Here is a 47,990-nt window from a genome sequence, read left to right on the forward strand (position 1 = left end):
TAGATGTAGGTGTTGCGGACCATGAACTCCTTGAGGATGTCGTTCTGGATCGTCCCGTCGAGCAGCCGCCGCTCAACCCCCTGCTCCTCACCCGCGACGATGAAGAAGGCGAGAATCGGGATCACCGCGCCGTTCATCGTCATGCTGACGCTCATCTGGTCGAGCGGAATGCCGTCGAACAGGATCTTCATGTCCTCGACACTGTCGATCGCGACGCCTGCCTTGCCGACGTCGCCGGTCACGCGCGGGTGGTCGCTGTCGTAACCGCGGTGCGTCGCCAGATCGAACGCGACCGAAAGCCCCTTCTGCCCCGCCTTCAGATTGCGGTGATAGAAAGCGTTGGACGCCTCCGCGGTCGAGAAGCCGGCGTACTGCCGGATCGTCCACGGCCGCCCGGCATACATCGACGCGCGCACCCCGCGGGTGAACGGCGCGAAACCGGGCAGTCCCGGCTCCCACCCTTCCACGTCCTGCGCGGTGTAGAGCGGCTTGACCGCAATCCCCTCGGGCGTGTCCCACGTCAGGTCGCGGCCCTTGACTTCCTTCGCCGCGGCCTTTGCCCAAGTGTCGAGCGTCGGCGCGGGCGGGGGCGCCGCGACCTCGGTCGGCATGGCCGCGGGGCTGGGCGCGCTGCCCGCGTCCTCGCCGGTGTTCTGCTCCATGATGGGATCAGTCATATCACTCTACTCGGATGATCGGGTCACGCGCCGGTGAAGGCGGGCTTGCGCTTCTCGATGAAGCTCTTCGCGCCCTCGCGCGCGTCCTGCGAATTGCCCGCAGCGCGCTGCCCCTCGGCCTCGGCGCGCAGCGTCTGGTCGAACGAGCCGTCGAGCGCGGTCATGATGTTGCGGCGCATCGCGGCGAGCGCCACCGTCGGCCCGGCGGCGAGCCGGTTCGCAAGCGCCAGCGCCTCATCCATCAACTGCGCATCCTCGACCGCGCGGTAGATCAGCCCCCAGTCGGCGGCCTGATCCGCGCCGATCCGCTCGCCCAGCATCATCATCTGCGTCGCGCGTGCCTTGCCGATCGCACGCGCGAGCAGCCAGGTCGATCCGCCGTCGGGCACCAGCCCGATGTTGACGAACGCTTGCAGGAAATAGGCGCTCTTGCCCGCGAGCACGAAGTCGCCCGCGAGCGCCATCGAGCAACCGACCCCCGCCGCGGGGCCGTTGACCGCGGTGACGACCGGCACGGGTAGATGAAGCAGCTGGCTCATCAGCGGATTGTAGAAGTTCATCAGCGCGCGGTGGCTGACGTTGCCGCCCCTGACCGCGCTCTCGCCGCCGCGCGCCTGCAAATCGGCACCCGAACAGAACGCCCGTCCCGCGCCCGTCAGCAGCACCGCGCGCGCGCCCTGCAGGTCGTACAGCGCCTCGGTGAGTTCCTGCGCGAGGTCGATCGAGGCGGCGTTCAACCGATCAGGCCGGTTGAGCGTGAGCACGAGCACGTCGCCCTTCTTCTCGGCGATAATCGTCTGGTAATCGGTCATGGCACCTCTCCCGCTTATAAATTTCAGTGGTCGCCTGCCGGCGCTTCCATCAACTCGACCAGCAATCCGCCGAAATCCTTCGGGTGAACGAACACGATCGGCGTGCCATGCGCGCCGAGCCGCGGCTCGCCGAGCACGGTCGCGCCTTCCGCCTTCAGGTGCGCGACCGCGGCGTGGATGTCGGGCACCTCGAAACAGACGTGATGCTGCCCGCCGGCCGGGTTCTTCCTGAGGAACCCCGCGATGGGAGATTGCTCGTCAAACGGCTCGATCAACTCGATCTGCGTGTTGGGCGCGTCGACGAAGCACACGCGCACGCCCTGCGTGGGCAGGTCGAAAGGCTCGCCGATCGCCTCCGCGCCCAGCAGCGTGCGATAGGTCGCGACCGACCGCTCGATCGACGGCGTCGCGACCCCGACGTGATTGAGCCGTCCCAGCGCCATGCCGCTCATTCCTCGATCCTCCGCTGTCGCGCTGCCAACGCTGCGCCCTCGATAATGCCTTCCAAGCGACTGACGCGGTCACGCATGTTTGACAGCGCGTCGGTCAGCCCGTCGACATCCGCCACCAGTTGCGTGATCCGCCCATCGAGCTGATCCATCCGCTGCTGCATCAGGATAAGCTGACGGATTGCGGCCAACGCGTCGCTGATCGCACTCACGCGCGCACCCCTGCCTCGCGCAGGAACGCATCGACCTTGCGGTGCGAGGCGTCGAGCGCGTCGATCATCCGGTCGATGGAAGCACGTATCTGCGGGATCGCCGCATTCGCTTCCGCGACCAGCGCCGCCAACTCCGCGTCTTCGCCGGCCGACGTTTCACCGGCAGGCTGCGCGATATACTGGCTCGTCGCCTCGCGCACCACGTGACCAACCGACTTGCCGTTCGAGGCAGCATAAGCGTCGAGCGCGGCCTTGTGGTCGGGGGTAGTGAGGAAAGTCACGCGTTCGGTCTGCACATCACATCTCCTTTATCATGGACATGATAATGTGCACGCAGTCGCATCACAACGGGATGTTGTCATGCTTCTTCCACGGGTTCTCCAGCGCCTTGCCGCGGAGCTTGCGCAGGCCCAGCGCGATGCGGCGGCGGGTGGAGTGGGGCATGATCACCTCGTCGATGAACCCCTTCGAGGCGGCGACGAACGGGTTGGCGAAGCGCGCCTCATACTCGGCGGTGCGCTGCGCGATCTCCTCCGGCGTGCGGCCGCGGAAGATGATTTCCACCGCGCCCTTCGCGCCCATCACCGCAATCTCCGCGGTCGGCCAGGCGTAGTTCAGGTCACCGCGCAGGTGCTTCGAGGCCATCACGTCATAGGCGCCACCGTATGCCTTGCGCGTGATGACCGTAATCTTGGGCACGGTCGCCTCCGCATAGGCAAACAGCAGCTTCGCGCCATGCTTGATGATACCGTTATGCTCTTGGCTCGTTCCGGGCAGGAAGCCGGGCACGTCGACGAAGGTGATGATCGGGATATCGAACGCGTCGCAGAAGCGGACGAACCGCGCCGCCTTCTTCGACGAATTGATATCGAGCACGCCGGCGAGCACCATGGGCTGGTTCGCGACGACGCCGACCGTACGCCCCTCGACCCGGCCAAAGCCACAGATGATGTTGGCGGCATGCCCCGGCTGGATCTCGAAGAAGTCGCCTTCGTCCACCGTTTTCCGGATCAGCTCGTGCATGTCGTACGGCTGGTTGGCGGACGCGGGGATCAGCGTGTCGAGGCTGGGCTCCACGCGGTCCCACGGATCGTCGCTCGGCCGCTCGGGCACCGGCTGGCGGTTCGATCCAGGCAGGAAGTCGAAAAAGTCGCGCGTGGCGAGCAACACCTCGATGTCGTCGTCGAACGCATTGTCGGCGACGCTCGTCTTGGTGGTGTGCGTGACCGCCCCGCCGAGCGCCTCCTGCGTCACCACCTCGTTGGTGACGGTCTTCACCACGTCGGGGCCGGTCACGAACATGTAGGACGAATCCTTCACCATGAAGATGAAGTCGGTCATCGCGGGCGAATAGACCGCGCCGCCCGCGCACGGCCCCATGATCAGGCTGATCTGCGGCACCACGCCGCTCGCCAGCACGTTGCGCTGGAACACCTCGGCATAGCCGCCGAGGGAGGCGACACCCTCCTGGATGCGTGCGCCGCCTGAGTCGTTCAACCCAATGACGGGCGCGCCGACCTTCATCGCCATATCCATGATCTTGCAGATCTTCTGCGCGTGACGCTCCGACAGGGAGCCGCCGAACACGGTGAAATCCTGAGAGAAGACGAACACCAGCCGGCCGTTGATCGTCCCCGATCCGGTCACCACGCCATCGCCCGGGATCACCTGCTCGGGCATGCCGAAATCGACGCAATTGTGCTCGACGTACATGTCGAGCTCTTCGAACGAACCCTCGTCCAGGAGTACGTCGAGCCGCTCACGCGCGGTCAGCTTGCCTTTGGCGTGCTGCGCGTCGATGCGTTTCTGCCCGCCGCCCAGCTTCGCCGCGGCGCGCTTCTTCTCGAGTTCGGCGAGCGTCGATGACATCCTGATCTCCTGTGCCTGTCCTCCTGCGCCCTCGCGACTGCGCGCGCAAATGTGAAGTTGCGAAGTTGCGAACGGTCACGTTGCAAACTAGGCGCGAGCGGCATGCCCCGCTCCCGCCTCTACGCCGGCGATACCTTGCGCGCGCTGCGCCGCGCCGCCGGACTCAATCAGCGCGCAATGGCAGTGAAGCTGGGACTATCGGTCAGCTATCTGTCGCAGCTGGAGAGCGGCGAGCGTCCGCTGACCGCGGCGGTCAGCGCGGCGCTGGCGCGGCATTTCCCCTCGGCACTCGCCGGGATCGAGGGCGAGGTACCCGCGCGCCGCCACTCCGCGCTCGCCGCCGCACTCGCCGACCCGGCGGTCGCGCCGCTCGACGCGGAGAGCATCGCGCGGCTGGCGGAGGAGCGCCCCGACCTCGCCGACCGCTTCGTCGCGCTCCACGCCGCCAAGCGCGCCGCCGAGGAACGTGCCGCGCTCGCCGAGGAAGCGATGATCACCAGCGCCGGGCTGACCGGCACCGGCGCGCGGTTGCCGTGGGAGGCGGTGCGCGACTGGTTCCACGACGCGGGCAATTACGTCGACGTGCTCGACCGCGCGGCGGAGGCGCTCGCGAGCGGCGGCGCGCTCGACCAGCGCCTCGCCGACCACGGCGTGGCGGTGGCGCTCGACCCAGACGACGCAGCCCCGCTCGCGCGCTTCGATGGCCGCATGCTGACGCTTGCCGCCGCGACCCCGCCGGAGACGCGGCGTTTCCTCGTCGCGCACCGCCTCGCCGCGCTCGCCTTCGCCGCGCCGATCGCGGAGATCGTCGCCGCAGCGCCGCTCGCGCACGACGAGGCACGGCGGCTGCTGAGCATCGGCCTCGCCAACTACGCCGCGGGTGCGCTGGTCATGCCCTACGCCGCATTCCGTGCCGAGGCGAAGGCGGTGCGCCACGACATCGACCGGCTCTCCAGGCGCTTCGGCGTCAGCTTTGAACAAGCGTGTCACCGCCTCTCGACGCTGCAGCGCCCAGGCGCGGAGGGCATCCCCTTCTACTTCTGCCGCGTTGACATGGCGGGCAACATCACCAAGCGGCACTCGGCGACACGGCTACAGTTCGCGCGCTTCGGCGGCGCATGTCCGCTGTGGCACGTCCACGAAGCGGCAGCGATCCCCGACCGCATCCTCGTCCAGCATGCCGAGACACCCGACGGCGTCCGCTACGTGTCGATGGCGAAGGGGCTGGTGAAGCCGTCCGGCCGCTTCGCGCGCGCCCCCCGGCGCTACGCGGTCGTGCTGGGATGCGAAGCGATGCACGCCGCCGACTTCGTCTACGCCGACGCTCTCGGGATATGGCAGGGGGGCGTGTCGCACGGGCTGTCGGGAACGCCGACGCCGATCGGCATCTCGTGCCGGCTGTGCCCGCGCAGCGATTGCGACCAGCGTGCCTTCCCGCCGACCGACCGCGCGATCCGCGTCGATCCGGCGACACGGCGTGTCGTGCCCTATAGCGTGATCTGACGCCGGAAACGCTCGTTCGCCGCGGCCATCCAACCCGAGGTAGGCGGCGGCGGCGCGCTATTGCCCGGCCGGCGTTGCCGCGCGGCGTCGAGGTCGATGGCTTCGTCGAAGCGCAGCCCCGCACGGTCGCCGCGCACCCATTTGACACGTGCGCCGACGTGATCGACCCGGCCAAGCGAGACCATCACCGGCATGTCCGCGACCAGCCCGACCGGCTTGGCGATGCACACGCCCGATACCGACACGTTCAGCACGCGGTGCTGCGTCGGTGCCGAACTCTCGCTGCGCACCACCTCGGCGCTCAGCATCACGCTGGTACGCGGATCGCGAGCGGCGGCTTCGTCGGCGGACAGGATCGAGATCGGTTGCATGGCGCTTCGCGCCTTACCCACCCAAACGTTACCATTTCGCTAACGAGACGCTACTGATCACGGCCGAGCGGCCACGATACTTGCCCCGCGCGATCGTGCGGCGCATGCAGCCCGCGACCAAGGAAAGGAACCCTGCGCGTGTCCGAGACCGACCTGTTCCCCGTTCCCGCGCAATGGGCGCGCGAGGCGCGTGTTGATGCCGCCGGCTACGAGGAAGTGTACGGCCGCAGCGTCGCCGAGCCCGACGCCTTCTGGCTGGAACAAGCACAACAACTCGAATGGATGACGCCGCCAACCCAGGCCGGCGACTGGTCGTTCGACGCCGACGACTTCCGTATCCGCTGGTTCGCCGACGGGTCGCTCAACGCTAGCGTCAATTGCATCGACCGCCACCTTGCCGAACGCGCCGACCAAGTCGCGATCATCTGGGAACCCGATGTTCCGACCGAGGAGCCGCGCCGCTTTACCTACGCCGAGCTGCACCGCGAGGTCTGCCGCTTCGCCAATGTGTTGAAGGCGCAGGGCGTCGCGGAAGGCGACCGCGTCACCATCTACCTGCCGATGATCCCCGAGGCCGCGTTCGCGCTGCTCGCCTGCGCGCGGATCGGCGCGATCCACTCGGTCGTGTTCGGTGGCTTCTCCCCCGACGCGCTCGCCGGCCGGATTGAGGATTGCGGGTCGAGGATCGTCATCACCGCCGACGAGGGCCGGCGCGGCGGCAAGACGATCCCGCTCAAGGCAAACGTCGACGCCGCGGCGGCGAGTGCGCCGACGCTGGAGCGCGTGCTCGTCGTCCGCGCGACCGGCGGAGAGGTGCCGATCGGCGATCGCGATGTCTGGTACCACGAGGCAGTCGCCGACGTGTCGGACGATTGCGCGCCAGAGCCGATGGCGGCCGAGGACCCGCTATTCATTCTCTACACCTCGGGTTCGACCGGCAAGCCAAAGGGCGTGCTGCACTCCACCGGCGGATATCTGTTGTGGGCAGCCTATACCCACGGGCTGGTGTTCGATTACCGCGCGCCGAACGTCTATTGGTGCGCGGCCGATATCGGCTGGGTCACCGGGCACACGTACATCGTCTACGGTCCGCTCGCGAACGGCGCGACGACGCTCATGTATGAGGGGCTGCCGACCTGGCCCGACGCGAGCCGCATCTGGCAGGTGGTTGACCGCCACCACGTCCACACGCTCTTCACCGCACCCACGGCGCTGCGCGCGCTGATGAAGGAAGGCGACGCGCCGGTAAAGGCGACCAGCCGCGCCTCGCTCAATTTGCTCGGCACGGTCGGCGAGCCGATCAACCCCGAGGCATGGCGCTGGTACCACGACGTCGTCGGCGAAGGCCGCAGCCCTATCATCGACACCTGGTGGCAGACCGAAACCGGCGGCGCGATGATCGCGCCCCTGCCCGGCGCGACCGACCTGAAACCCGGCTCCGCAACCAAACCGCTGCCCGGCGTCCAGCCGCAATTGGTCGACGAGCAGGGCACGGTGCTGGAGGGTGCCACCAGCGGCAATCTGTGCATCACCGCGTCCTGGCCCGGGCAGATGCGTACCGTGTGGGGTGACCACGACCGCTTCTTCCAGACCTATTTCACCACCTACCCCGGCAAGTATTTCACCGGCGATGGCTGTCGGCGCGACGAGGACGGCTATTACTGGATCACCGGCCGCGTCGACGACGTCATCAACGTGTCCGGGCATCGCATGGGCACCGCCGAGGTCGAGAGCGCATTGGTGCTCAACTCGTCTGTAGCCGAGGCCGCGGTCGTCGGCATGCCGCATGACGTCAAGGGTCAGGGTATCTACGCCTACGTGACCTTGAAGGCCGGGGTGGAGCCGTCCGATGCGCTCGCTGCCGAGTTGAAGGCATGGGTCAGGAAGGAGATCGGTCCGATCGCCACACCCGATGCGCTGCAATTCGCGCCGGGCCTGCCCAAGACGCGCTCGGGCAAGATCATGCGCCGAATCCTGCGCAAGATCGCTGAAGGAGACACCGCGTCGCTGGGCGACACCTCGACGCTCGCCGACCCCGCGGTGGTCGACGACCTCGTCGCCAACCGCGTCGGCGCGTAGCACGATGTAGTTGCATCGGTTATATCACTGTCGTAAGTCAGTGATACACTGTTGGGGAAGGGGATCATATGCAAGTCTCTGTATTCGCGCGTCTCTCGCTTGGGGTCGCCGCGCTGGCCATTGCCGCACCGGCGCTCGCGCAAACGGCCGCACCTGCCACTGCCAGCGCCGTCACCGCCAAGACGGGTCCGCGCTACGGCACCTTCGGCGTCGATCTGACCGCCGAGGACACGTCGGTGAAGCCGGGCGACGATTTCTGGACCTTTGCGAACGGCAATTGGGACAAGCGCACGCAGATCGCCGCCGACCGCACCTCCGCCGGCTACATGGTCACGCTTGCCGACGAGGCCGAGGGTCAGGTGCGCGACATCCTGACCGATGCGGCGCGCGATCCCGCTTCCGTTGGCGCCGGTGGCAAGCAGATCGGTGATCTGTACGGCAGCTTCATGGACGAGGCCGCGATCGAGCGTGCCGGCACGACGCCGCTCAAGCCCTACTTCGCCAAGATCGACGCCGCGAACGACAAGACCAAGCTCCAGACGCTGTTCGCCAGCGTCGGCTATGCCTCGCCGGTCGAGATCGGACAGATGCCGAACCCGGGTGATCCGACGCAATATATCGCGATCGCCAGCCAGGGTTCGCTCGGCATGCCGCAGGATTATTACCTGCTGCCCGGCCAGAAGTATGACGCGTACCGCGGCGCCTATCGCCAATATGTCGAGCGCATCCTGACGCTGTCGGGCGTCGTCGACGCCTCGGCTCGCGCCGACCGCATCGTCGCGCTCGAAACCGCGATGGCGAAGGTGCAATGGACCCCGGTCCAGCAGCGCGATCTGCAGGCGATGATCAAGCCGATGGATGCGGCGCAGCGCACGGCACTCGCACCCGAGTTCGACTGGCCGCTGATGCTGCGCACCGCAGGCTACCAGCAATTTCCCGTCGTTATCATGGGCACGTCAACCGCGCTCATCGCGCTTGGCAAGATCTACGCCGCGACGCCAGTGTCGACGTGGCAGGACTGGATGAAGTTCCGCTTCGCCAGCAACAACGCCTCGGTGCTGCCAAAGGCGTTCGATACCGCGAGCTTCGACTTCTATGGGCGCACCCTGTCGGGCCAGCAGGAACAGCGCGCGCGCTGGAAGCGTGGCATCGCGCTGGTCAACGGCGCGATGGGCGAGGCGGTCGGCGAGGTCTACGTCAAGCGCCACTATCCGCCCGAGTCCGAGGCAAAGATGGCCGAACTGATCGGCAATCTGCGCGCCGGTTACCAGGAGCGTATTTCCGGCAACACCTGGATGGACGCGAAGACCAAGCAGGCCGCACTCGCCAAGCTGGCGGCGTTCGACCCGCGCGTCGGCCATCCGGTCAAATATATCGACTATTCGGCGATGAAGGTCGTGCGCGGCGATCCGCTGGGCAACAACATCCGCGCGGGCGAATTCCAGCACCAGCTCGATCTGTCGCGGCTTGGCAAACCGGTCGATCGCACGCTGTGGGAAATGACCCCGCAGATGGTGAACGCTTATTACAACCCGCTGTCGAACCAGATCACCTTCCCCGCGGCGATCCTGCAACCGCCGTATTTCGATCCCAAGGCGGATGCCGCGGTCAATTACGGCGCGATCGGCGCGGTGATCGGCCATGAAATGGGTCACGGCTTCGACGATCAGGGCAGCCAGTTCGGCCCGACCGGCAAGTTCGAAAATTGGTGGACGCCCGAAACGCGTGCGGCCTTTACCAAGCGGACCGGCGTGCTCGTCAGCCAGTATGACGCTTACGAGCCGATCCCCGGCACGCACGTGAAGGGCGCACTGACGCTCGGCGAGAACATCGGCGATCTGGGCGGCGTCGAGGCGGCGTACAGCGCATATCAGAAGTACCAGCAGACGCACGGCAAGGCGCCGGTGATCGGCGGACTGACCGGCGACCAGCGTTTCTTCCTCGCCTACGCGCAAGCCTGGCAATCGAAGGTCCGCGAGGATGCGCTGCGCAGCCGCCTGCTCACCGACCCGCACTCGCCGCCGTACAACCGCGTCAACGGCGTCGTGCGCAACGTCGATGCCTGGTACACCGCATTCAACGTGAAGCCGGGCGACAAGCTGTATCTCGCACCGCAGGACCGCGTGAAGATCTGGTAAAGGCCGGTGCACGGCGCGTCGTCGAGGCGACGCGCCGGTTAGCGGGAGCGGGCGACGTGGCTCATCGAGCGTCACGTTCGACGGCGCAAGCTTCACTCCCGCGCCGTCATTGTGTGTACCAAACCGCAGCGCTGCCGCTTCTAAATGATGCGGCGCGTGCAACGTGCCTGAAACCGCTGCAACCTGGACCGGTTCGACCGGCCCGCACTGGAGCTTGCACCGGAACACTGCCCGGTGCCGCCGGTTCGGAGCGTCATGCAACTCGACCCCCGCAGCAGCGCACTTGTCCTGATCGACCTCCAGCACGGGATCGTTGCCGGCGACAAGGGCCCGCGCTCCGGCGAGCAGGTGGTCGAGACTGCCAAGTCACTTGCCGACCGGTTTCGCGCTGCCGGCGCGCCCGTCATCCTCGTCCATGTTGCCTTCGCGCCAGGCAACGCGCCCAGCCGAAAGGTCGATAACTCCACCCTGCCCGAGACTTCCCCGGCCGGATTTGAGACGCTGGTCGACGGACTTATCACGAGGGCGACATCGTCGTGCTCAAGCATCACTGGGGTGCGTTCACCGGTACCGATCTCGACCTGCACCTGCGGCGGCGCGGTGTGCGCACACTCGTGCTGGCGGGGATCGCCACCAATTTCGGCGTTGAATCAACCGCTCGTTCAGCGTGGGAGCTGAGCTACGACGTCGTGGTGGTGGAGAACGCGTGCACCTCGCGCTCGGCCGCGCTGCATGAGTTCGCCGTTGCCAACATCCTGCCGCAGATCGCCCGGCTGGTCAGCGCGGACGCCGTCCGACTCCATGGCTGACCGCTTGCGGGAAGCGCTGCTCTCCGCGCTCTTTTTTGTCGCCCTCCCGAACCCGCCGACTGCGGCTCGGACAGATGGGAGCCGCAACCACGACAACGCGGCACGGTCGCAGTAACGCAGCTTGGCGCGCCGTTGCGTGTACCAAAGCCAGCGCGACCCGCCACCGCCGCACTCTAAAATGCGGCGCGGGGGTGCGCCAACGGCACCAGTGTTGACGACTCGTTACAACGGCGCCGACGCGTAATCATAATCGTATTGCTGACGACCGCGCTGATCGCGCCCGAGGCGGTACGTAATCTAACGCTCCACGCCGCGCGCGGGACACCCCTCATCGCCTTGCCCCTTGGATGCAGGAACACGCCGCCGCCGGTCACCGTTCCTCCACGTCACGGCATGAGGAGTGATCATGGCGCGATTTCTGCGCGACTTACCGATGCGAGACGTTCCCGACTGGATCGTCGATCTGGGCATCGTCGCCGCGGCGGTGCTCACCGCGCTGCTGATCCACACGTTAGTCTTCGGGCTGGTTGAGCGCACGGCCAAGCGAACCGAACGGGAGGGCAGCGCCGCAATCATCGCGCGTACCCGCGGGCTGGCGCGCTGGATCCTGGTCGCCGTTGCGCTGGCGCTGGTGCAGCCTGCGCTGGGGCTGACGCGGGCGCAGGCGACGTTATGGGCGCGCGCTGCCGGTCTCGTCATTCCCGGCTTAATGGGCTGGTTCGCGGTGGTGACGCTCGGCAACGTCGTCGACGTGCTGTCCAGGCGCGCCGACATCAGCGTCGAAGATAATCTGCGCGCGCGGCGCCGTCGGACGCGGCTAGGCATCCTGCAACGCATCGGCGCCTTCGTCATCGTGCTCGTGACCATCTGCATGATGCTGATGAGCATTCCGAGCGTCCGAACACTTGGCGTAACGCTTGCAGCATCGGCAGGCGTCGCGGGCATTGCGGTCGGCGCTGCCGCGCAGCCCGCTCTGAAGAATCTGATCGCAGGTGTGCAGATGGCATTTACCGAACCGATCCGGCTTGACGACGTGGTGATCGTCGAAGGCGAATGGGGCCGGGTCGAGGAAATCCGGTTGACCTACGTCATCATTCGCGTGTGGGATGATCGCCGTCTGGTCGTGCCGGTGTCGAAGTTCCTGGAAGACAGCTTCCAGAACTGGACCCGCCAGTCGGCGAAATTACTCGGCAGCGTCTTCTGGTATGTCGATCCCGCGGCCGACATCGGTCGGTTGCGTGAGGAACTCGGCGCGATTGTGACGCGTAACCCGCGGTGGGACGGCCGTTTCTGGAACTTGCAGGTCACCGATTCCAAGCCCGATGGCGCAATCGAACTGCGCGGATTGATGACCGCGAAGGACGCGAGCAACGCATTCGACCTGCGCTGCGACGTGCGTGAAGCGTTGCTCGACTACATCAAGCGCGAGATGCCCGAGGCAATTCTACGCCGCCGCGCCGACGTGTCACTCGCCGATGCCGCGACCGCGCCCTCGATCAGGCCGGGTCCGCCAGCAATGGACGCGCCTGCCGGAGCGACGTGAGAAAGCGCGACGCCCACCAAGTCACGTCCTCTTTCTGCACGCCTTCCATCAACGCCTGCCAGCGCGCGATCCGTTCCTCGCGCGGCATGCGCAACGCTTGGTGGATCGCGTCGGATATTTCCTCGGCGCTATACGGGTTGATCAGCAACGCGTCGGCCATCTGCTCGGCCGCGCCGGCGAATTTCGACAGGATCAGTACGCCGGGATCTTCCGGGTTCTGCGCCGCGACATATTCCTTGGCGACCAGGTTCATTCCATCGCGCAAGGGCGTGACCAATCCGATCTTCGCCGCACGGTAGATGCCCGCCAGCACGTCGCGAGAATAGCCTTGGTTGACGTAGCGGATCGGTACCCAGTCGACGTCGGCATATTCACCGTTGATCCGCCCGGCGAGCCCTTCAAGCGAGTTGCGGATGCGGCGATACGTTTCCACAGACACGCGGCTGGGCGGCGCGATCTGAAGGAGGAACACTTCCTTGCGCTCCTCCGGATGCTCGATCAGGAAACGTTCGTAGCCCGAAAAGCGCTCCTCCAGGCCCTTGGAATAATCGAGCCGGTCGACCCCCACGATCATGTCGCGCCCGTCGGCGGAATCGCGCATCCGCCGAAACGCGAGCCGCGCCTGGACGCCTGCGGATGCTTCGGCGAATTCCTTGGCATCGATCCCGATCGGATCGGCGAGCAGTCGCACGCAGCGATCGCCCAACCGGATCAGATCGCCCTCGACGGTCGCGCCCATGTCGTGGATCGCGAAGTCGCAAAAGGAGTCGAGCCACTCCTGCGTATGGAAACCGAGCAGGTCGTAATCGAACATCGATTTGACCAGCGCTTTCGCGCCCGGCAACGTGCCGAGTAGGCGCCTCGGCGGCCAGGGGATGTGGAGAAAGAAGCCGATCCGGTTCTGGCATCCCAGCTTGCGCAGTTCGGCGCCGAGCGGGAACATGTGATAATCCTGAATCCAGATCAGGTCGTCGGGCTCGATCAGCGGGCGGACGGTGTTGGCGAAGCGTTCGTTGGTACGCTGGTAACCACCCGCGAAGTCGCGCTCATATTCGGCCAGGTCGATGCGATAGTGGAACAGCGGCCACAACGTCCGATTGGCATAGCCCTCGTAATATTCCTCGACGTCCTGTTCCTCCAGGTCGACCACCGCGGTGGTCACGCCCTGGTTGCGCTGGAAATCGATCTGCCCGGTATAATGATCGGTCACCTCGCCCGACCAGCCGAACCAGATGCCGCCATTCTCCCGCAGCGCCGCGGCGAGCGCGACCGCGAGTCCGCCATGCGCGCCCGAGGTCGATCCCTTGGGCGCACTGACGCGGTTGGAGATCACGATCAGGCGGCCGTCGTTGGTTCGGCTCATCGAATGGCACTCCACGGTTTGCTGAGCATTCCCGCGCAGTTGATCATGCCGACCAGCGAGTAGGTTTGCGGATAATTGCCCCACAATTCGCCGCTGGTGGGGTCGATGTCCTCCGACAACAACCCCGCCGCGGTGCAACGCGACAGCATCTCCTCGAACAGGCTGCGCGCCTCGTCGTGGCGCCCGGTCAGGAACAGCGCCTCGATCAGCCAGAAGGTGCACACGTTGAACGCGGTTTCGGGCAGGCCAAAATCGTCCTCGGTGTCGTAGCGCAGCATCGTCGAGCCCCGCCGCAATCCCTTCTCGATCGCGGTCAGCGTATCGACGAAGCGCGGGTCATCGGCGGCGAAGAAGCGCAGGTCGAGCAGTTGCAGCACGCTGGCATCGAGGTCGTCACCCGTGAAGGTCGCCGACATTCGTCGCGTGTCCTCGCGCCACGCCGAACGCTCGATCACGTCGCGGATCGTGTCGGCGCGCTCCGACCACAAGGCGCGTCGGTTCTCCAGCCCCAGTCGCTCGGCGGCGTTCGCCAACCGGTCGCACGCCGCCCAGCACATCGCGGAAGAATAGGTGTGGACGCTCTGGCGTGTGCGCAGCTCCCAAAGTCCCGCATCGGGCTGATCGTAGAATTTCCAGGCGCGCTCGCCGACATGCTCCAGCCGCTCGAAATCGGCCGCGTCGGCCGGGCGGAACAGGCGGTGGTCAAAGAACGCGTGCGCGCTGCACAAGACGATCTGACCATAAGCGTCATGCTGGATCTGTTCAGCCGCCTGGTTGCCGACGCGCACCGGTCCCATGCCGCGGTATCCCGGCAGCAGCGGCGCGACGCGCTCGGGCAGGTGCGGCTCGCCCAGCACGCCGTAGAGCGGCTGGATGTGACCGTCGTCGTCGCCGTCACCCGCCGCGTCGACGATGTTGCGCAGATAGCCGAGATATCCTTCCAGCACGTCGAGCGCGCCGAGCCGATTGAGCGCCTGCACGGTGTAATAAGCGTCGCGGATCCAGCAGTAGCGATAGTCCCAGTTCCGCTCCGATCCGGCGTGTTCAGGGACGGACGTGGTCAGCGCGGCGACGATCGCGCCCGTCTCCTCGTGCTGGCACAGTTTCAGCGTGATCGCGCAGCGGATCACCACCTCCTGCCATTCGAGCGGCACGGCGAGCCCGCGCACCCATTGCTGCCATTCCGCGACCGTGTCGTGGAGCATCAGGTCGAGCGTGCTGGCGAAATCACCCGCGAAACTCTCGTCGGGGCCAAGGAAGAAATGCAGCGGTCGTTCGACCCGGAATGAGCGTTCCTGCTGCACCATGCCAATCGGCGCGTCGGTGGTCAGCCGCATCGCCAGCGCATCCAGCAGGAAGCGGACGTGGTTCGATCCGCCCACCTGCTCGCGGCAGGTGCCGCCCCAGCCGCAGGTTGGGCGCAACCGCATCTTGAGCCGGGGGCTACCCGAGATCGGCTTGACGATCCGCGCGAACGCGACGGGTCGATAGGTGCGCCCATTGCGAATGTAGCGCGGGCAGAAGTCGGTTACCTCGATCACGCCGCCGTGCTTGTCGGTGTGGCGCGACACGAGCACGGGGGTGTTGCGGACAAAATGCTGCTCGACCGAAACCGAATCTTCGACTCCGATCTCCCAGAACCCCGTCTCCGGTGCCTCTCCGCCGAGCAGCGCCGAAAACAACGGGTCGCCATCCACGCGCGGCACGCACGCCCAGACGAAGCGCCCGGCACGATCGACCAGCGCGCTGACCTGGCAGTTGCCGATCGGCCAGAGATCAAGATCGCTCATGCCAGCGCCTCCGCCGCGTGACGTAGCCAGCCGAGTGCGGCTGCTACGTCGTCCAGTCGAAAACAGGCGTGGGTGTCACGCGCCGGGCCGATCAGGATACCTGCTCCGCCAAGCTCACGTGCGGCGGCAAACGCCGCCTCGTCGGTTACGTCATCCCCCATGAACACAGGACGCGTGGAGGCACGTGCGGGTTCCGCCATCAGTGTTTTCAATGCACTGCCCTTGTCGGCGCCCGGCAACCGCAGCTCGGCGACCATTTTGCCGAGTTGCAGGTGGAGGTCGTGCTCGTCGGCCAGTCGCGCGGCGAGATCGCGCGCGTCCGCCTCCGCAGCCGGCGCCTGGCGGTAATGCAGCCCGACCCCGAATGGTTTGTCCTCGACCAGCACACCAGGGCGGTCGGCGGCAAAATCGTGCAGCGCGTCGAGTGCCGCGTCGATGCCCGCGGTTCGCTGGGGAACTAGCGGCGCCTCGCCCGCAGCGGCGATTTCCAGACCGTGGCTGCCCGCGACGGGCAGACGGACCGGGTCGAGCAGCGCGGCGATCTCCGCCACCGAACGCCCACTGATGATCGCGACGCGCCCATCCATGCGCGCGTACAGGTCACGCAGCAGTTGGCGCAGCAATTCCGAAACGTGAACCGCGTCGGGCGTCGCGGCGATCTCGACCAAGGTACCGTCGAAATCGAGAAACAGGCTGGCGTTACGCAGCAGGTCGGCGGGCGGCGGCGGAAGCGTATCGGACATGCGCCGCGCCGTGGCCGCTTCACCCGCGTGGTGCAAGGGTGCGCTTCACCGCCCCTATTCTCGCCTGCTTCGAAAGAAGCGGCTGAGGGCAGGATTGCGCAGCGCGCCGATCAGGTCAGACCGGCTCGGCGAAGCATAGGATCGACACGCCGATCGGCATCGGGAGGCGCCCGACCAGGTGTCGCTCGACACGGAAGATGCGCTCGAACAGCGCGTTGACCGGTGCGGCGGGCGGTGAATCGTCGCTGTCGTCGCGGCCGGTCAGCCGCCCGGCGATCCGTGCCGCCGCCGCGAGCGGAAACAGGATCGAGTTGAAGTAACCGAGCTTGCGCGGCCGCAACCCGGCCGCACGGATCGCCGCGGTGAGCGTTCTCTTCGAATAACGCCGCTCGTGGTGGTTCACCACGTCGTGCGCGCTCCACATCCATTGATGTGCCGGAACCGCGATCAGGATCTTGCCGCCGGGTGCCAGGCACGCGCGCATCGCTTTCAATGCACCCACGTCGTCGGCGATATGCTCCACCACGTCGAGCACCGCGATCATATCGTATTTGCCCCGCTCGACGCCGGGCAGCACCGGCAGCGGCGCGTCGCCCACAGGGCGACCAAGCCGGGCGCTAGCAATGGCGCGTGCCGCGGGATCGATCTCGATCGCGTCGACTTCGCCGAACTGCGACAGCATCGGCAAATTGTGTCCGGTGCCGCAGCCGATTTCCAGAATGCGCGCAACACTGGGCAGCTTCCCCTCGCGCGTAATGTAATCGGACAGGATATCGCGACGCGCGCGATACCACCAATGGGTGGAATCATGCTCGGCCATGCGGTCGTAGACGCGGCGATCCATCAGACGAACACCAGATATTTGTTGAGCAGAAAGGTGACGATCGTCGCCAGCGCGACCGCGGGCAACAACGGCACCCACGCCGCCAGCCCGAGATGCGCGGTCCCGATCCAGGTGACCAGCGCGTTCAACGCCATGCCGCTCGCCTGCACCCCGACGAACTTCAATTGCTGCGCCGGACCCGACGAGTGCGCGCCCTGGCCTTTGAAGCTCCAGCGGCTGTGGAGAAAGAACCCGCACGTCACCGCGACCAGGAACGACGGTGGCACCGCCCACACGGCCTCGGCACGCGGCAGCACCCACGCGGTCAGCGGCAGATAGACCGCGGAGTAGATCAGCGTCGAGATGCCGCCGGCGATACCGAAGCGGACGAGCTGCCAGAACGCCTCGCGTGACCCCGCGCCGCGCCCGTCTGCCCCATTGTTCAACCGATCAACGCTCGCCGCCACCATCTTGCCCTTTGCGCTGCCCCGCGTCAGGAGCGCGGCGGCGGCCGTACTAGCTCGCGCGCCATGAAGGAAGCGTTTTGACCATCCTGCCCCGCGCAGTTCCACCCCGTATTGCGGCCACGCTCGACCGCCGCTGGATCAATCTGACGCTGATCACCTGGATCATGATCGCGGCCTGGTACGTCGGGCAGCGCTGGACCGCGATCCAGTGGCTCAGCCTCGGCGACACCGACGACAACATGCGGTTGATGCAGGTGCGTGCGCTTCTCGCCGGACAGGGATGGTTCGACCTCACCAATTACCGTCTGAACCCGCCCGCGGGCTTTAACATTCATTGGAGCCGGCTGGTCGACCTGCCGATCGCCGCGCTGATCCTGCTGTTTCGCCCCTTCACCGGCGTGGCCGAGGCGGAGCGGCTGGCGTGCGGCATCGCGCCGCTACTGCCCTTGTCGCTCGCGCTCCTGGGGCTCGGCGCGACCGTGCGGCGGCTGGTGTCCCCCCTCGCCTGGCCGATCGCGATCGCGGTGGTCCTCGTCACCAACGTCGCGCTCGGCATGTACATGCCCGACCGGATCGATCACCACGGCTGGCAGCTTGCGATGCTGTGCCTGACGGTGGCCGGACTGTGCGATCCTCAGGGGCCGCGCGGCGGCGTGATCGTCGGGCTCGCCAGCGCGTATTCGCTATCGATCGGACTTGAACTGTTGCCGTATGCCGCGATGGCGGGTGCGATCATCGGCTTGCGCTGGGTGTGGGACCGGGCCGAGCGCGCGCGGCTCGCCGCCTACGCCTTGTCGCTCGGCGGCGGGACCGCGGCGGGGTTCGCTGGCTTCGCCTCCTACGCCAACCGTGTCATGCGGTGCGACGCGCTGACCCCGGTGTATCTATCGACCGTCGTGGTCGCCGCGGCGCTGCTGCTCGCGCTCGCCTTCTGGTCACCGCGCCACCGCGGGGTACGGATCGCCGCCGCGCTCGTCGCGGGCGGCATCGTCGCGGCCTTCTTCGCGCTTGCCTTTCCGCAATGCCTCGGTCGGCCCGAGCAAGTCTCGCCCGAACTTTATTCCAGCTGGCTCGCCAATGTCCGCGAGGCTAAGCCGATCTACCGGCACCCGTTGCGCAGCGCCGCCCCGATCGTCGCGCTGCCGATCATCGGCCTCATCGGCGCGCTGTTTGCCACCTGGCGCGCGCGTCGGACCCCCGCCTTGCTAGGCTGGACCTGCGTCGCGCTGTTCACCGCCTTTTCCTGCGTCATGCTGTTGTGGCAGGCGCGCGCCGGGCCCGCCGCGCAGTTGATGGCGGTCCCGGGCGCGGTCGCGCTCGCCGTCGCGATGCTGCCGTGGGTCGCCTCCCCACGCTGGTGGCCGGCGAAGCTCGCTGCGGCGGCGATGGCCTATGTCCTCGTCTCGGGCTGGTTCATGACGCTGGCGGTGCGTTACCTGCCGATCGATCGGCCCAACGCTTATGTCACCCGCGTCAACCGCGCGACGGGGCGCTGCCTGACGATCCCGGCGATGGCGCCGCTGAACGCGATCCCGGCGCAGACGGTGTTCACCTTCGTCGACCTGGGCCCGCGGCTCATCACGCTGACGCACCATGACGCGATCGCGGGCCCGTACCACCGCAACGGCGACGCGATCCTCGACGTGCAGCACGCCTTCAGCCGCTCGCCGGCCGAAGCACGCGCGATCATGCGCCGGCACGGCGCGACGCTGTTGCTCGTGTGCCCCAACATGGCGGAATCGACCAATTACCGCGCCAAGGCGAAGGGCGGGTTCTACGACCAACTGGCGCACGGCAAGTCGTTCGACTGGCTCGATCCGGTGCCGCTGCCGGCCCGGTCGCCGTTCCGCGCCTTCCGCATCAGCTAGGCGGGCGGGCATGGCCTACCGTGATCAATTGTCGATCAACTGGGGCGTGATGGCCGCGGTCGTGCTCGCGTTGCCGGCACTGGGCCTCTGGGCGCTGGTCACCCTCGTCGGCGGCGCATTGGCGTGCAAAGGGGTCGATGGCCCGTGCGGCGGCGGCGCGGTAAAGTTCCTGTCCGGCGCCATCGTGATCGGCGCTGCCGCATCCGGCATCGGGTGGCTGATCAATCGCCTGATCGCCTGCGCCGGCCGGCTGCGACGCCGCTAGCGCAACTGCTCCATCACGCCGTCGATCACGAACTGCACCGCGAGTGCGGCGAGCAGCACGCCGAGGATACGCGTCACCACCGCCTCGATCTTCGCGCCCACCACGCGCATCAGCGGACCCGCCGCCAGCAGCGCGACGAGCATCAGCGCGAGATTGGCGAGCAGCGCGCCGAAGACGACCACCGAACGCTCGAACCCGTTGTTGCGCGCCATCAGCAGCATCACGGTCGCGATCGACCCCGGCCCCGCGATCATCGGCATCGCCATCGGGAAGATCGACACGTCCTCGACCTCTGAGGTTGCCTGGACCTTGGCGGCACGATCCTCGCGCCGCTGGGTGCGTTTCTCGAACACCATCTCGAGCGCGATCAGGAACAGCATGATGCCGCCCGCGATGCGAAAGCTCGCGAGCTCGATCCCGAGGCCGTGGAGCAGCGGTTCACCGACCAGCGCGAAGACGAGCAGGATGATCGCCGACACGATCACCGCGCGTACCGCCATCGCGCGCCGGTGCGCCGCGGTCGCGCCCGCGGTCAGCCCGGCGAAGATCGGCGCGCAACCCGGCGGGTCGATCACCACGAAGAAGGTGACGAACGAGGAGACGAACAGTTCGAGCATCAGCCGCGCCGACCCGATCGCGGCCTCACAGATCGTCGTCCAGCGTCACGCCTTCGCGGCGGGCCGCGGAGACGAGCGTGTTGCGCATCAGCACCGCGATCGTCATCGGGCCTACCCCACCCGGCACCGGCGTGATCGCGCCGGCGACCTCGGCCGCGGCCGGATCGACGTCACCGACGAGACCCGCATCGGTGCGGTTGATGCCGACATCGATCACGCTCGCGCCGGGCTTGATCCAGTAGGCCTTGACGAACGCGGGGATGCCGACCGCCGCGACCACAATATCGGCGCGGCGGACATGGGCGGGGAGGTCGCGCGTGCGGCTATGCGTCATCGTGACGGTGCAGCTTTCCGCCAGCAGCAACTGCCCCATCGGCTTGCCGACGATGTTCGAGCGACCGATCACCACCGCGTCGAGCCCCGCGAGCGTCGGGTGCACATCCTTCAACAGCATCAGGCAGCCGAGCGGGGTGCAGGGCACGAACCCCGCCAGCCCGGTCGCGAGGCGTCCGGCGTTGACCGGGTGGAAACCGTCGACGTCCTTGTCTGGATCGATCCGGGTGATCACGCGGCGCTCGTCGATGTGGCGCGGCAGCGGCAGTTGCACCAGGATGCCGTCGACCGCGGGATCGGCGTTCAACCGATCGACCAGCGCGATCAGCTCCTCCTCACCAACGTCAGCGGGCAGCCGATGCTCGCTACTTTCCATACCGGCGGCGAGCGTCGCCTTGCCCTTGCTGCGGACGTAGACCGACGAGGCGGGATCCTCGCCGACCAGCACCACCGCCAATCCTGGCTTGCGGCCGCACGCGGCGACCACCCGCTTCACCTCGGCTGCGACGCGCTCGCGCAGGCCGGCCGCGAATCCCTTACCGTCGATGATCCGTGCGCTCATGCCCGCCTCCTTAGGGTGCGGCGGCGGCCTTCGCCAGCGCTGCGGCGCCGGCCAGGCCGCAACAGCGTCAGATCGCGTTGCCGCTCGCCATCACGCTCGTGCCGACATTGTTCAGAATGATGTTCGCGATCGCCATCAGCACCAGCACGATCATCGGCGCGAAGTCGATCCCGCCAGTGTTGGGCAAGCGACGCCGGATCGGCCGGTACAGCGGGTCGGTCAGCCGATCGAGCCCGTCGTAGAGCGAGCGGATGAACGGGCTCGACGTGTTGATGACATTGAACGCGATCAGCAGCGACAGCACGAACTGGATGATGATCACCCACCACACGACGTTGAGCAGGACCTGGAGGATCTGAATGATGGTCAGCGTCAACACGGGGGCTTCATCTCCGAACGGGTGGCATGGGTTCTAGCCGATGCGGACGTGGAACGGAACGCCCTACGCGAGACGCGGGACGGTGGTTCCGGAGGCGATGGCGGAAGAGGAGGCCGAAAGGTGCGCATTAAGTAGAGCCAGTCTACCGTTCGGATGCAGAGACGATCGTCATCTGGTAGCGCAACCTTGGCACGTCACAGACAATCTCGTTGGGGCATCGTATGACGAACGGCTGGTCTTTGAGCCTATTGGTGGTGGGTGCCATCGGACAGCCGTCAGCCCCCGAAGAGCCAGTCACCACATTCGCATCGGCGCCTAGCACGTGCGCGGTCCTGCAAGCTGCTTACACGACCGCAGTAAATCGGACTGCGCCCGCTTATCCGCCAGATATCCGCGCCTCAAATCGTGACTTGGTAAAGATCGGCCTGATCGAACCGACTTACCGCGCTCGTATGGAACTCACTGAAAACGAATTGACAGACTTGGCCGCTCAGCAGGATGTTTATGATGACAAAACTTTCAAACCGTCTTGCAGGTGGTCAGGACAAATAGGTCCGAATGTAGATGATGAGGGCCACTCTGCCTTTGTGACGTTTACTAGTCCAGTTTTCTCAAAAGACAGGCACCTCGCACTTGTCGAGGTATCCCTTCGGGAGGAAGGAATTTTTGGCTATGGCTTTTTGTGCACGACGCGATTCTTGAATCACGCGTGGTCAGCGCGATGCCTCCCGAGCTGGATTAGTTGAAAACGCAAGCTCCTGCGCATCCGTCACGAGCTCGCTCAGGACGTGAACAGACGTGCGCTTGCGCGCGCGTCGTCGTGTTGGGGTGTCGTGGGGGGACGCCGGACGGCAGGGTACCTGCGTCTCGGACCCCCGGCGTCTGCATTGCCCCGCGTCAGTTCTCGGCGTCGTCGCCGCGCCGGATCAGCGTGCCCGCGCCGCGACGCGTGAAGATTTCGAGCAGCATGGCGTGGCGGATGCGGCCGTCCAGCACCACCGCGGCGTCGACGCCCGCCTCGACCGCGGCGACGCAGGTTTCGAGCTTGGGAATCATGCCGCCGCTGATCGTGCCGTCGTCGCGCAGCGCCTTGACCTGCGCGGGGTCGAGATCGGTCAGGAGATCGCCCTGCTTGTCGAGCACGCCGGCGACATCGGTCAGCAGGAAGAAGCGCGAAGCGCCGAGCGCGGCGGCGATCGCGCCCGCCATCGTGTCGGCGTTGATATTGTAGGTGTGGCCGTCCGCGCCGATGCCGATCGGCGCGATCACCGGGATGATCCCGTCGGCCGACAGCGTGTCAATGATGCGGCGGTCGACCGCGACCGGCTCGCCCACGAACCCCAGATCGACGTGGCGCTCGATCCCCTGCAGCGGATCGGCGTCGCGGCTGCTGCCGACCTTTTCCGCTTGAACCAGCCCGGCGTCCTTGCCCGAGATGCCGACCGCCCGCCCGCCCGCGCGGCCGATCCAGCTGACGATTTCCTTGTTGATCGAGCCGGCGAGGACCATTTCGGCGATCCGCGCGGTTTCCGCGTCGGTGACGCGCAGGCCATCGACGAAGCGCGATTCGACCCCCAGTCGCTTCAGCATCGAGCCGATCTGCGGGCCGCCGCCGTGGACCACCACCGGGTTGATCCCGACCGCCTTCAACAGCACCACGTCCTCGGCGAAGTCGCGCTGCGCCTGATGGTCGCCCATCGCGTGGCCGCCGTATTTCACGACAAAGGTCCTGCCGGCGTAGCGTTGCAGGTACGGCAGCGCCTCGACCAGGGTCTCGGCCTTGAGCGCGGGCGACAGGGTGTGATCGGTCATGGCTGCGCGCGATAGCCGCCGCGGCGCGATTGCGAAAGCGCCGGCTGGCCCGCGGCGCGCTCTACGCCTTCGCGGGCTCTGCTCCGGCGCGTTTCGCACGTTGGCGCGCGGCGAGTTCCGCCTTCCACCCGCGCGCGCGCCACCACATGATGATGCCTGTGACGCCGAGCAGCGCGGGGATGATACCGCCCGCGAAGATGATCGCCTGCCACAGCCAGCCCATGTCGGTGCCGTCGTGGATGCGCCGCATCCAGCGTGCGACGCTCACCCCCTCTCGGCTGCGCTCGGGCGCGGCGACGCCGCTGTCGTCGGCGACCGTCACCACGCGCATCGGCTGCGTATCATAGGAGACGGTCCAGTCGGCCTTCAGATCGGTCGGCCACACGATCGTGCGCAGCCGCGCCTCGCTCGCCAGCGGCTTGGCGAGCGCGACCACGCGCGCCAGCGGCAGTGCGGGTCGCTCGAGCGGACGCGCGCGCATCATCGCGGCGCGGCTACCACCCGGACCACCCGGACCACCCGGCCCCCGCGCGCCCTCACCCACCAGCGCGCCGAAAAATGCGGGAAAGCTGATCCACGCCCCCGTCAGCGACAGGATGAACAAGGGCAACGCGACCCAGAAGCCGGTCAGATAATGCAGATTGGTGTCGGTGTTGCGGTGCCGACGCCAGCGCAGGCCCCGCGCCCAGCGGCCCACGGTCGGCCACCACAGCCACAGACCCGTGAAACTCGACAGCATCATCGCGACGCCGATCCAGCCGACAATGCTGCGGCCGACGCCCGGCACCATCAGGCTGCCGTGGATCACGTGCATCATACGCACCAGCCCGGCGCGATTGTCGGCCACATCAAGCACGCGCGCGCTCGGCGGGTCGAGGTAGATCATCGTGCGCGGCGGCGGTCCCCCGCGCGGCTTCGCGCCAGGGGCTGGCGCAGTGGCGACGGTCACGGTGACCGGGCCGTGCCCATCCTCGGGCAGCACGAGATTCGCGATGCGGCCATCGGCTGCCATCCGCGTGCGGGCGGCGGCGACGTAGCGGTCGAGCGGCAAGAGCGCCTGACCGCTGATCGCGTAACGCGACGGATGAACCGCGCGGTCGAGCGCGTCGTGCCAGACGAGCGCGGCGCCGGTTAGCGAGATCGGGATGATCAGCACCGCCAGCAGCAGCCCGATCCATTTGTGGACCTGGAACCACGCCTTGCGCCACTTGAGCTTGTTCATGCTGTTCGTCCCCCGACCTGCGCGTCGCGCTGACACGCAGGCTATTGCAAGTCAATCGCAGCTTACGCGTCTGCCCAGCGACGCAGTAGATTGTGGTACACCCCGGTCAGTCGGATCACCGTCGCGTCACCCTGCCCCTTGTCGGCGGCGACCGCCTGCACGCTCTGGTCGAGCTCGAACAGGATGCGCCGCGCGGCATCGTCGCGCACCATCGATTGAACCCAGAAGAAGGATGCGATGCGCGTGCCACGCGTCACCGGTTCGACGCGGTGGAGGCTGGAGGCGGGATAGAGCACCATGTCCCCGGCTGGCAGCTTGACGCGCTGTTCACCGAACTGATCCTCGATCACCAGCTCGCCGCCGTCGTAACTGTCGGGGTCGGCGAGGAACAGCGTCGCCGACAGATCGGACCGGAGGCGGAAATCGCTGCCGCGCCGCATCCGGATGGCATTGTCGACGTGCATACCGAACGCCTGTCCGCCGGCATAGCGGTTGAACAGCGGCGGAAAGACCTTGAGCGGCAGCGCGGCGGCGACGAACAACGGCGAGCGGCCGAGTGCGTCGAGCACCTGTCCGCCACCCTCGCGCGCGGCGGCATCGTCCTCGGGCAATTGCTCGTTGCGCTTGGCGAGCGCCGACTGCGGCCCACTGGTCGCGTTGCCGTCGGCCCAGGTGCCCGCATCGATCACCCCGCGCAGTCGCGCGACGCCCGCGGGGTCGAGCACGTCGGGGATCGCGATCAGCATGGCGGCATCTCCTGCGTCAGAAACTGTAGAACAGGCTCAGCACCGCCTGCCGCCGGTCGCCGGGCGCGGCCCAGCCGCCGGTCACGACGCCGCTGGTCGCGTTGACGTTGTTGCGCACGCTGGTGAAATAACGCTCGTCGGTCAAATTCTGCACGTTCAGCTGCAGCGTCACGCCCTCGCGGAAGCTGTAGGCCATGTACGCGCGGTGGATCAGGTAATCGTCGACCTTGTATTGCGGCGCAATCTGGCTGTCGGCGGCGACCACCGGCGCATTGGCGTAGAACGATCCCTGGTAGGTCAGCCCGTAGCCGAGCTCCAACCCGAACGGCAGGCGATAGGTGGTGAACAGGCTGCCCGAATGCTCGGGGGTCTGCACCAATCGACTGCCCGCCTGCGGGTCGGGGATCGCGACCGAGTTGGTGCATCCGTTGCCGAGCGGATTGGCGGCCGACCCGCGCGGATTGGCGCGGCAATAATCCGAAACCGACTGCCGCACCCGCCCATCGAGATAGGTGTAATTGGCGAAGATCGTCCAGTTGCGCGTGACGTTGCCGCTCGCACCCAGCGCGATGCCGTCGACGCGGCTGCGACCGTCGAGCACCTGGAGCGACGCAGGCAGCGCGGGGTCGTTGGAGGGCACGCGGTAGTTGGTGCGTTCGTTGCGGAACGCGGCGGCGGTCAGCTCCAACCGGCGGCTGAACAGCCCGGCCTTGACGCCGACCTCGTAGTTGCGCGCCGTCTCGGGCGCGACCGCGCACGGATCGGCCGCGCCGGCGGTCGCGAGCGTGCCGCATCCCAGCCGCACCGTCGCCGACGAGGGCGTGCGCGCATTGCCGTAACCGGCGTAGACGCTGACGTCGCGGACCGGGTGGAACACGCCGCCGACGCGGTAGGAGAACAAGCGTTCGCGGCTGACCTGCGGCAGTTGCGCCAGCGGCGTGACCTGCATCGAACCCGGCGGCACGAACGCGAGCGGGTGCGCACGGAACGTAGCGCGGTTGCTCTCCCACCTGACGCCACCGTTCAGCTCGAACAGCGGACCGAGTTCGAGCGTGTCGAAGGCGTAGACCGCCAGGTTGCGCGACTCCGCCGATGAGATCGCGGTCACGGTGCGGTTGACCGGGCCGGTATAGGTCGTGTCGGGCGAAACGATGCCGAGCGGCGGCAGCGTGACCGCAGCACCCGCGGCAGTGCGCGTCAGCGATGCCTGCACGAGGTCGTAATCCTCGATCGTGCCCGCCACCCCGATGTTGGCGACGTTGCGCACGCCGCCCTTCTTGCCATGCTCCAGCCGCAGGTCGGTCTGGTTGAACAGCAGTTGGTTCTCCTGTTCGCGCAGCAATCCGCGCGGGCCCGATGGCGACCAGAAACCGGGCTGCAATCCGCTCGGGCAAGCCGCCCCTTCAGTGCCGTTGATCGCCGCCGTCACCGGTTGACGGTTCGTGCCGGCAAGGCAGAAGAGGCCCTGCGGCGCGCTCGTCACGCTGTTCTGCCCGACGCGCTGCCACCGCGTCAGGTTGCGGACCGCGATCTGATCGTTGACCGCGTGACGGAAGGTCGCGGTCAGCCGGTCGACCGTTACGTCCTGCCGGTCGAGATTGACGATGCCGTAATAATCGGAGTGGCTGGTGCCAGGCAGCGGGCCGTCGTTCACCGGCGTGGCGAAGTAAGGGACGCCGTAGATCGGCGTGTTGCGATCCTCCTGATGAACGTAGGCGAGCGTGAGGCTGGTCGGTGCGCCGATGCCGATCGTCACCGCGGGCGCGACTCCCCAACGCTTCATCCGCTCGATATCGCGCCCGGGCACGTCGTTGCGGTGGTACACGCCGTTCAGCCGCACCGCGACCAGATCGCCGACGCGCTGGTTGGCGTCGACCGCGGCGCGATGATAATCGTCGCTGCCGATCGCGGCCTGCGCGATCGTCAGGTCCTCGGGTCGCGGTTCCTTGCTAACGAGATTGATCGTCCCGCCGACGCTGCCCGATCCGTTGAAGACCGAATTGGCGCCGTTGTAGACTTCGATCTGCTGAAGGTTGAACGGATCGGTGCGGCTGTATTGCGCGCTGTCGCGGACGCCGTCGATCGTGATGTCGTTGTTGGCCGAAAAACCGCGCAGGTTGATCGAATCGCCGTAGCCTCCGCCACCCTCGCCCGCGCCGAAGGTGATGCCGGGGATCGTCTGCAACGCGTCGCGCAGCGTCAGTAGATTCTGTTTTCTGAGCGTCTGGTCGGAGATGACGGTGATCGTCTGCGGCGTGTCGATCAGCGCCGAGGTGGCTTTGGGACTTTCGACCGCCGAAGGCTTGGCCTCCAGCGTGCCAGTGACCACGATGTCGTCGCGGTCGATCTGCGCGCGGCCGTCCTGCGCCCGCGTGTCGCTGCTCGGCACCGGTACCTCGGCCATCGCGGGCGCGGTGGCGATGACGCCGATGCACGACAGCGCCAGAAACGACGAAGCGGCTGATGACATGAAACGAACCCCCTTGTGATGGGCGTTCAGCTATTGAGAGTCACTCGCACTGTCAACGCTAATGCGATCCAATCGCATCTTTGTCGCGCGATTGTGCCAGGATCCAGGTTCGTAGCGCGCTGGCGAGATTGGGCGCGTCGGGCGCGGTGATCCGAACCGCGTCGACCTGCGCGACGAGCGCCGACAGGGGCAGCGCACGCGCCACTGCGGCCTGTTCGAGCGCGTGCCAGAACAAGGGTTCGAGGCTGATCGAAGTCTGATGCCCCGCGATCGTGATCGAGCGTTTGACCGGCCCGACGAACCCGCCGGGCGGCGCGACGATCGGCCCGGCGGTGCCGCTCACTCGGCGTCGAACAGCGCCGCGAGCTGTTCGATGATCGTGCCGCCCAGTTGCTCGGCGTCCATGATCGTCACCGCGCGGCTGTAATAGCGCGTCACGTCGTGGCCGATGCCGATCGCGACCAGCTCGACCGGCGAGCGGCGCTCGATCCAGTCGATCACCTGGCGCAGATGACGCTCCAGATAGCTGCCCGAATTGACGCTGAGCGTCGAATCGTCGACCGGCGCGCCGTCGGAGATGACCATCAGGATGCGACGCTCCTCGGGCCGCGCCATCATCCGCGCGTGCGCCCACATCAGCGCCTCGCCGTCGATATTCTCTTTCAGCAGCCCTTCGCGCATCATCAGCCCAAGCGAGGTGCGCGCGCGCCGCCACGGCTCGTCAGCCTTCTTGTAGACGATGTGACGCACGTCGTTGAGCCGGCCGGGCTGCGGCGGACGACCTGCCGACAGCCACGTCTCGCGACTCTGTCCGCCCTTCCACGCGCGCGTGGTGAAGCCCAAGATCTCGGTCTTGACGCCGCAGCGCTCGAGCGTGCGCGCGAGAATGTCCGCGCTGATCGCCGCGATCGAGATCGGACGCCCGCGCATCGACCCCGAATTATCGATCAACAGCGTGACCACCGTGTCGCGAAACTCGGTATCGCGCTCGATCTTGTAGCTGAGCGACTGACCCGGCGCGGTGACGACGCGCGCCAGTCGCGCGGCGTCGAGCAGCCCTTCCTCCTGGTCGAAATCCCACGAACGCGACTGCTGCGCCATCAATCGCCGCTGCAAACGATTGGCGAGCTTCGACACGGTTGATTGCAGGTGAACGAGCTGCTGGTCGAGATAACCGCGCAGCCGTACCAATTCGTCGGCGTCGCACAGGTCGGTCGCCGCCACGACCTCGTCGAACTGCGTCGACCACACCTTATAGTCGAACTGCGGCATGTGATCGGCGGGCGGGCGATTGGGGCGGACGGGCTGCATCCCCTCCTCGCCCTCGTCGCCGGGTTCGCCGTCGACGTCGTCCATGTCGTCGCCGTCGGTTTCCTGCCCCTCGCCGTCCTGCTCGTCCGACTGGCGTTCCTCGCCGCGGGCTTCGGTCTGCGCCTCGCCTTCGCTGCCCTGGACCTCGCCCTCATCGGCCTCGTCGCTGTCCTCGCCCTCGCCGCCGGCCTCGTCCTCGCCGCCTTCCTCGTCGCTCTCCTCGGGCACCTGCTCGCCCTCGACGAGTTCGAGGTCCTCGAGCAGCTTGCGCGCCAGGCCCTGGAACGCGCGCTGATCATCGAGCACGAGCGACAGGGCGTCCAGATCGACGCGCTCACCGACCCAGTCGCGCACCAGCGCGAGGCCGGGTTCGCTCGCGACCGGCGACGGAAGGCCGGTCAGCGCCTCACGCACCATCAATCCGAGCGCGGTCGACAGCGGCACCTCGCTCTGCTGCCGTGCACGCGTGATCGGGTCGGAGCGCAGCCGCACGTCGAGCGCAGTGGCGAGATTGTCGGTAATGCCCGCGTAACCGCGGCTGCCGAGCGCCTCGACCCGCGCGGTCTCGACCGCATCGTACACCGCGCGCGCCACCGCCTCGACCGGCGCACCGCGCGCATGGAGCGCGGTGTCGTGATGCTTCAACCGCAGCGCAAACGCGTCGGCGAACCCGCGCGCTTCCGCCACCTGATCGGCGGGGAGCGAGCGCGCGGGCATCGGCACGCGGATGTGCTTGCCCGACGCCGAGGGCGCGTCGGCGGTGAAGGCAAGCTCCACCTCCGCCTCATCCGACAACGCGCGCGCGGTGCCGCCAAGGACCGCCTTGAACCGGTCGAGCGGGGTATCAGTCGCCATCAGTCAGTCCACTCTCAATCGCCATGTCCGCCGCCACGGCCAGCGCAGGCACGTCGATGCGCGCGATTTCGAACACGACCGCACGATCCAGATCGCGGTACTCGTGGCGCAGCCGATTACCCAACCCGCGCATCTTGTCGATCGGCAGGTCACGGCCCAGCACCGCCGCATCCGACGGATCGATCTGGATTGCGGCCTCGGTGATCCGCTGCAGCAACCGCTCAACCGCAAACAGCGTCTTCTCGCTCGCGAGAAAATCGTCAAGCGTCATGCCATCAATGAACGTCTCGATCCGCCGTGCGTCCTCGATTATGTCACGCAACCGATCCGTTGTGCGTTCAGAAAGCATCAACGCGGTCACGTTCTATAGCAGCCTTCAGCCGGGGCCGGCGGTCGGGATCGGAGACCAGGTCCACCGGCACGCCCAACAATTGCCCGATCCGCTCGTCCAGATCGAGATAGTCCCAACCCAATTGAACATCGCGCCGGAAGGTGACGAACAAGTCGAGGTCCGAGGTCGGCGTCGCCTCGTCGCGCGCGGTCGAGCCGAAGATCGCGACATGCTCGATCCCCATCGCGTGCAGCGACGCACGGTGGGATCGCAGCCTGTTCAATGCCTCGGCCCGCGTCATGCGACTACGCCCTGGCCGCCACGCTCTCGGGCAAGTCCTTCCCGAACACGCGCTGATAATATTCCGCGACCAGCGGCCGCTCGGCGTCGTCGCACTTGTTGAGGAACGACAGGCGGAAGGCGAAGCCGACGTCCTTGAAGATCAAGGTGTTCTGCGCCCAGGTGATGACGGTACGCGGGCTCATGACGGTCGAGATGTCGCCGTTGATGAAACCCTTGCGCGTCAGGTCGGCCACGCGGACCATGTTCTCGACCGTCTTCTTGCCCTCGGGCTTGTCATACTCGCCCGATTTGGCGAGCACGATGTTCGCCTCGGTCGCGGCCGGCAGATAGTTCAAGGTGACGACGATGTTCCAGCGGTCCATCTGACCCTGGTTGATCTGCTGCGTACCGTGATAGAGGCCGCTGGTGTCGCCGAGACCCACCGTGTTGGCGGTCGCGAACAGGCGGAACCACGGGTTCGGTCGCAGCACGCGGTTCTGGTCGAGCAAGGTCAGCTTGCCCTCTGTTTCGAGCACGCGCTGAATTACAAACATCACGTCGGGGCGGCCGGCGTCATATTCGTCAAAGACGAGCGCGGTCGGCGTCTGCAGCGCCCAAGGCAGCAGGCCTTCGCGGAACTCGGTTACCTGCTGGCCTTCGCGCAGCACGATCGCGTCGCGCCCGATCAGGTCGATGCGGCTGATGTGCGCGTCGAGGTTGATGCGGATGCACGGCCATTTCAGCCGCGCGGCCACCTGCTCGATGTGGCTCGACTTGCCGGTGCCGTGATAGCCCTGCACCATCACGCGGCGGTTGTGCGCGAAGCCCGCCAGGATCGCGAGCGTCGTATCGGGGTCAAACACATATGCGGGGTCGAGATCGGGCACGCGCTCGTCGGCGTCGGAGAAGGCGGGCACCTCCATGTCGCTGTCGATCCCGAACAGCTCGCGCACGCCGACCATCTTGTCGGGCGCGTCCATGATCGTGCTGTCCCGGCTGTCGGGCTGGGTGTTGGAGAGATCGTTCATCGAGCTTGAGCCGCTTGTTATGAGTTGCCGCAATCAGTGCGAAGGGATCGCGTTCGCGTCAACCCGGCGTGGGCGTCGGCCCGGCCTGCGCCGGCAAGTGGAACGGGTGGGATAACGCGTCGGGGGCCGCCGGGTTGCCCCACCTTGACCGAGCACGAATGGTTGCTTTCGCCCGTCAAAGGCGCATCCTGACCCTCCGCGGGCAACTCGCGCCGGAGACGCTGTAATGACGCGCACGATTTTCGTCAACCTGCCGGTGACCGACGTGGCGCGCGCCACCGCGTTCTACAAGGCACTCGGCTTCGAGAAGAACGAGCAATTCTCCAGCGACCAGGGTGCCGCGATGCGGTGGTCGGAGGCGATCAACGTCATGTTGCTCAGCCACGATCTGTTCGCGACCTTCACGTCCAAGCGGATCATCGATCCGTTCACCGAGACGGGGGCGTTGCTGGCGCTGGGCCTAGGCAATCGCGCAGAGGTCGATGCGATCACGCAAGCGGCGCTCGCCGCGGGTGGGCGCGAGCTGCACGAGCCCGAGGATCTCGGCTTCATGTACAGCCGCGCGTTTGAGGATCTTGACGGGCACGGCTGGGGTCCGTTCTCGATCGCGGCGGGCGGCGAGGCTGGCGCGTAGCGCGGTCAGGCGAAGGCGGGCGCCTGGCGTAGTTGCTGATAAGCGGCGATCACCTTGCTCAGCCGATCCTCGTGGCTGCGGTCGCCGCCGTTGCGGTCGGGGTGATATTTGCGGACCAGCTCGGAATAGCGTTTGCGCAAGGCGGGGCGATCGGCGTCGGGCGCGAGGCCGAGCACGTCGAGGCTGCGGCGATCCTCGCCCGACAACGGCTTGCCGTCGCGCCGCTCGAGCGCGACCGTGCGGCGAAAACGCGCGCCGATCGCGTCGAGCGGGTCGGCGAAATCGGCCCAGCGCGGCGGGTGATCGCCCTGCCCTGCGCGCGCGAACGCGCGGGTTTCGCGCTCCCACCCGGCAGTCGGTCTTTGCGCGCGGTGGATTTCGTCGGCGGTCATGCCCTCGAAGTAATTGTAGCCGGCGTTGAACGCGCGGACATGGTCGAGGCAGAACCAGCGGAAGCGGGGCGGTCCGTCGGCGCTCCCCGGGCCTTCCAGCGGGGGCGCGCGGAACTCGCCCGCTTCGGCGCAGCCGGGATGGTCGCAGCCACGCTCGCTGTTCTCGACGCGGCCGTGGAACCGCGTGTTGGGTCTGTCCTTCTTGACGGTCACGATGATCGAGCCTGGCGCCTTTCCCGCGAAAACCGCCTATATGGGGCGCATGAACGACCCTGCCACTGCCTCCGATGCCGACTCGAACGCCGGCCCCGTCGAGCGCGCGATGATCGAGCGGCTGACCGCCGCGCTGTCGCCGACGCACCTGCGCGTGATCAACGAGAGCGCGCAGCACCGCGGCCACATGGGCGACGACGGATCGGGCGAGAGCCATTTCCGCGTCGTGATCGAGAGCGCGGCGTTCACGGGCCAGTCACGCGTCGCGCAGCAACGGCTGGTCAATCGCGCGCTGGCCGACCTGCTCGCCGAGCATATCCACGCGCTAGCGATCGAGGCCCGCGCGCCGAACGTTGAGGTAGCGGGCATCGGGCAATCGGACATCGGGCGATGAAGCCGCGGCTGTGGTACTGGCCGCACATCCAGGGGCGCGGCGAGTTTGTCCGCCTGGCGTTGGAGGCGGCAGGGATCGATTACGAGGATGGCGCACGGGCGGAAGGAACCGAGGCGCTGATCGCCGATCTGGCGGCGCGCGCCGGACGCGCACCGTTCGCTCCGCCCTATCTCGAGATCGACGGGCTGGTGATCGCGCAGGTGGCGAACATCCTGCTCTACCTCGGCGATCGCCGCGACCTGGCGCCGTCGGCGATCGCCGACCGCTACTGGGTGCACCAATTGCAGCTCACGATCGCGGACATAGTGGCGGAGGCGCACAACGTTCACCATCCGGTCGCGGTCATGGACTATTACGACGATCAGAAAGCGGAGGCCGCGCGCGCCGCAAAACAGTTCCGCGACGAGCGGATGGTCAAATACCTCGACCATTTCGAGGAAGCCGCCGAGTGCAACGACGGGCCGTGGATGATCGATCACCGCTGGACCTATGCCGACACCTCGATCTTTCAGTTGATTGAGGGGCTGCGCTACATGTTGCCGCGCCGGATGGCGACGCTGGCACCCCGCTACCCCGCACTCGCGCGCGTCCACGATCTGGTCGCCAAGCTGCCGGGCGTGCACGCCTATCTCGGCAGCGCGCGCCGCATCGCATTCAACGAACAGGGTATCTTCCGCCATTATCCCGAACTCGATGGCGAGTAAGGGGGTGAGCGCGACGATCACGCGCGTGCCGCGTCCGGCCGCGCGCATCCTGCTGGTCGATGCGCGCAGCCGTGTGCTGCTGTTCCGTTTCACCCCGCCCGACCGCGCGCCCTTGTGGTGTACGCCCGGCGGCGCGGTCGATCCGGGCGAGAGCTACGAGGCGGCGGCGCGGCGCGAATTGTGGGAGGAAACCGGCTTGGATTGCGACTGCGGCCCGCAGGTCGCGCGGCGCGTGATCGATTTCCTGACCTTCGACCGCGTGGAGGTGACCGATGACGAACGCTGGTTCCGCGTCGACGTCGACGCGCACGACGTGTCCGGTGCCGCACTGACCGAACAGGAACGCGAACTGATGGCGGAGGCGCGCTGGTTCGCGCGCGACGAACTCGCGGACTGGCCCGAAGTGATCTATCCCGCTGATCTGCTTGCCATGCTGGAGGAAACCGATGTCCACGCCACCCAATGACGGCAGCGCGCTGATCCTCCAGACGCTTGCGCCCGCGACGCACGATCTGGGCGGGTTCAAGGTTTATCGCACGCTGCCGCACAAGGACCGGACAATGGTCGGCCCGTTCCTGTTCTTCGACCAGATGGGCCCCGCGCATCTGCCGCCTGGCGACGGCGTCGACGTGCGTCCGCACCCGCATATTGGCTTGTCGACGGTCACCTACCTGTTCGACGGCGCCTTCCAGCACCGCGATTCGCTCGGCAGCGACGTGCGCATCACGCCGGGCGCGGTGAATCTGATGACCGCCGGCTCGGGCATCGTCCATTCGGAGCGTTCGCCGCAGGACGTGCGCGCCGGCGGCCCGGCACTTGCGGGCATCCAGACCTGGCTGGCACTGCCCGACCATCTGGAGGAGCACGACCCCGCGTTCGAGCATGTGTCGGCCGAGGCGCTGCCCGAGATTGCCTACGCGGGCGCCCGCGCGCGGGTCATCATGGGGTCGCTCTGGGGCGAACGCGCGCCGACCACGACCTGGGCCGACACGATCTACGCCGACATCACGCTGGACGCGGGCGGCAGCGTGCCGATCGACCATTCGACCGACGAGCGCGCGGTGTATCTGGCACAGGGGCAGGCGACGCTCGACGGCATGACGCTGGAGCCGCAGCGGCTCTACGTGCTCCGCCCCGGCACCGCGGCGACGCTCAGGTCAGACACGGGCGGTCGCGTCATGCTGGCGGGCGGCGCGGCCTTTTCGACCCCACGCCACGTATGGTGGAATTTCGTTTCCTCGTCGCGCGACCGCATCCGCGAGGCGCGCCGCGCGTGGAAGGCGGGCGAATTCGCCGCGGTACCCGGCGACGACAAGGAATGGATCCCGATCCCCGAGGTCCCGAAAACGGTCAGCTATCCCTGACGGAGAACGGTGACTGGCTTGATCCAGGTTGCCATTGTCGCCAGAGCGGATGGAAGGGACTGCTTCAACGTACGCGCACGCGGTAGGGGTTAGATGAGAGCGGAAGACATGCGCGGCGGCACCAACCGTCCGGGCGTCGCGGCGACGGCGTTCGCGATGCCGCCCGGCTGCGCGATCCGCTACGATCTACCCGCGGCCGACCTGCGCGAACTCGTCAGCGGCTATGCCACCTATGCGGCGAGCGAGCGGGCGGAGATGATCAACTGGTTCCTGCCCGCGCCGCCGATGATCTGCGTGCTGCTGGATGCCGGGCCGGTCGAGATCCAGATCCGCAACCACCGTTTCGCGCCCGCGCCCGTCAGCCTGTACGGCGCGACCAGCAACGCGCTTCGCGCCTCCACCACGGGCGGCATCCAGGCCGGCATCGGACTGACCGCGCTCGGCTGGGTGCGGATGTTCGCGCGGCCCGCGGGCACGTTCCACAATCGCGTCGTGCCGCTCGGTCAACTGCTTCACCCCGGCATCGCGCAGCAGATGGTGGAGGAATTGAGCGCGCTCGATGACGAAACGCTGATCGCGCCGACGCTCGACGCGATCCTCGCGCCCTTGTTCACGCAGCGCCACCCACACGAGGACGCGATCCGCGGCTTCACCGAATTGATGCTGGTCGACGGCGTGATCGAGATCGCGGACGCGGCCGAGCGGCTGGCGCTGCCCGCGACGACGCTGCGCCGTATCGCCATTCACGCCTTCGGCATGCCGCCCAAATTGCTGCTCCGGCGCGCGCGCTTCTTGCGCTCGTTTGTCACGCTGCTGCGCTCGGGTGAGCCGATGGCCTATCACCTGATCGACAGCAGTTACTATGACGCGTCGCATTTCCTGCGCGATGCCAACACGTTCCTTGGCACCACGCCGCGCCGCTTCATGGCGCTGGGCACGACCTTTATGGCGGCGAGCGTCGTTGCGCGTGGTGCCGCGATCGGCCCCGCGACGCAGGCGCTCCACGCGCAACCGCGTTAGCGCGCCTCAGTCGCCTCGCGCCGCATGACGTAATCGCGCGTCTCGTACGGCGGAGCGAGCCCTTCGACCCAGGCACCGTGCGCGTGGGTGAGCGCAACCAGCTCCATCGGGGTGTCGCCGGGCCAGCACCGCACGCGCACCTCGTGGCGGTGAAGATCGCGGTTGGGCTCCATCATCACCCAGGCGAGCGGCCGCTCCACGCTCGCGCGTGCGCCCGCCGCCTCCATCGCGTCGCGGATGCGCGCCTGACCCTCCACCGGCAGATATTGCCACACCACCGAATGCATCAGCACGCGCGTCACGCCCGCCGCCTGCGGCTCGGCAAGGCGCGCCTCGACCCAGTCGGCGGCATCGCCTTGTACCAGATCGACGCCGTGCGCGCGCACGGTCGCGATCGCCGCGTCGAGCCGCGCCTGCCGCTCGCCGGCGTCGACCCAGACATAGCCCTGCAAGCGCTCCGCCGCGCGCGGGTCTGAAACGTCGACGGGCGCGATGTCGACGCCGCGCGCGTGCGTAACGCTGACCGTCATCGCGGGCGGTGGTGGCCCGCGCCATTCGGGCTTGATCGAGAGCGGTGAGCCGGGAGGTCCGACCTGCACGCCGCCGAGATCGAAGCGCATCCGTCCGATCAGCAGGTTCAGCCCGGCACTCGACCCGATCTCCAACACCTCGACCTGCGGACCAAAGCGCTCCGCAACGTGCAGCAGCCCCGTCATCAACCCTGCCGAGCGCGCCGCCTCGTTGGTCTGCGGTGGACCGTCGAGCCACGGCAGCAATGTCGCATCGTGGCGCGCAACGGCGCCCGCCAGCACCGCGTCGATCGCCTGTTCGTTCGTGATCGTGCCGGTAAACACCTGCGACAACGCCGCGTCTGCACCACGTCGATGAAGTGCGTGCAGCCCGCCGATCAGCCGTAGCACCAGCGCGTCCGCCACCGGCTCGCCCGGCCAGTCGAGCACGCGTCGCCCGACCTGCGTTTCCCGCGTCAGCGCGCGACCGAGCGCACGCGACACGCGCGCGGTGATCGGTGCCGCCATCGCGTCGCAGTAACCCGCCTGCACCTCGAACGCCGCCCGGTTCTCCGCCTCGTTCGCCATCGCGCGTCTCCTGTCCCGTTGCGCGACATTGCGCCCCCTCCCCGGCGCTCGTAAAGCCCGCGCATCATGCCAGCCGACCAGCAAGACGTGACCGTCATCGCGGTGCCCAAGGGCCGTATCCTCGCCGAGGCGCTGCCGCTGCTCGCGCGCGCGGGCGTCGTGCCCGAGGCCGCCTTCTCCGACGAGAACAGCCGTGCGCTCCGCTTCGCGACGCAGGACCCGCGCATCGCCTTGATCCGGGTGCGCGCGTTCGACGTCGCGACCTTCGTCGCGCACGGCGCGGCGCAGCTCGGTATCGTCGGGTCGGACGTGCTCGCCGAGTTCGACTATCACGAACTCTACGCCCCCGTTGACCTGCGGATCGGCCATTGCCGCCTGTCGGTCGCGGAACCCGCCGCACTCGCCGAGCACGACGACCCGCGCGGATGGAGCCACGTCCGCGTCGCGACCAAATACCCGCATTTGACCGCGCAGCATTTCGCGCGCCGTGGCGTCCAGGCCGAGTGCATCAAGCTGAACGGCGCGATGGAGCTCGCCCCGCTGCTCGGCCTCGCGCCGCGCATCGTCGACCTCGTCTCATCGGGGCGGACGCTCAAGGAGAACGGGCTGGTCGAGGTCGAGCCGATCCTCGACGTGTCGGCGCGGCTGGTCGTCAATCGCGCCGCGATGAAGACGCGCGCGCACGTCTTCCCGCTGGTGGAGGCGTTCCGCCGCGCCGCGGCTTCACAAGAGGTAGCGGCATGATCCATCTCGACGCCAGCGACGCGGGGTTCGAGGCCGCCTTCGCCGCACTGGTCGACGATCGGCGCGAAACGTCGGTCGATGTCGCGCGCGACGTGTCGACGATCATCCGCGCGGTGCGCGACGATGGTGACGCCGCGCTCCACGCCTTCACGCAGAAGCTCGACCGCCACGATCTGAACGACACCGGCTGGCGCGTCGACGCAGCCGACTGTGCTGCCGCCTTCGAGGGGCTGGAGCCCGAGCTGCGTGCCGCGCTCGAACTCGCCGCCGCGCGTATCCGCGCCTATCACGAACGCCAGCGCCCGACCGACACCGACTTCACCGACGCCGCGGGCGTGCGGCTGGGCGCGCGGTGGCGCGCGGTCGACGCGGCGGGCATCTACGTGCCGGGCGGACGCGCGGCCTACCCCTCCACGCTGCTGATGAACGCGATCCCCGCGCGCGTCGCGGGTGTCGAACGGCTGGTGGTCGTCACCCCGACCCCCGATGGCGAGGTCAATCCGCTCGTTCTCGCCGCCGCGCATCTGGTCGGCGCGGACGAGGTCTGGCGCGTCGGCGGCGCGCAGGCGATCGCCGCGCTCGCCTACGGCACGCCCCGCATCGCGCGCGTCGACGTCGTCACCGGCCCCGGCAACGCCTGGGTCGCGGAGGCGAAGCGCCAGGTCTACGGCGTGGTCGGCATCGACATGGTCGCGGGGCCGAGCGAGATCGTCGTCGTCGCCGATGCGCAGAACGACCCCGAATGGATCGCCGCCGACCTGCTCAGCCAGGCCGAGCACGACGTCACCACGCAGTCGATCCTGCTCACCGACGACGCTCATTTCGCGGCCTCGGTCGAGGCAGCGGTCGAGCGCCAGCTCGCCGAGCTGCCGACCGCCGCCACCGCGCGCGTCGCGTGGGCGGACAATGGCGCGGTAATCGTCGTGTCGAGCCTAGCCGAGGCGATCCCGTTGGTCGACCGGCTTGCACCCGAACACGTCGAGTTCGCATGCGACGATCCCCGCGCGCTGTTCGATCGCCTGCGCCACGCCGGCAGCGCCTTTCTCGGTCGCCACACGCCCGAGGCGATCGGCGACTATGTCGCCGGGCCCAACCACGTCCTGCCAACCGGGCGCCGCGCGCGCTTCGCCAGCGGGCTCGGCGTCACCGATTTCATGAAGCGGACCAGCTTCCTGCAACTCGACGAGAGCGCACTGAACGAACTCGGCCCCGCGACGGTCGCGCTCGCGAATGCGGAAGGGCTGCCCGCGCACGCCAAATCGGTCGCGCTCAGGATCAGGACCAACTCCTGACCACCCGTCACCCCGGACCTGATCCGGGGTCCCGCTTCTTCTCCGGACGCCGAAAGGAAGCGGGATCCCGGCTCAAGGCCGGAATGACGGACGTGTACTCCGGCTCACCCCGCCGATGCCATCTCCGCCTCGCGATTGGCCTTGCCCGTCGCCATCGCGGTCAGCTTGTCGTCGGTGGCATATTCCTCCGCCAGCGTTTCCTTCAGGATCGACGCGATCTCGCCGCGGCCCATCTGCTCGGCCCAGGCGATCAGCGTGCCGTAGCGTGCGATCTCATAATGCTCGACCGCCTGCGCCGCCGCGATCAATGCGGCGTCGAGCACCGCCTTGTCGGCGATCTCGCCAGCGATCTCGTCCGCTTCCTTGATGATGCCGTCGATCGCCGGGCAGGTGACGCCCTTCGCCTTCTCGCCCATCAGGCCGAAGATGCGGTCGAGCCGGTCGATCTGTCCGCGCGTCTCGCTCAGATGCTGCTCGAAGCCCGCCTTCAATCCCGCGTCGCTCGCCTTGCTGATCATCTTGGGCAGCGCCTTGGTGATCTGGTTCTCGGCGTAATACACGTCCTGCAACTGGTGCAGGAACAGGTCGTCGAAGGTTTTGATGTCCTTGGTGAACAGGCCCATGATCGTTCCTCCTCGTGATCGATGCGTCACCAACGAGCCGGGCGCGCGCACGTTGCGATGCGACGGAGGGGTGACGAAACGTGCGCGCGCGGCTACACGCCGGCGCTTATGTCCCGCACCGCTGCCCGTTCGCGCGCCCGCGCCGCCGCTCGCCTCGCCGCCGTTCAGGCGCTGTACCAGCACGAGATGGAGGGGACGAACATCCCCCAGCTGCTGACCGAATTCCACCACCACCGCCTGGGTGCGACGATCGAGGACGTCGAATATGCCGACGCCGACACCGCCTTCTTCGACGACCTGGTGAAGGGAACGCAGGCGCGATTGGACGAGATCGACCGGCTGATCGCGGCGCGATTGTCGTCGGGGTGGAGTTTCGACCGGCTCGACAAGCCGATGAAGGCGATCCTGCGCGTCGGCACCTACGAACTGCTCGCGCGCAGCGACGTGCCCGTGGGCGCATCGATCAGCGAATATATCGACGTCGCCGACGCGTTCTACGAACGCCGCGAGAAGGGTTTCGTCAACGGCATCCTCGATGCGGTCGCCAAGGACGTACGCGGCGCGGGTGCGCCCGTGACGCCGGCGAAAGCCGACTGATCCATGGGCGAGGTCGTCAGCCTCCGCCGCGCGCGCAAGGCGAAGCTGTGTGCCGACGCGCAGGCGACCGCCGCCGGCAACCGCGCAGCCTTCGGCCGCACCAAGGCCGAGAAGCAGCGTGACGCGGCCGAGCGCGATCGGGCGACGCGGGCGCTCGACGGCGCACGGCGCGAGGATTGACGCGGGCGCGGGCTTCCGGCGCGGCGATGCGTGACATCGCGGCGCGCGCGATTACCGTCTGCTCGTGACCTTTTTCGAGAGCCTTCTCGCGCTGATGCTCGCCGCGGTGGCGATGCTCCAGGTCGCGCGGCGCTTGTCGCTCCCCTACCCGACCGTGATGGCGGCGGCGGGCGTCGCGGTGGCGGCGATCCCGGGTGCGCCGGTGCTGTCGATCGATCCTGCGACCGCGCTCGCGCTGTTCATCGCGCCGATCCTGGTCGATGCGGCGTTCGATTTCCCCGTCGGCGCGACGCGGCGGCTGATGCTGCCATTGTTCGTCTACGCAGTGCTGGCGGTGCTCGCGACCGCTGGTTTCGTCGCCTGGATCGGCTGGTACACGGTCGGACTGCCGGTCGCCGCCGCGCTGACGCTGGGTGCGATCGTCGCGCCGCCCGACGCCGCCGCCGCAACCGCGGTGCTGACCAACCTGCCCGTCGCCAAGCGGATCGAGGCGGTGTTGAAGGGCGAGAGCCTGTTCAACGACGCAACCGCGCTGCTGCTGTTCAACGCCGCGCTCGCCGCGCAGATGAGCGGCACGTTCGACTGGGGTACGGGGGTGCGCTTCGCGCTGGCGGCGCCCGGCGGCATCCTGTTCGGCATCGCCTACGGTCTGCTCGTCCGGCGGGTGCAGCCGCACGTCGAGAACACGGTCGGCGGCACGTTGCTGCAGTTTCTCCACGCCTTTATCGCCTGGATCGTCGCCGAGCATCTGGGCCTGTCCGCGGTGCTGGCGACGGTTGCGAGCGCGATGACGATCGCGGCGAGCGCGGGCGGCGGCAGCTCGCCGCGGATGCGCGTCCACTCCTACGCGGTGTGGACCACGGTCGTGTTCCTGTTGAACGTGTTCGCGTTCCTGCTGATGGGCGAGCAGGCGCGCAACATCCCGGCCGCGATGTCGGGGCAGGAACTGATCAACGCCGGCTGGCTCGCCTTGTGGGTCGTGCTGGGGGTGGTCATGACGCGATTGCTGATCGCGTTCGGTTACCGCGGCGTCGTGCTGTGGCGCGTGCGCCGCGGGCAGCAGATGAAGCAGATCAGCCTGGCCGAAACGTTCCTGATCGGCTGGTCGGGGATGCGCGGACTGGTGACGCTCGCCACCGCCTTCGCGCTGCCCGCCGCGTTTCCGCAGCGCGACACGGTGGTGCTCGCCGCCTTCGCGGTGGTGCTGGCAACCGTGGTGATCCAGGGCGCCACGCTGACGCCCTTGATCCGCGCGCTGGGGATCGGGCGCGAGCAGGAGGCAAAGGCGGAGATCGACCACGCCCGCCTCGACCTGGCCGAGGCAGCGCTGGCGCGGCTGGAGGGCGAGCCGGGCGATGCCGCCGAGCAGTTGCGGCGCGAATATCGGGACATTCGCGACGGCGTGTCGGGCAAGGACCGTGACACGCTCAACCGCCGCCACGGCCTTGCGATCGCGGCGGTGCTGGCACAGCGCGAGCGGCTGGAAGCGCTGCGCTGCGATCAGGCGATCAGCAGCGACACCTACCTGCTGCTCCAGGAAGCGCTCGACTGGCGCCAGTTGACCGTGTCGGGCGACGAGGATCGCCGCATCGAGGAGAATTGAGCGTGGACGAGCGCGCGTTTCTCGATCGGCTGCGCGCGTTGCCGCTCCATCCCGGCGCAGGGGGCTTGCGCGACGATACGGCGCAGCTCGCCGGGCTGGTCGTTTCCACCGATACGATGGTGGAGGGTGTTCATTTCCTCGCCTCCGACCCGGCAGGCGATGTCGCGTGGCGGTTGGTCGCGACCAACCTGTCCGATCTCGCCGCCAAGGGCGCGCGGGTCGAGGGCGTGCTGCTCAACTATCCGCTGTCTGACGCGGCGTGGGACGACGCGTTCCTACGCGGGTTCGGCGAGGTGCTCGCGCGGTTCGATGCGCGACTGCTCGGCGGCGACACGGTGACGCTGCCGCGCGGTGCGCCGCGGGTGCTGACGCTCACGGCGTTCGGTGCCGACGCGCCCGCGCCGACGCGCTCGGGCGCGCGCGCCGGCGACGGCTTGTGGGTCACCGGCACGATCGGCGACGCCGCACCGGGGCTCGCGATCGCGCGTCGCGGCGAAGCGCGCGGCGACGACGAGGCCTATCTGCTCGCGCGCTATCGCCGACCGACGCCGCGGCTCGCCGTAGGTCGTACGCTCGCGCCCCACGTTCACGCGATGATGGACGTGTCCGACGGCCTGCTGCTCGACGCGACGCGGATGGCGGAAGCGAGTGGGTTGTCGGTGACGGTCGAGCTCGACGCGGTGCCGCTGTCGCCCGCGGCCCGCGCCTACGGGCTCGACGCGCTCGCCGCCGCGACCGCGGGCGACGATTACGAACTGCTGTTCGCCGCCCCCCTCGACTGGACACCGCCCGCGCCCGCCACTCTGGCCGGACGCTTCGCGGCCGGGGCCGGGCTGTCGCTGACCGATCGCGGCATGGCCGTTCGCCTGCCCGACCATCTGGGTTATCAGCACAGCGCTTGACTTAACGCGTCGTTGGGTGCCCCTTCTGCGGCGGGCGAGCGCGAGCGAACAAACGCGCCGTTCGTGAAAATAGGAGGGAAGAACGGGCATGACGAGCGTCTATGTCGCCATCCTCTGCGGCCTGGTGGCCGTGGCCTATGGCATCCTCACCAGCGGCCAGGTGCTGCGACAACCCGCCGGCAACGACAAGATGCAGGACATCGCGGCGGCGATTCAGGAGGGCGCCAAGGCGTATCTCGGCCGGCAATATACCACCATCGCGATCGTCGGCGTGATCGTCGCAGCCGTGTTGTTCGTGACGCTCGGCACGCTGTCGACCACCGGCTTCGTCATCGGCGCGCTGCTGTCGGGGGCCGCGGGCTATGTGGGCATGAACATCTCGGTCCGCGCCAACGTGCGCACCGCCGAGGCCGCGCGGGGCAGCTTGCAGGGCGGGCTCACCACTGCGTTCCGCTCAGGCGCGGTCACGGGCATGCTCGTTGCCGGGCTCGGCCTGCTCGCGATCGCGGGCTTCTTCTGGTATCTCGTCGGCCCCGGCGGGCGCGCCCCCAACGACCGCGCGATCGTCGAAGCTTTGACTGCGCTCGCGTTTGGCGCGTCGCTGATCTCGATCTTCGCGCGGCTGGGCGGCGGCATCTTTACCAAGGCGGCGGATGTCGGCGCGGACTTGGTCGGCAAGGTCGAGGCCGGTATCCCGGAGGACGATCCGCGCAACCCCGCGGTGATCGCCGACAACGTCGGCGACAATGTCGGCGATTGCGCCGGCATGGCCGCCGACCTGTTCGAGACGTACGTGGTCACCTTGGGCGTCACGATGATCTCGATCGCGCTCCTCATCCGCGCGGACGCGGTCGAACTGCTCCGGTTGATGAGCCTGCCGCTGATCGTCGGCGGCGTCTGCATCGTGACCTCGATCCTGGGCACCTACATGGTGCGGCTGGGGCGCGGCGGGTCGATCATGGGCGCGCTCTACAAGGGGTTCTGGACCTCGGCGTTGCTGTCGATCCCGGCGATCTACGCGGTGACGCGCTGGACATTGGGCGACATGAACGCGGTGATCGGCGGCGCGGGCTTCCTCGACCCCGCGGGCGACGATCTGACGACGGGCGCGGAGGCTGCGACGCAGGCCGGCGGCACGCTCGCCTCGTTCACCGGCAACGACCTGTTCTGGTGCATGCTGATCGGCCTCGCGGTCACCGGGCTGATCGTCTGGATCACCGAATATTACACCGGCACCAACTATCGCCCGGTCAAGTCGATCGCCAAGGCGTCGGAGACAGGCCACGGCACCAACGTGATCCAGGGCCTCGCGATCAGCCTGGAGGCGACCGCGCTGCCGACGATCGTCATCGTCATCGCCGTCATCGCCGCCTACAAGCTAGCCGGAATCATCGGCATCGCCTTTGGTGCGACCGCGATGCTGGCGCTCGCGGGCATGGTCGTCGCGCTCGACGCCTACGGTCCCGTCACCGACAATGCCGGCGGTATTGCCGAGATGGCGGGGCTTGAGGACGAGGTGCGCGCGCGAACCGACGCGCTCGACGCGGTCGGCAACACGACCAAGGCGGTGACCAAGGGCTATGCGATCGGCTCTGCGGGCCTCGCCGCGCTGGTCCTGTTCGGCGCTTACACCACCGACCTCGCGACCTATTTTCCTGACCTGACGGTCGATTTCAGCCTGTCCAACCCGTACGTCATCGTCGGCCTGCTGCTCGGCGCGTTGCTGCCATATCTGTTCGGCGCGTTCGGGATGACGGCGGTCGGCCGCGCGGCGGGCGCTGTGGTCGAGGAGGTTCGCAGACAGTTCCGCGACAATCCCGGCATCATGCAGGGCACCAGCCGCCCGAACTACGGCCGCACCGTCGACCTCGTCACCCGCGCCGCGATCCGCGAGATGATCGTACCCTCGCTGCTACCCGTCCTCTCGCCCCTGGTGCTCTACTTCATCGTGCGCGCGGTCGACGGACAGGCAAGCGCCTTTGCCGCGGTCGGTGCGATGCTCTTGGGCGTCATCGTCTCCGGCCTGTTCGTCGCGCTGTCGATGACCTCGGGTGGCGGCGCGTGGGACAATGCCAAGAAATACATCGAGGACGGCAACCACGGCGGCAAGGGATCGGACGCGCACAAGGCTGCGGTGACGGGCGACACCGTTGGCGACCCGTACAAGGACACCGCCGGCCCCGCGGTCAATCCGATGATCAAGATCACCAACATCGTCGCGCTGCTGCTGCTCGCCGCGCTAGCGGGCGGTGTGGGCTGAGAGCAGCTCGGGCAAGGACGCGGTGTCAGCCGCCGCTCGCCTTGTCCGATCGTGGCCGAGCGCCCATATCGATGGAGTTGACCGGACTCTCCACGCGCGGGTCCGGTCCTTGTTGCTTGTCCGTCGCTCCTTCCCTTTTCCTCGCTCGTCGGCTAAGGGCGCGCACGTCCAATCCCGAAAGAGACACCGTTTGGCGAAAGAAGAACTCCTCGAAATGCGCGGCCAGGTGGTCGAGCTGCTGCCCAACGCGATGTTCCGCGTCCGGCTCGAGAACGATCACGAAATCCTCGGTCATACCGCGGGCAAGATGCGCAAGAACCGCATCCGCGTGCTCGTCGGCGACGAGGTGCTGGTCGAACTGACCCCGTACGACCTGACCAAGGGGCGGATCACATACCGCTTCATGCCCGGCCGCGGCGGCCCCGGCCCGCAATAATCTAGCGGGCGGTTTCCGCCCGTGTCTTTCATGCCGCTCGTCCTCGCTTCCTCCTCGCCGCGCCGGCGCGACCTGCTCGCGCGTCTGGGCGCCGCGCCCGATCGTGTCGCCGCGCCCGAGATCGATGAAACGCCGCTGAAAGGCGAGCTGCCGCGCGCCTATGCGCTGCGCCTGGCGGTGGAGAAGGCACGCGCCGTCACCCGCGGCGAGGGTGAAGTCGTGCTCGCCGGCGACACCACGATCGCACTCGGCCGCCGCATTCTGCCGCCCGCGACGAGCGAGGCGATCCAGCGCGACCTGCTCGCGGCGCTGTCGGGCCGCCGCCACCACGCGCTCTCCGCGGTCTGCGTGATCGACGCGCACGGCACCGAGCGGACGCGGCTCGCCGACACGATCGTCGCGTTCAAGCCGCTCACCGCGCGCGAGATCGATGCGTACGTCGCGTGCGGCGAGGGCCTGGGCAAGGCGGGTGGCTACGCGATCCAGGGGCGCGCCGAGGGCTGGGTCCGCTTCCTGTCGGGCAGTCATTCGGGCGTCGTCGGCCTGCCGCTGTTCGAGACACGCGCCCTGCTCGTCACCGCCGGCATCTTTGCCTGACGGCTTCATGACTGGGCCACACTGGCTCTACGAGGACGGCATCGGCGAGGCGCGCGCCGCGCTGGTCCACGACGACCATATCCTTGCCGCACGCATCGAACTGCCCGACCGGCTGCGGCTCGGCACCGTCGCGCGTGCGCGCCTCACCGAGTTCCAGCTCGCCACGCTCGACACCGGCGAGCAGGTGATGCTCGACCGGCGACCCGCGGGGGTGACGCTCGGCGCCGCGCTGACAATCGAGATCACGCGCGAGGCGATCCCTGAGCCCGGCCGTGCCAAGCGCGCGCGCGCGCGCGTGAGCGATGCCGCCCCGATGCCCGGTCCGGACCTGCACGCGCGCATCACGGCCAGCGGGCATCCGGTGCACCACCTGCGCGCGCACGAGTTCGATCGGCTCGAACAGGCTGGCTGGTCCGAGGTACTCGACGAGGCGATGAGCGGCGAGATCGCTTTCGCCGGCGGCGCGCTCAGGATGTCACCGACGCCCGCGATGACGCTGTTCGACGTCGACGGCGACGGCCCGCTCGACGCGCTGGCACAGCGCGCCGCTGTCGTGGTGGCGCTCGCGATCCGCAGGCATGCGATCGGCGGATCGATCGGCATCGACTTTCCGACGGTCACCGGCAAGGCCGCACGCCACGCGGTCGCCGCCGCGATCGACGCGCATCTGGCGCCGCCGTTCGAGCGTACCGCGGTCAATGGCTTCGGTTTCCTCCAGATCGTCCGCCCGCGCCCGCGCGCCTCGCTGCCCGAGCTGCTGCACGACGATCCCGTCGCCGCCGCGACCCGCGCGGCGTTGCGCCAGATCGAGCGAACCCCGCCCGGCGCACCGAACGCGCATCGCCTGTCGCCCGCCGTCCACGCATACCTCGACACACGATCCATGTGGCGCGACGAACTGGTGCAGCGCACCGGCCGCACGCCTATATTGAGCGCATGACCGCCGCCCGCTGCCCGATCTGCGCCGCTCCCGCCGTCCCGCCCCACACCCCCTTCTGCAGCCGCGGCTGCAAGGACCGCGACCTGTTGCAATGGCTGGGCGAGGGTTATCGCATCCCCGGCCCTGCCGCTGACGAAGAAGCGCTGGACAGCCCGGGAAACGCCGACTAAGGACGCCGCTCACCGCCGATAGCGCGGTCCGGCCCAGGTAGCTCAGTTGGTAGAGCATGCGACTGAAAATCGCAGTGTCGGCGGTTCGATCCCGTCCCT

51 protein-coding genes and 1 pseudogene are annotated in these 47,990 nt (G+C 67.8%); 25 read left to right on the forward strand and 27 right to left on the reverse strand.

Annotated elements, in window-relative coordinates; all coding sequences use genetic code 11:
• The 6 genes from Q0579_RS01795 to Q0579_RS01820 form a co-directional block, all read right to left on the reverse strand.
• Positions 1 to 611: methylmalonyl-CoA mutase family protein (locus tag Q0579_RS01795; RefSeq protein WP_298808607.1), on the reverse strand; the 611-nt coding region annotated here is incomplete at its 3' end.
• 89 nt (positions 612 to 700) lie between these two features.
• Positions 701 to 1,489, reverse strand: a complete 789-nt coding sequence (locus Q0579_RS01800) for an enoyl-CoA hydratase-related protein (protein ID WP_298808531.1) — start codon at positions 1,487 to 1,489, stop codon at positions 701 to 703.
• Between the two features lie 23 nt (positions 1,490 to 1,512).
• Positions 1,513 to 1,932: a methylmalonyl-CoA epimerase gene (gene mce / locus Q0579_RS01805; RefSeq protein WP_298808610.1), complete on the reverse strand. Its 420-nt coding sequence runs from the start codon at positions 1,930 to 1,932 to the stop codon at positions 1,513 to 1,515.
• 5 nt (positions 1,933 to 1,937) lie between these two features.
• Entirely contained in the window at positions 1,938 to 2,150 is a 213-nt protein-coding gene (locus Q0579_RS01810) for a hypothetical protein (RefSeq protein WP_298808532.1), read from the reverse strand.
• Positions 2,147 to 2,446 carry a hypothetical protein gene (locus Q0579_RS01815; RefSeq protein WP_298808533.1) on the reverse strand — a complete coding sequence of 100 codons (300 nt, stop codon included), beginning with the start codon at positions 2,444 to 2,446 and terminating at the stop codon, positions 2,147 to 2,149. The genes Q0579_RS01810 and Q0579_RS01815 overlap by 4 nt, the downstream gene beginning before the upstream one ends.
• Positions 2,447 to 2,492: 46 nt before the next feature.
• Positions 2,493 to 4,019 carry an acyl-CoA carboxylase subunit beta gene (locus tag Q0579_RS01820; RefSeq protein WP_298808535.1) on the reverse strand — a complete coding sequence of 509 codons (1,527 nt, stop codon included), beginning with the start codon at positions 4,017 to 4,019 and terminating at the stop codon, positions 2,493 to 2,495.
• A gap of 102 nt (positions 4,020 to 4,121) precedes the next feature.
• On the opposite strand from Q0579_RS01820, the gene Q0579_RS01825 reads away from it, so the two are divergent.
• A complete protein-coding gene (locus Q0579_RS01825) occupies positions 4,122 to 5,522 on the forward strand; it encodes a helix-turn-helix transcriptional regulator (protein WP_298808537.1) in 1,401 nt (466 codons plus the stop codon).
• On the opposite strand, the gene Q0579_RS01830 is transcribed toward Q0579_RS01825, so the two are convergent.
• Positions 5,507 to 5,893 (reverse strand): PilZ domain-containing protein, encoded by a 387-nt coding sequence (locus Q0579_RS01830; RefSeq protein ID WP_298808538.1) that lies wholly within the window; start codon positions 5,891 to 5,893, stop codon positions 5,507 to 5,509. The two genes, Q0579_RS01825 and Q0579_RS01830, sit on opposite strands and share 16 nt — an antisense overlap.
• 138 nt (positions 5,894 to 6,031) lie before the next feature.
• Between Q0579_RS01830 and acs the strand changes: the two genes are divergently transcribed.
• From acs to Q0579_RS01855, 5 genes and pseudogenes are all read left to right on the forward strand, one after another.
• Positions 6,032 to 7,972: an acetate--CoA ligase gene (acs, locus tag Q0579_RS01835; RefSeq protein WP_298808540.1), complete on the forward strand. Its 1,941-nt coding sequence runs from the start codon at positions 6,032 to 6,034 to the stop codon at positions 7,970 to 7,972.
• A 68-nt stretch (positions 7,973 to 8,040) separates the two neighbouring features.
• Entirely contained in the window at positions 8,041 to 10,110 is a 2,070-nt protein-coding gene (locus tag Q0579_RS01840; protein WP_298808542.1) for a M13-type metalloendopeptidase, read from the forward strand.
• A 255-nt stretch (positions 10,111 to 10,365) separates the two neighbouring features.
• Positions 10,366 to 10,494 (forward strand): annotated as a pseudogene (locus Q0579_RS01845) (hydrolase); the annotation flags it as partial.
• Between the two features lie 152 nt (positions 10,495 to 10,646).
• Positions 10,647 to 10,919: an isochorismatase family protein gene (locus Q0579_RS01850; RefSeq protein ID WP_298808544.1), complete on the forward strand. Its 273-nt coding sequence runs from the start codon at positions 10,647 to 10,649 to the stop codon at positions 10,917 to 10,919.
• A gap of 406 nt (positions 10,920 to 11,325) precedes the next feature.
• A complete protein-coding gene (locus tag Q0579_RS01855; protein WP_298808546.1) occupies positions 11,326 to 12,462 on the forward strand; it encodes a mechanosensitive ion channel domain-containing protein in 1,137 nt (378 codons plus the stop codon).
• Here Q0579_RS01855 and Q0579_RS01860 read toward each other — a convergent pair.
• The 5 genes from Q0579_RS01860 to Q0579_RS01880 form a co-directional block, all read right to left on the reverse strand.
• Entirely contained in the window at positions 12,416 to 13,825 is a 1,410-nt protein-coding gene (locus Q0579_RS01860; RefSeq protein ID WP_298808547.1) for a trehalose-6-phosphate synthase, read from the reverse strand. The genes Q0579_RS01855 and Q0579_RS01860 overlap by 47 nt on opposite strands.
• A complete protein-coding gene (locus tag Q0579_RS01865) occupies positions 13,822 to 15,615 on the reverse strand; it encodes a glycoside hydrolase family 15 protein (RefSeq protein WP_298808548.1) in 1,794 nt (597 codons plus the stop codon). Before Q0579_RS01865 ends, Q0579_RS01860 begins: the two co-directional genes overlap by 4 nt.
• Positions 15,612 to 16,358 carry a trehalose-phosphatase gene (gene otsB, locus Q0579_RS01870; RefSeq protein ID WP_298808549.1) on the reverse strand — a complete coding sequence of 249 codons (747 nt, stop codon included), beginning with the start codon at positions 16,356 to 16,358 and terminating at the stop codon, positions 15,612 to 15,614. The genes Q0579_RS01865 and otsB overlap by 4 nt, the downstream gene beginning before the upstream one ends.
• Positions 16,359 to 16,473: 115 nt before the next feature.
• Entirely contained in the window at positions 16,474 to 17,202 is a 729-nt protein-coding gene (locus Q0579_RS01875; protein WP_298808550.1) for a class I SAM-dependent methyltransferase, read from the reverse strand.
• Entirely contained in the window at positions 17,202 to 17,627 is a 426-nt protein-coding gene (locus tag Q0579_RS01880; protein ID WP_298808612.1) for a GtrA family protein, read from the reverse strand. The genes Q0579_RS01875 and Q0579_RS01880 overlap by 1 nt, the downstream gene beginning before the upstream one ends.
• A gap of 98 nt (positions 17,628 to 17,725) precedes the next feature.
• Between Q0579_RS01880 and Q0579_RS01885 the strand changes: the two genes are divergently transcribed.
• Positions 17,726 to 19,516 (forward strand): AcrB/AcrD/AcrF family protein, encoded by a 1,791-nt coding sequence (locus tag Q0579_RS01885; protein WP_298808551.1) that lies wholly within the window; start codon positions 17,726 to 17,728, stop codon positions 19,514 to 19,516.
• Positions 19,517 to 19,526: 10 nt separating this feature from the next.
• A complete protein-coding gene (locus tag Q0579_RS01890; protein WP_298808553.1) occupies positions 19,527 to 19,781 on the forward strand; it encodes a hypothetical protein in 255 nt (84 codons plus the stop codon).
• Here Q0579_RS01890 and Q0579_RS01895 read toward each other — a convergent pair.
• From Q0579_RS01895 to cobS, 12 genes are all read right to left on the reverse strand, one after another.
• Positions 19,778 to 20,398 (reverse strand): MarC family protein, encoded by a 621-nt coding sequence (locus Q0579_RS01895; protein ID WP_298808554.1) that lies wholly within the window; start codon positions 20,396 to 20,398, stop codon positions 19,778 to 19,780. The genes Q0579_RS01890 and Q0579_RS01895 overlap by 4 nt on opposite strands.
• Positions 20,399 to 20,423: 25 nt before the next feature.
• Positions 20,424 to 21,293: a bifunctional methylenetetrahydrofolate dehydrogenase/methenyltetrahydrofolate cyclohydrolase FolD gene (gene folD, locus Q0579_RS01900; RefSeq protein WP_298808556.1), complete on the reverse strand. Its 870-nt coding sequence runs from the start codon at positions 21,291 to 21,293 to the stop codon at positions 20,424 to 20,426.
• 67 nt (positions 21,294 to 21,360) lie between these two features.
• A complete protein-coding gene (locus tag Q0579_RS01905; protein WP_298808557.1) occupies positions 21,361 to 21,672 on the reverse strand; it encodes a YggT family protein in 312 nt (103 codons plus the stop codon).
• A gap of 897 nt (positions 21,673 to 22,569) precedes the next feature.
• Entirely contained in the window at positions 22,570 to 23,484 is a 915-nt protein-coding gene (gene argB / locus Q0579_RS01910; protein WP_298808558.1) for an acetylglutamate kinase, read from the reverse strand.
• 61 nt (positions 23,485 to 23,545) lie between these two features.
• On the reverse strand, positions 23,546 to 24,706 hold the full coding sequence (locus Q0579_RS01915; RefSeq protein WP_298808559.1) for a PepSY-associated TM helix domain-containing protein: 1,161 nt from the start codon (positions 24,704 to 24,706) through the stop codon (positions 23,546 to 23,548).
• A gap of 62 nt (positions 24,707 to 24,768) precedes the next feature.
• The gene (locus tag Q0579_RS01920; protein WP_298808560.1) at positions 24,769 to 25,452 is read right to left on the reverse strand and encodes a Fe2+-dependent dioxygenase; all 684 of its coding nucleotides are present in this window, start codon (positions 25,450 to 25,452) and stop codon (positions 24,769 to 24,771) included.
• A 16-nt stretch (positions 25,453 to 25,468) separates the two neighbouring features.
• Positions 25,469 to 27,922, reverse strand: a complete 2,454-nt coding sequence (locus Q0579_RS01925) for a TonB-dependent receptor (protein WP_298808563.1) — start codon at positions 27,920 to 27,922, stop codon at positions 25,469 to 25,471.
• 58 nt (positions 27,923 to 27,980) lie between these two features.
• Positions 27,981 to 28,265 carry a ribbon-helix-helix domain-containing protein gene (locus tag Q0579_RS01930; RefSeq protein WP_298275325.1) on the reverse strand — a complete coding sequence of 95 codons (285 nt, stop codon included), beginning with the start codon at positions 28,263 to 28,265 and terminating at the stop codon, positions 27,981 to 27,983.
• Positions 28,262 to 30,088, reverse strand: a complete 1,827-nt coding sequence (cobT, locus tag Q0579_RS01935) for a cobaltochelatase subunit CobT (protein WP_298808566.1) — start codon at positions 30,086 to 30,088, stop codon at positions 28,262 to 28,264. Before cobT ends, Q0579_RS01930 begins: the two co-directional genes overlap by 4 nt.
• On the reverse strand, positions 30,078 to 30,449 hold the full coding sequence (locus tag Q0579_RS01940) for a HepT-like ribonuclease domain-containing protein (protein WP_298808569.1): 372 nt from the start codon (positions 30,447 to 30,449) through the stop codon (positions 30,078 to 30,080). Before Q0579_RS01940 ends, cobT begins: the two co-directional genes overlap by 11 nt.
• Positions 30,427 to 30,720: a nucleotidyltransferase domain-containing protein gene (locus Q0579_RS01945; RefSeq protein WP_298808571.1), complete on the reverse strand. Its 294-nt coding sequence runs from the start codon at positions 30,718 to 30,720 to the stop codon at positions 30,427 to 30,429. The genes Q0579_RS01940 and Q0579_RS01945 overlap by 23 nt, the downstream gene beginning before the upstream one ends.
• A 4-nt stretch (positions 30,721 to 30,724) precedes the next feature.
• Positions 30,725 to 31,729 (reverse strand): cobaltochelatase subunit CobS, encoded by a 1,005-nt coding sequence (gene cobS / locus Q0579_RS01950; protein WP_298808572.1) that lies wholly within the window; start codon positions 31,727 to 31,729, stop codon positions 30,725 to 30,727.
• Positions 31,730 to 31,955: 226 nt separating this feature from the next.
• Here cobS and Q0579_RS01955 point away from each other — a divergent pair, with 226 nt between their 5' ends.
• A complete protein-coding gene (locus Q0579_RS01955; RefSeq protein WP_298808574.1) occupies positions 31,956 to 32,363 on the forward strand; it encodes a VOC family protein in 408 nt (135 codons plus the stop codon).
• A 5-nt stretch (positions 32,364 to 32,368) separates the two neighbouring features.
• Here the strand turns inward: Q0579_RS01955 and Q0579_RS01960 are convergent, their stop codons facing one another.
• Positions 32,369 to 32,968: a J domain-containing protein gene (locus Q0579_RS01960; RefSeq protein ID WP_298808575.1), complete on the reverse strand. Its 600-nt coding sequence runs from the start codon at positions 32,966 to 32,968 to the stop codon at positions 32,369 to 32,371.
• A gap of 109 nt (positions 32,969 to 33,077) precedes the next feature.
• On the opposite strand from Q0579_RS01960, the gene Q0579_RS01965 reads away from it, so the two are divergent.
• The 5 genes from Q0579_RS01965 (at position 33,078) to Q0579_RS01985 (ending at position 36,450) form a co-directional block, all read left to right on the forward strand.
• Positions 33,078 to 33,362: a BolA family protein gene (locus tag Q0579_RS01965; protein ID WP_298808614.1), complete on the forward strand. Its 285-nt coding sequence runs from the start codon at positions 33,078 to 33,080 to the stop codon at positions 33,360 to 33,362.
• Entirely contained in the window at positions 33,359 to 34,066 is a 708-nt protein-coding gene (locus Q0579_RS01970) for a glutathione S-transferase (protein ID WP_298808576.1), read from the forward strand. Before Q0579_RS01965 ends, Q0579_RS01970 begins: the two co-directional genes overlap by 4 nt.
• Entirely contained in the window at positions 34,056 to 34,532 is a 477-nt protein-coding gene (locus tag Q0579_RS01975; RefSeq protein WP_298808578.1) for an NUDIX domain-containing protein, read from the forward strand. Before Q0579_RS01970 ends, Q0579_RS01975 begins: the two co-directional genes overlap by 11 nt.
• Positions 34,513 to 35,430 carry a pirin family protein gene (locus Q0579_RS01980; protein WP_298808580.1) on the forward strand — a complete coding sequence of 306 codons (918 nt, stop codon included), beginning with the start codon at positions 34,513 to 34,515 and terminating at the stop codon, positions 35,428 to 35,430. Before Q0579_RS01975 ends, Q0579_RS01980 begins: the two co-directional genes overlap by 20 nt.
• 93 nt (positions 35,431 to 35,523) lie before the next feature.
• The gene (locus Q0579_RS01985) at positions 35,524 to 36,450 is read left to right on the forward strand and encodes a helix-turn-helix domain-containing protein (protein ID WP_298808583.1); all 927 of its coding nucleotides are present in this window, start codon (positions 35,524 to 35,526) and stop codon (positions 36,448 to 36,450) included.
• Here the strand turns inward: Q0579_RS01985 and Q0579_RS01990 are convergent.
• Positions 36,447 to 37,547 carry a DUF2332 domain-containing protein gene (locus Q0579_RS01990; protein ID WP_298808585.1) on the reverse strand — a complete coding sequence of 367 codons (1,101 nt, stop codon included), beginning with the start codon at positions 37,545 to 37,547 and terminating at the stop codon, positions 36,447 to 36,449. The genes Q0579_RS01985 and Q0579_RS01990 overlap by 4 nt on opposite strands.
• Positions 37,548 to 37,613: 66 nt before the next feature.
• On the opposite strand from Q0579_RS01990, the gene hisG reads away from it, so the two are divergent.
• Both hisG and hisD read left to right on the forward strand, forming a co-directional pair.
• The gene (hisG, locus tag Q0579_RS01995; protein WP_298808588.1) at positions 37,614 to 38,291 is read left to right on the forward strand and encodes an ATP phosphoribosyltransferase; all 678 of its coding nucleotides are present in this window, start codon (positions 37,614 to 37,616) and stop codon (positions 38,289 to 38,291) included.
• Entirely contained in the window at positions 38,288 to 39,583 is a 1,296-nt protein-coding gene (hisD, locus tag Q0579_RS02000; protein ID WP_298808589.1) for a histidinol dehydrogenase, read from the forward strand. The genes hisG and hisD overlap by 4 nt, the downstream gene beginning before the upstream one ends.
• 104 nt (positions 39,584 to 39,687) lie before the next feature.
• Here the strand turns inward: hisD and Q0579_RS02005 are convergent, their stop codons facing one another.
• On the reverse strand, positions 39,688 to 40,206 hold the full coding sequence (locus Q0579_RS02005; protein ID WP_298808590.1) for a ferritin-like domain-containing protein: 519 nt from the start codon (positions 40,204 to 40,206) through the stop codon (positions 39,688 to 39,690).
• A 108-nt stretch (positions 40,207 to 40,314) separates the two neighbouring features.
• On the opposite strand from Q0579_RS02005, the gene nusB reads away from it, so the two are divergent.
• The 9 genes from nusB (at position 40,315) to yacG (ending at position 47,891) form a co-directional block, all read left to right on the forward strand.
• A complete protein-coding gene (gene nusB, locus Q0579_RS02010) occupies positions 40,315 to 40,803 on the forward strand; it encodes a transcription antitermination factor NusB (protein WP_298808591.1) in 489 nt (162 codons plus the stop codon).
• Between the two features lie 3 nt (positions 40,804 to 40,806).
• A complete protein-coding gene (locus Q0579_RS02015) occupies positions 40,807 to 40,983 on the forward strand; it encodes a DUF4169 family protein (RefSeq protein ID WP_298808593.1) in 177 nt (58 codons plus the stop codon).
• A gap of 64 nt (positions 40,984 to 41,047) precedes the next feature.
• Complete coding sequence (locus Q0579_RS02020) at positions 41,048 to 42,586, forward strand: sodium:proton antiporter (RefSeq protein ID WP_298808595.1); 1,539 nt, start codon at positions 41,048 to 41,050, stop codon at positions 42,584 to 42,586.
• A 2-nt stretch (positions 42,587 to 42,588) separates the two neighbouring features.
• Positions 42,589 to 43,488, forward strand: coding sequence for a thiamine-phosphate kinase (gene thiL, locus Q0579_RS02025; protein WP_298808597.1), 900 nt, complete (start codon positions 42,589 to 42,591; stop codon positions 43,486 to 43,488).
• Positions 43,489 to 43,576: 88 nt separating this feature from the next.
• Complete coding sequence (locus Q0579_RS02030; protein ID WP_298808599.1) at positions 43,577 to 45,748, forward strand: sodium-translocating pyrophosphatase; 2,172 nt, start codon at positions 43,577 to 43,579, stop codon at positions 45,746 to 45,748.
• Between the two features lie 190 nt (positions 45,749 to 45,938).
• Entirely contained in the window at positions 45,939 to 46,184 is a 246-nt protein-coding gene (infA, locus tag Q0579_RS02035) for a translation initiation factor IF-1 (RefSeq protein WP_026325702.1), read from the forward strand.
• Positions 46,185 to 46,214: 30 nt separating this feature from the next.
• Entirely contained in the window at positions 46,215 to 46,781 is a 567-nt protein-coding gene (locus Q0579_RS02040; protein ID WP_298808602.1) for a nucleoside triphosphate pyrophosphatase, read from the forward strand.
• Positions 46,782 to 46,788: 7 nt separating this feature from the next.
• Positions 46,789 to 47,721 (forward strand): ribonuclease, encoded by a 933-nt coding sequence (locus Q0579_RS02045; protein ID WP_298808604.1) that lies wholly within the window; start codon positions 46,789 to 46,791, stop codon positions 47,719 to 47,721.
• The gene (yacG, locus tag Q0579_RS02050) at positions 47,718 to 47,891 is read left to right on the forward strand and encodes a DNA gyrase inhibitor YacG (protein ID WP_298808606.1); all 174 of its coding nucleotides are present in this window, start codon (positions 47,718 to 47,720) and stop codon (positions 47,889 to 47,891) included. The genes Q0579_RS02045 and yacG overlap by 4 nt, the downstream gene beginning before the upstream one ends.
• Positions 47,892 to 47,990 lie beyond the last annotated feature (99 nt).

Origin of the sequence: uncultured Sphingomonas sp., from assembly GCF_936927845.1 — a bacterium.
GTDB lineage: Bacteria > Pseudomonadota > Alphaproteobacteria > Sphingomonadales > Sphingomonadaceae > Sphingomonas.

What these genes read in the sequence shown, in the direction of transcription:
- Q0579_RS01800 (WP_298808531.1), bottom strand. Translation starts at nt 1,489, where the DNA reads ATGACCGATTACCAGACGATTATCGCCGAGAAGAAGGGCGACGTGCTC.
- mce (WP_298808610.1), bottom strand. Translation starts at nt 1,932, where the DNA reads ATGGCGCTGGGACGGCTCAATCACGTCGGGGTCGCGACGCCGTCGATC.
- Q0579_RS01820 (WP_298808535.1), bottom strand. Translation starts at nt 4,019, where the DNA reads ATGTCATCGACGCTCGCCGAACTCGAGAAGAAGCGCGCCGCGGCGAAG.
- Q0579_RS01825 (WP_298808537.1), top strand. Translation starts at nt 4,122, where the DNA reads ATGCCCCGCTCCCGCCTCTACGCCGGCGATACCTTGCGCGCGCTGCGC.
- Q0579_RS01830 (WP_298808538.1), bottom strand. Translation starts at nt 5,893, where the DNA reads ATGCAACCGATCTCGATCCTGTCCGCCGACGAAGCCGCCGCTCGCGAT.
- Q0579_RS01840 (WP_298808542.1), top strand. Translation starts at nt 8,041, where the DNA reads ATGCAAGTCTCTGTATTCGCGCGTCTCTCGCTTGGGGTCGCCGCGCTG.
- Q0579_RS01855 (WP_298808546.1), top strand. Translation starts at nt 11,326, where the DNA reads ATGGCGCGATTTCTGCGCGACTTACCGATGCGAGACGTTCCCGACTGG.
- Q0579_RS01860 (WP_298808547.1), bottom strand. Translation starts at nt 13,825, where the DNA reads ATGAGCCGAACCAACGACGGCCGCCTGATCGTGATCTCCAACCGCGTC.
- Q0579_RS01865 (WP_298808548.1), bottom strand. Translation starts at nt 15,615, where the DNA reads ATGAGCGATCTTGATCTCTGGCCGATCGGCAACTGCCAGGTCAGCGCG.
- otsB (WP_298808549.1), bottom strand. Translation starts at nt 16,358, where the DNA reads ATGTCCGATACGCTTCCGCCGCCGCCCGCCGACCTGCTGCGTAACGCC.
- Q0579_RS01875 (WP_298808550.1), bottom strand. Translation starts at nt 17,202, where the DNA reads ATGGATCGCCGCGTCTACGACCGCATGGCCGAGCATGATTCCACCCAT.
- Q0579_RS01890 (WP_298808553.1), top strand. Translation starts at nt 19,527, where the DNA reads ATGGCCTACCGTGATCAATTGTCGATCAACTGGGGCGTGATGGCCGCG.
- Q0579_RS01895 (WP_298808554.1), bottom strand. Translation starts at nt 20,398, where the DNA reads ATGCTCGAACTGTTCGTCTCCTCGTTCGTCACCTTCTTCGTGGTGATC.
- folD (WP_298808556.1), bottom strand. Translation starts at nt 21,293, where the DNA reads ATGAGCGCACGGATCATCGACGGTAAGGGATTCGCGGCCGGCCTGCGC.
- argB (WP_298808558.1), bottom strand. Translation starts at nt 23,484, where the DNA reads ATGACCGATCACACCCTGTCGCCCGCGCTCAAGGCCGAGACCCTGGTC.
- Q0579_RS01915 (WP_298808559.1), bottom strand. Translation starts at nt 24,706, where the DNA reads ATGAACAAGCTCAAGTGGCGCAAGGCGTGGTTCCAGGTCCACAAATGG.
- Q0579_RS01920 (WP_298808560.1), bottom strand. Translation starts at nt 25,452, where the DNA reads ATGCTGATCGCGATCCCCGACGTGCTCGACCCCGCGGGCGTCGCGCGA.
- Q0579_RS01925 (WP_298808563.1), bottom strand. Translation starts at nt 27,922, where the DNA reads ATGTCATCAGCCGCTTCGTCGTTTCTGGCGCTGTCGTGCATCGGCGTC.
- cobT (WP_298808566.1), bottom strand. Translation starts at nt 30,088, where the DNA reads ATGGCGACTGATACCCCGCTCGACCGGTTCAAGGCGGTCCTTGGCGGC.
- Q0579_RS01945 (WP_298808571.1), bottom strand. Translation starts at nt 30,720, where the DNA reads ATGACGCGGGCCGAGGCATTGAACAGGCTGCGATCCCACCGTGCGTCG.
- cobS (WP_298808572.1), bottom strand. Translation starts at nt 31,729, where the DNA reads ATGAACGATCTCTCCAACACCCAGCCCGACAGCCGGGACAGCACGATC.
- Q0579_RS01955 (WP_298808574.1), top strand. Translation starts at nt 31,956, where the DNA reads ATGACGCGCACGATTTTCGTCAACCTGCCGGTGACCGACGTGGCGCGC.
- Q0579_RS01965 (WP_298808614.1), top strand. Translation starts at nt 33,078, where the DNA reads ATGATCGAGCGGCTGACCGCCGCGCTGTCGCCGACGCACCTGCGCGTG.
- Q0579_RS01970 (WP_298808576.1), top strand. Translation starts at nt 33,359, where the DNA reads ATGAAGCCGCGGCTGTGGTACTGGCCGCACATCCAGGGGCGCGGCGAG.
- Q0579_RS01975 (WP_298808578.1), top strand. Translation starts at nt 34,056, where the DNA reads ATGGCGAGTAAGGGGGTGAGCGCGACGATCACGCGCGTGCCGCGTCCG.
- Q0579_RS01980 (WP_298808580.1), top strand. Translation starts at nt 34,513, where the DNA reads ATGTCCACGCCACCCAATGACGGCAGCGCGCTGATCCTCCAGACGCTT.
- Q0579_RS01985 (WP_298808583.1), top strand. Translation starts at nt 35,524, where the DNA reads ATGAGAGCGGAAGACATGCGCGGCGGCACCAACCGTCCGGGCGTCGCG.
- Q0579_RS01990 (WP_298808585.1), bottom strand. Translation starts at nt 37,547, where the DNA reads ATGGCGAACGAGGCGGAGAACCGGGCGGCGTTCGAGGTGCAGGCGGGT.
- hisG (WP_298808588.1), top strand. Translation starts at nt 37,614, where the DNA reads ATGCCAGCCGACCAGCAAGACGTGACCGTCATCGCGGTGCCCAAGGGC.
- hisD (WP_298808589.1), top strand. Translation starts at nt 38,288, where the DNA reads ATGATCCATCTCGACGCCAGCGACGCGGGGTTCGAGGCCGCCTTCGCC.
- Q0579_RS02005 (WP_298808590.1), bottom strand. Translation starts at nt 40,206, where the DNA reads ATGGGCCTGTTCACCAAGGACATCAAAACCTTCGACGACCTGTTCCTG.
- nusB (WP_298808591.1), top strand. Translation starts at nt 40,315, where the DNA reads ATGTCCCGCACCGCTGCCCGTTCGCGCGCCCGCGCCGCCGCTCGCCTC.
- Q0579_RS02015 (WP_298808593.1), top strand. Translation starts at nt 40,807, where the DNA reads ATGGGCGAGGTCGTCAGCCTCCGCCGCGCGCGCAAGGCGAAGCTGTGT.
- Q0579_RS02030 (WP_298808599.1), top strand. Translation starts at nt 43,577, where the DNA reads ATGACGAGCGTCTATGTCGCCATCCTCTGCGGCCTGGTGGCCGTGGCC.
- Q0579_RS02040 (WP_298808602.1), top strand. Translation starts at nt 46,215, where the DNA reads ATGCCGCTCGTCCTCGCTTCCTCCTCGCCGCGCCGGCGCGACCTGCTC.
- Q0579_RS02045 (WP_298808604.1), top strand. Translation starts at nt 46,789, where the DNA reads ATGACTGGGCCACACTGGCTCTACGAGGACGGCATCGGCGAGGCGCGC.
- yacG (WP_298808606.1), top strand. Translation starts at nt 47,718, where the DNA reads ATGACCGCCGCCCGCTGCCCGATCTGCGCCGCTCCCGCCGTCCCGCCC.